The sequence below is a fragment of the Rahnella sp. BIGb0236 genome (genome assembly GCF_004364755.1).
GTDB classification, from domain to species: Bacteria; Pseudomonadota; Gammaproteobacteria; order Enterobacterales; family Enterobacteriaceae; genus Rahnella; species Rahnella victoriana.
This window is the reverse complement of record NZ_SOAO01000019.1, coordinates 1-53,854: the sequence shown is the minus strand read 5'-3', so window position 1 is coordinate 53,854 and position 53,854 is coordinate 1. Positions and strand designations below refer to the sequence as shown.

Sequence of the window (53,854 nt, the reverse complement as noted above, 5' to 3'; positions counted from 1 at the left end):
CAATGCAAGCCCCTGATACAGTAACAATTATACAAGAGGTCTTCGCGCTGAGGGCGAATTTAGGATGAGTCTTTAATCGCTGGCCATTTTGCGATTAACCTGCTGACGTAGATAGAGAAAATGCCGAAACGGTGTGAATGAGTAAAAATTTGGGCAGTCTCAAGGTAAACCCCAATGTCTCAACGTATCAACCTTAAAGGCTTTAAACTGGCACTTTGCGTGAAGGTCTATAAAATGAAGGAAGAAAATTAAGCACTGATCAGGGAAACGGCGGGGAGCCATGAAATTCATTTCACGCGATGTAAAATTATTCGATGACGTATTCGTAAACGCATATGGCGCTGGGTATATTTTAGATTTTTCAGACAAAACAATGAGAGAGTTTTTCGAAGAAGAACTCTCAATAGATATAGACAGTGATATTTATAAAGAAGACGGGAATTCAAAAGCAAAACGCTTACGCTGCTTCATTAAAAAGTCTGACCGAGACACAGTTTTAAACGTATTAGATAAACTCTGGCAATATCGAAAGGGAATGAATACCAATCCGTTAACGTCTGGTGATGAAATGTTGTATTGCCAGCTCATAGATAGATTGGAGAAAGTGGATGCATTATCTTCTTTTGGAATCGCACCTGTACAAATAGAAGCTACATATACCATTGACTATTCATATTTCAAAAAAGAATTAGATGATATGAAATTACTACAGCCACAACAGAGAGGTTATAAATTCGAAGTGTGGCTTAACAAGTTGTTCGAAGCCTTCCGACTTTCGCCGAATAGTGGATTTAGAATTTCAGGAGAGCAAATTGACGGAAGTTTCATTTTACATAATGAAACATATCTTGTTGAGGCCAAATGGCATAGTCAAAAAACAGCAGCCCCAAACCTTCATGTGTTCCAGGCAAAGATCAATGAAAAAGCATCTTGGGCACGCGGCGTATTTATTAGCTGGCAGGGTTTTTCTTCTGAGGCACTAGGGGCGTGGGGGAGAAACAAAAGTGTTATTTGTATCACAGGCTATGACTTGTATCATATGTTAAAAAAAGATATAAGCCTTATCGATATGCTGGATAAAAAAATAAGACTAGCGGCGGAAAAGGGCGAATACAATGTGAGCATTGAAAATATCTACCCTGAAAAATTCTAGATTCATCATTAAGTAAATTTTAAAAGTCATTAAAAATAGAGAATAAAATGGAAAGACTAAAATATTTTGAAAGCCTAATAGACGAACAATACAATAGCATTGAAATGACTTCGAATAATATAAACTTAGAAACATGGAGGATGCTCACAGTATATGAAGATTATATGCAATTTCATCTTCACGCGTTTTTAAAAAGAATCAGACACTCTCAAAGAATCATAGACAATGCTTATCTAGTTAGCGAATTGGAAAACCATAAACTGACATTAAAAATGTATTTATCGTTAATATATAAAAAATGCAAAGAAAAATCCCCATGTAAAAAAGAGAGCTATTTTAATGGGAAGAACTATATACAAATTTCAAAATCAATAAAGCTTATCAATACTTATATGCAACTAAATTGGAATGTAATTTCGGTTTATCAAAACTTGGCTGAATTCAAAGATAGCAAAATAAGATTTATTTTTAGGAATCATGTAGATTACTGTCAAAGTAGAATGCTTCAGCAATATTCTAGATCTGATGATTCGAATTTAAGCAAAGAGATCCAACAGTCTTCTCTTTCATTGTTACTTGGATATATAGTGCTTGGTGTAAATTCAGATATTTATCAAAATTGTTTAGAAGTATCGAGCGTGTTAGGACATACTATATCCTACAAATTCGACCAAGATATAATTGATAGTATATACCAAAAAATATTAAACAGTCAGTCTATGGACTTACCCGAAAACTGGAGATTTCCCTGGTCGTCTGTTTCGGACTTTAGGCGTTTTTTTAATTCATTAAATGCTATTTGTATTTTCCATTTTATTTGCATAAAAGCAAGTGCGGAACATTACAAAATCAAAGGCGGTGGAGTTGACCAAAGAGTAATCAGCTTAAGAGAAGAAGACTTAATTGATCGGATAAATAGAATTAGTGGATTATCATCACCTGTAATTACAAATATCATGAAAGCCCTAACATATGGGTTTAATACCTCCAATCCAGACCCGGCTTTACAACCTCTATTTGTAAATAATGGAGAGGTCTTAATCGCTCCTCTTTTGATTACAACATTAAATTACGATAGAAATGCCTTATCTTTATACTTAAGAGTTGATGATAAAGGCTTCAGCAAAGCAAGTGAATCCTTTGAAGTCAATATGACTCAAAAATTTGTGGGCTCCATTCCTGAAAGATATAAAATAATGTTGAATTTTCACTTGCCGAATAGCTCTGGGGGCGAAATAGATGCGGCATTGATAGATATTGAGACAAAAACCATATTAGTTTATGAACTGAAATGGATGCTAACACCTTCAGATCCCAACGAGGTGTTTTACAAAATAAAAGAATGCCGTAAAAAAGTAGTTCAAGCAGAGAAAAAATTATTTCACGCAAAAATGCACATTGATTTTATTCTTGATAAGCTCGGAATCAAGGAGCAAGACACAACGAGTTGGGCTGTCTGTGCCATTGTGTTAATTGAAGGGTTTAGTGGAATTAATTATCCAGACATGCCACAGATTAAAATGCTTCCATCTTGGGTGCATGAAAAAGTCATTACAGGCTCCCATTCTTTAAGAGAATTTTCAGGATTTATTTTGTCCGACTCATGGTTACCGAAAGAAAGAATGCATTATAAAAAGATAAAACACAACATTACTTTTGCTGGTAAACAAATCTCGGTAGATGGAATGGAATTAACAAACATAGACGATTATTTGCATCATTACATTCCTACAAAATTAATAGAATACAGATCGCAAACTAATCATGATTGATACGAAATACCCTAATCCGGCTAAAATAAATAGTTTCGGTTTAGGGGTATTAGTGTGATTAATGGGGATCAGGTCAATGGAGCTATGCGTTGAAGCTGTGGCAAATGCCCTTGCCGCAGATGCCCTCAATCAACTCAAGATAGAAAGCAATTCAGTCGTCTTCTGGTTCACAGGTAGGGCACCTATCTTCAATGCTATAATCACCACATTCGCAGGGATACATCTCCACGAAGCCGCCTTCTTTGCTGTAATAGCATTTATGCCAAAGGCAAACGCCAGCACCTCGCACTACATCATATACCAGACCTGCGGCACCACACTCAGGGCATTCATGATAATCCCAAGATTCCAAATCTTTTAACCCGTAGCCACAGCAAATACAGCTGGTCATAACAGGGAAGCTTTCTCCTCGGTGAATAATAAAGTGCGACCAGTTTTCGCATTTAGGACACATGGCAAGGTCGTATTCACCGCCAATTGCTAAATCGAGAAAAGACTTTTCAAAGGAAATGATTTTTTCCCGTAGAGCGGAATTCCACGAATCATCCATTTCATCGTATTGGATAACCAGAAAGGCAGGTCGATAAATGAGCTCGTATAATGAGCGTAACTGAAGAGACAGAACCTGAGGATTAATTTCGATGGCGAAGTGCTGAATTCTGTTTCTTTCGATAGCGACCGCCTTAAGAAGTTTTAGACTATCTTCGCTAAATTCGGTCTGATAATGTTTTTTAATCAGGTCACACAGGCCAGGAATATCGACTGATTTACAGGCATGAAGCTCGCTCTCAAGAGGATTAATCGGATCTTTGCAGTGTTTTCTAAGGGACCAATCCACAAAAATCTTGTCAGTACCAAAGCGGGATACTGCGGCCTTAAGCAAAAGCTCTGCTCCCTGAAAAAGATTGAGCAGGCACTGCTTGTAATATCGGTTACTGTTGCCTGACTGCGCATCCGTCAGATTTTCCAGTCCAGTTTCCACTGAGTCCAGAGCATTTTCTAGCAGGGAGAATTTCACCATGTTCAGAGGTGCCCGTACAGACCGCGCAGAGATTCCGCCTGCGTCCCTTCATGACATTTTGACGTAATCTCCCTGACCAATATCTCAAACACCTCCGCAAGTAGGAAAATGTACCGTCCATCGATGCCAAAAATGCCGTCCGCCGTGACCTGGCTGGCAGGAGAGAACACCACGTGCTGTCTACTAGCCAGGGGCTTATGCAGCGGTGATGATGCTGCTGACTTTCGAAATGTTGCTTTATTTGTTTCTTTTGACGCCATTTTCATTCTCTATGGGGGCCGCTTGGAAAACGTAAAATATCTTACGCTAAGATTTATTTGGGGTCAGTTTGGAGATCGGAAATTTTTGTACGTCAAGCACATTATTTAACCAATCCAGATACGTAAGGGATTGATTAGTGTCAGTGGCTATCGCTTTTATGTTATCGCTCTTGCTATATCGCATTTAGGTTATCCGATTAAGGCCAAATCCCCTGAAAACGCTGTGTAGCAGGGGAGTGCACCCTATTGCTAAGGGCTTACCGTGCAATAATTTCCGATCTCCAAACTGACCCCTATATGTGCCTTAAGGATGTTATTTTTGCATCAAAAAGGCCCCTGAAATATGCGTTTCTTTCAGCAGGCTTACGGCCTGGGACTCCGGCATGCTGAAGGTGATCTGCTGACTGGCCGCAATGTCTAACGCAAAAACGCGCGTATACACTTCCGTACTTTCCGCTTTCTCATGTCCCAGCAAGGCCTGCAGCACTTTCAGCGGCGTATGCTGATAGCAGTGGTGCATGGCGTAGCTGTGCCGAAATACGTGCGGGGTGACCGGTACCGAAAACGTGACGCCGTCACGCCTCGCCTCATCGACCGCCCGGGTTAACCAGTTTCTAACCGTTCTGTCGGTCGCCGCCCAGATGGGAAGCGGACGCCGTTCGCCGATCTGCGCATCGGTCTCAATCCTTTCGCGCGTGCTGGCGAACAGCCGGCGCAGCTCGTCCACAAACCCCGGATCGGACAAAGGCACCACGCGGTTTGCTGATTTTCCCTTGGCCGGACGGCCGGTACCGGCGCGGCGCTGCTTGGCGGTGCGGATCACCACGTGCGGGTAATCGCCGTTAAGCCGGAAGTCGCGCCTTTTCAACGCGAGCACTTCATTGATCCGCCCGCCGGTGTTCCACAGCGTGGACACCAGGGCGTGCTGCGACCAGTCGGGTAAATAGTGGAGCAGGGCGCTGACCTCCGGTAATAAGAGGTATCTTGGCAGGTCGGCGTAGGCCATGGCCATTTGCCGAAGTGCCAGCGCGCGCCGGTGATCTTCCGGACGCACCATTAACATGGGGCGACGCTCCGGTCCCGGCAGCGTGGTCAACTCAGTCATCGGTCATCTTCCCCTTCAAACAGAACCGCAAATGTCATCACGTTTGGCCAAAAATGGCCGAGATCGCGCTACGTAAAAAATAGCCTAACTCACCCCTGATCGCTTTTCAGAATTCACACAGCGCTGCCTGCGTAAAATTGTCCGCCGGCGGCGGCTAAGGTGACCATTTTCGCCCAGCGGCGGGGCGGATACCACGGCAAAAACTCGTGGACGCTTCCGGTCATCGTTTCCGACTTATGGGATTATGCCATAAAACGGAATCAAATAATTTGGCGTGTTGCGCAGCCTGGATCCAAAAAGGATCCTTTAGGCGCTGCATTTAGTGGATTGATGTGGATATGAACACCATATAGTGGGGTTTTAGCCAAAACCCCGCCCGGCGGCCGCGGTTGCCGGTAATGGCAGAAAACGGAATGCGATGGGTCCGGGGTGGCAAGTGGTCAGATTTCACAGAAGAGAGAGGCTATTTCGGGAAGTGGGATTTTCTCGTCATTGCAAACTCGGAGTTTAGCTACTGGAATTCTGAAAACTTTCGTGAGGGATTAGGCTCAATTTCTTAATCTCCGCAATGTGCGTCGCGGAGCCGGCTTGGGGCGGCGATTTTCCTGTGATTAAACACAGTGTGCCGAAAATCCGCGTCCCCATCGAGCGGAATAAATACCAAAATGGCGATCGGCCGTTTTGGGAAGTTTTCGGCTATGCGGGAAAAAGCCCAACGTGCGGGGGAGGGGATCGGGCGGTCAGCAACGCCCCGTCGCTGCCGCCTGACCAGACGGTATGCAAGCCCCTGAATCCAAATACATTATACCGCATCGCCTGGAAAAACCCTTCCTTTGACGTCAACCGAAAATTTCTCCACGTTAAACGGGTAAAAACCGCAACATCTGGTTTTTTTTTGAGATGCCAAACACTAAATGTAGCCTTATCCACAAAAACGGGGGATAAGTCTGTGGGCAATTGGGCAGTCTAGGGGTAAACCCTAATCATGTGAGAACGGCAATCGGAGACGGTGAAATATTCAGCGGGTTTCCAGTTTATTGCCAATCAACCAGGCACGCAGGTAATCGTAGATCCCGTTATTCAGCAGGGTATAGGGAATAAAGAATAACACCAGTCCAACTTCTGTAGACAAAGCCTGCATAAAATGCAGGTGCAGAATATACATAGCGAATGGCGTCAGGGTTACGATTAGGATCAACTCAAAACTGACGGTATGTATCCCCCTCACACTGAGCGTACGGGAGAACCCTGCTTTTGCCTGAAACTTGTCAAAGAAAAAATTGAAAATGTAATTCCAAACAGTGGCCACGAAAGCGGATATCAAAGAGAGGACACCGGCAGTGGTCAGTGTGACGTTCATCATTTTACTGACGAACACAGAGAGGATTAAATTGGCAAGAATTTCAAACAACAGCGCATGATAAACCCTCTCCTTTACGCTTTTATTTAGTTCAACATACATTTTTGCATTACTTGTCCATGGCCTGAGAAGTGCGAAGAAAAGTCCAAATTCCCCACAAACGCAAACCTCATCAGGTTCACATCATCAAAGGTCATAGCATCTATTGATTAGCTTACCAACAATTGATCACATCACCCTTGGTATCGCTTCCCAAGTAGAACCGCCAATTTTCAGCTAGCAACAATGATCCTCTTTCGCGGCAACAACCGCAGCTAAATTTCAGCGCGCTACCACCACTATCTGCCTATTTCGCTCGTGGATAGATTTCTCAATGGTCTCAGAATAAGTGCCTAAAATGTTGCTTTATAATGATGGGTATGCCTTACACGATAAGAAGGCTATAAATAATAGCCATCTTTTTGTGTACCGATTGATGATAAAAATTTAGCTACTGTATGAAAACTGTCAATCGGTTACTGATGAAAAGCATAAGATTGCAAAAGCAGAACAACATTAGGCGCAATTATTTGGAGTATTGTCCTATGAAAATTAAAAATTACACCCCGATTTTCTCGCAAAAACTCTACTCGATTCGCTCTGGGTTTTTTTCATCTCATGTAAATCTTAAGAGGCATGGTATCGCTGCAAAGGTATTCTGTTAAAATCTTTTTAAATCATGATGATAGGGTTTGTTTCTTTTCTGAATGTGGTGTGAGGTTTTTATGAGTAGAGTTCTTGGGCTTGGCATGTAAAATGCACCATCAAAATGAAATGCTGTTTACGTTTAACCGAAAACAAAATATGGGTATGCAAACTTGGCAATTTAGAAAAAAGATAAACCACACTACAATTATGAAGGTTCATCTTTTACCGGAGTGCCGAAAATCCTCAGAGACTATAGTGAGTGGTTGCATATAACTGAAGAAGAGCTTCTGAATAGAATGATACTTTCATACCGAAAAGCAGATTGCGATTTATTGACCTGTTTGTTGATGAATTCTGCTGATGAATTTTGAGCATAATCGTTCTGGGAATAGGAAGAAGGGGGGTGTTAATTTTTCTTTTACTGGTTAGCTTTTAAAAAGTATTGAGACTTTCTAGTAAAGATACATATTTGGTAAAAAACACTCCTATGTTAAGAAAGTTTCGGGCCAGCTCCTTTTGACATTATTGCTGCTCACCAAATAATGTCACGTAACCATGATGCGATCGCAATGTGTATCGAGGCGGGAGTAATTGTGTTGAGTGCCGGGATTCTTCAGATTTGGATGAAAAAATGCAGTGGCGCATCTAAGAAGAGAAGGACTATAGGGGTGATATTTCGTATAAGTAGATAAGACTTCTATTGTCTTCTTAATCGTAAGAGGAACTATTTCAAGATGCTAGTTTTTCTTCCGATTGAGAGGGCTGTGTTTATGGTAATAAACTGGTTTACTTTAAATCGATAAACGCCTGAATATTAATTTCAGGTATCATAATAGTATGGCAGGGATTAATTAAGTTATGAAAATTAGTAAGCTTGTTCTGGCAATGGGTGTAGGTACCGCGTTAATTTGCGGAGTTGCGAATGCAGAAGCCTCTAAAGACCAAGGACACGGAACAATTAAGTTCGAAGGTTCAATTATTGAGGCGCCTTGCTCTATTAGTAGTGATTCAGATGGTCAAACAGTTAAGTTGGGTGAGGTTTCATCTGCTGCATTGGCCGATGAAGGTAAATCCACCCCGAAGGTATTTGATATTAACTTGGAAAACTGTACCGGGGCAACCAAGAAAAGTGTGACCGCAACCTTCACTGGAGCTCCTGGGGCCACCAACGCAAAACATCTGGGGATCACTGGTACTGCCTCTGGTGCATCTATTGGCCTTACGGATGGTTCTGGTAAAGACATTAGCCTTAACGAGCCTTCTGCTGCACATGCGCTGCAAGATGGTACTAATACCCTTGAGTTCAGTGCCTATCTGCAGGGCGATGGTGCTTCGGCCGCAGTCGTTCCGGGTGAATTCCAGTCTGTTTCCGACTTTACTCTTTCTTACGAATAAGTTGGTTTTTAAGAGTCCCTAAAGATAGGGCGTGGTATTTCAGTCATCTGTCCGGCACTACGTCGGGCAGATGATTGCACCAAACACAATTAAAACGGGTCGAACTTTGCATTTTTTCCGAGGTGTACTTTTCATGCTGATAATCCTATTGACCATTAGTGCTCAGGCAGAGCGGGCTATTGGGCACGGTATTATCCGCATGGGCGGTAGTATCCTTGAAGCCCCTTGCGATATTGATGTAGCAGATCGGGAACAGACAGTGGGACTTGGCATCGAGACTACAGGCGACCTAAGACATGACACCAAGAAACCTGGCCGACAGATTGCTATCCATCTGGTGAACTGTCGCGCAAAGCTTGAGGATGAAGGCGGAGCAAGAATGTTTCCATTCAGTGTGACTTTCGACGGAACGCCTGACCAGAGTCTATTCGGAGTGGAGGGCGCTTCTGGCATCGGTTTGCAAATTTCTGATACCGAAGGGAATCTGGTTATACCTGGACAACCAATTCCTCACCAGACGGTAGGATTTGAAGGAATGGAATTAGATTACATCGTCCGACTTGTTGGGGAACATTCACGCCTTTTGGCTGGTAATTATCACACGGCGATTCGTTACAAAATCGATTATTTTTAAGGTGCAGTTCTCATGTCTATAACTCGGCTAACTATAGCCTGCTTTGGCTTGAGTCTCTGTATCAGTTTTATAGCCCACGCAGCTGATGATGACGTCCAATTCAATATGGATGTTCTGGACGTAAAAGATCGGGATCATATTGATTTAAATAGATTTTCCAGGGCAGGATATATCATGCCTGGAGAGTATTTGCTGGCTGTCATGGTCAATAAAACGGAATTACCTGAAAGAAATATTGTCTTTATGCCTCCTGATGACAACCCAAAGGACTCAGAAGCTTGCCTGACATCGGACCTTGTAGCGAAATTGGGTTTAAAAGACAGCGCAACGCGTAACCTTTCTTGGTGGCATAACGGTGAGTGTCTGGATATGAAGTCTTTACCGGGAATGGTGGTACGCGGTGATTTAGGGGCTAGCGTTCTCTACCTGAATGTCCCCCAGGCTTTCGTCGAATATACCTCAGATAATTGGGATCCCCCCTCGCGCTGGGATAATGGTGTCCCTGGGGCCATCTTTGATTACGCTCTCAATGCAATTAATTCTCGCCAGACTTCCGGCGGGCAAACACAATCAGTCAGTGGAAATGGTACAACAGGTGCCAACCTTGGCGCTTGGCGTCTGCGCGCGGACTGGCAGGCTCAATATAATCATAGCTCTGGACAAACAGGTGGTGCGCAGCAGACCTGGGACTGGAATCGCTACTATGCCTATCGTGCCATCACTTCACTGAAAGCGAAACTTATGCTGGGAGAGGATTATCTGAGCTCTTCTATGTTTGATAGTTTCCGATTTACAGGTGCCAGTTTGATCACCGATGACAATCAGTTACCTCCGAACTTACGCGGGTACGCGCCGGAGGTGACAGGTGTGGCTAAAACTAATGCGAAAGTCACTATTAGTCAACAAGGCCGGGTGCTTAATGAAACCACGGTGGCTGCTGGCCCGTTTCGTATTCAAGACCTCAGTGATGCGGTTTCTGGCAAGCTGGACGTAAAGGTTCAGGAGCAGGATGGCAGTGTGCAGACCTTTCAGGTCGATACGGCGACTATCCCTTATCTGACGCGTCCCGGCCTAGTCCGCTATAAGTTATTTGCGGGAAAACCCTCTGACTATGATCATAAGAGTCAGGGACCGGAATTCGCAACCGGTGAATTTTCCTGGGGGGTGGATAGTGGTTGGTCACTATACGGTGGTGGACTGTTCGCCGGAGGTTATAACGCACTTGCGTTAGGGGGTGGGCGTGACCTGATGGTATTAGGCGCATTATCTTTTGATATGACGCAGTCTCGGGCTACGTTGCCGGAAAACGAAACAAAACAGGGTGGCTCATATCGACTGAGTTATTCCAAACGCTTTGATGAGTATGACAGCGAGATTACATTTGCTGGTTATCGTTTTTCTCAACGTAATTTTATGACTATGCAGCAATATTTGAATGCCCTTGACCACAACGGTACTAGCAGTGGAAGTGGTAAGGAAATGTACACCGTGACGCTTAACAAACAATTCCGAACTCTGAACATGGGTACATATCTGAGCTATGGACATCAAACTTATTGGGATCGTCAACCTTCCGACAACTGGAATGCCTCCCTGTCGAAAAGTTTTGATTTGGGACGCTTTAAAAATGTCAGTCTTAGCCTGTCCGCTTATCGTTCAAAGCGGAATGGTAGCAACGATGACGGAATGTATTTGAGTTTGACGTTGCCTTGGGGAGAGGGTGGAACAATAAGCTACAGTGGCCAGTCGGGGGGGGGAGGCAGCAGTCATAGTGCGAATTATCACAATCAAATCGACAGCAACAACAACTATAGCGTATCCGCCGGGGCAACCGCCGACGGGCGCGGTACCGGCAGTGGTTACATTAATCATGAAGGTGATATTGCACAGATGAGTGCCAATGCCAGCTTTCAGGGTAGTGATTACACAGCTGTCGGCATGTCATTGCAAGGTGGCATGACGGCTACCGCTGAGGGTGCCGCATTGCACCGAACTGGCAACTTGGGCGGGACACGCATGATGGTCGATAGCGATGGCGTGGCGGATGTACCTATTCAAGGTAACGGTGCGGTGACGAACACCAATAGATTCGGTAAGGCTGTGATCACAGATGTCAGCAGTTACTACCGCAGCACGATTAATGTAGATCTGGATCGCCTACCAGATGACGTGGATGCCACTCGTTCGGTGGTTCAGGACACACTAACTGAGGGCGCCATTGGTTATCGAAAGTTTGGTATTTTGTCAGGTCTGAAAGCAATGGCGATAGTTAAGTTGGCTGATGGCAGCGTACCACCGTTTGGTTCAACAGTGTTGAATGAGACAAAGACTCAAACCGGTATCATTGGGGATGACGGTAAGGTATGGCTTTCAGGGATGAAGCCTGGCGGAGTAATGGACGTAACCTGGGACGGCAAAACGCAATGTCGGGTTTCACTTCCTTCCCCCCAGCAGTCTGATGTGACCCGTATTTTATTGTTGCCATGTCTGACAAATGACATTCCATCGTGAAAAGGATAAAGGCGGTAGCCGCCATGATTGATTCAAAGGGTTATTTCTAACGAATCTGAGGTTGCAGAAAGTACTAATACTGTGACACGAAACAAAGATGAGAGCGCATCAGAAATTAAGTTAGACATAGGCGCTCATCCATAAACCTCATGGGTTTCGATCTTTAAATTAATACCCTGTAGCCTCAATAAAGATGTGCTGCAGATTCTGACATGTAGCCCGGTGAATGCCGGAATGATAGGAAACGTGAAATTGAAAACTTTTTACCGTATGGCTGCCATTGCCATAACCGCCCTCCTGACAGCGCAAACGGCTCAGGCTGCCATTGCTTTGGATCGGACACGCGTGATATTTAACGCTGAACAGAAATCGCAGGCTCTGAGTATTTCCAACCAAAATAAAACGTTACCGTATTTGGCTCAAAGCTGGATTGAGAATGAACAGGGGCAGAAAATTGATAGCCCACTTACAGCCTTACCTCCACTTCAGCGGGTTGAACCCGGAGCGAAGAGCCAGGTGAAAGTACAGCCTACTGGTGCAATAACGTCTCTACCACAGGATCGCGAATCACTGTTTTACTTCAATACGCGAGAAATTCCGCCAAGAAGTGATAAGCCTAATACGTTACAAATTGCACTGCAGACTCGGATTAAACTGTTTTATCGGCCCGGGGCATTGGCTCTCCAATCAGGTGACGCGAATATTCCACAGAAGCAACTGACACTGACGAAAGAAGGCGACCATTATCGCCTGAATAATCCGACTGGTTATTACGTTACCATTGTAGGTGCGTCGTCTTCATATAAGGCTGCTAATGCACCCAGTTTCAAGGCTGCTATGGTATCTCCAAAAAGCAGCTTAATAATTGATGGCAGTGCGTCTGCGTTAGGGAATAACCCCGTTCTCACTTACATAAATGATTATGGCGGCCGTCCCAAATTGATTTTTAGTTGTACCGCGGCTAACTGTATGGTCAGTGGCACTAAAGCTGGTTGATTGCTCGCCTTCAAGAGCCTATTCCCAGGGAACACCAGATGAAAGGGTGTTTCCCAGCCACCGCGGTGAACCAATATTTGTGGCACCCAGTGACGACGACTTTATCTATATTGTATATCCCGGTACACATTCATGAGCCACTTTGCTACAGGGGAATTCAGCGTGGTAACAAATGTGGAAGTGAGTTATGGCTAGAATCACAAACAAAACGGTAAGTTTGTCTACGATCTTTCTCGGACTTATTTGTTTGCTGGTTGGTTTGAGTGTGCGACCGGCAAGAGCAGTGGATAATAATTTGCAGATAAGTGGAACGTTAGTCAGCGAACCCTGCACGCTTGATGTCAACGGCAACACGTTGTCGGTGAAGTTCGGTACCGTCATTGAAAAGGGTTTATACAGTGATACGCGCACACATGGCGTGCCATTTACTGTGACCTTAACGGACTGTGATACTTCTCTTGGCAGTGACGTAAATCTAACGTTTGGTGGAGAGGAAAGTATACCGCTGCCAGGGCTGTTGGTTGCCACCGGTTCCGGAGCATCAGGTATCGCTATTGGTATTGAGACGCCTGACGGGAAGCGTTTACCCCTCAATAAGCCGACGCAGGCATTTCCTCTGAAGGATGGAACCACGGCTATTGTTCTACAGGCCTATGTTGAGGCAGAACCCGATGCCATTTCTGCTCGTAGCCTGGTACCAGGAGAGTTTACCGCTGCAGCCACCATTGATGCATCATACCCGTAGGGTATCAGGAGACGACGCATGAGAACAACAACCGCTGCTGTTATCCTGGCAATGCTGATTTTGCTGGTTGAACAGGGGGTCCAGGCTAAAAGCATTCGCGCTACCGGCGATCAATTTACTATGGATATCAATATTTCAGGCACTGTTGTGGCCAATGGTTCATGCACATTCACCAATGGCCGCGAGTCTGACGTAAATTTTGGTGATGTGCGTTACCACACGACTACAGGCGGAAATGTCTTGGAAAGTACATATAGCACGACCCTCGTCAGCGACATGACCTGCACTGGTGACACTGCAGGCACGGCAACAATGATCTTATCCTCTGCTAATCAGGAAAATGTAGATTATGAAGGTCATAAATTGTTGGGTACATCGGTCAATGGAATCGCCTCTAAGGATCTGGCCATCCAGCTTGTGGTAGATGATGTCGTTCAGGATGTCAATTCGGCTTTTACGGTCGATTTGGGAAAGCCGCCGAAGCTGGTAGCGAAGTTGTTACTTGTAGGTGATGGCGGCAGCCTTACTGATGACACAATCATCAGTTCCAGCGCAACGTTGACCATGGCCTTCGAATGATGGGTGTCTGTTTATGAAGAATTTTTGCAGGATAGCTGTAATATTCCTGATATTTACGCTGGAACCAGCTCTGTCTGCACAGACTGGGGACAGTGTAACCTATACGTTCACAGGCCACCTGATACAAACTGTGACCCCTTGTACAGTGAATGAAAATGAGGTGATTAACGTACCTTTTGGGAATGTAAGTGTTCGCAAAGTAAGCCTCGGAGGCTATGAACAGGATATCAATTATCGGCTGGACTGTGGCAGCAGTGTCGATACCTTCAATAAGGTCAGTATAAAGGTGACGGCTACGACGGGATCGCCTGACTGGGATAACAAAGCGTTGCAGTCGCCTGAAGTCCCGGAATTGGGTGTGGAGATATTGAAAGATGGTGTCGCTATGGAACTGAACAAAACGATCAGCATTGATGACCCTTTACATCCACCAACGCTGAAGGCAAAGCTCGTGACCAAAGAAGGAGCTGAACTTTCGGCCCAGACATTTACAGCTGGGGGGACGTTGGTTGCCGAATACCGATGATATGCACACACTTGGCCCGGCGATCCGAGACCCTCTTTGGCAAATTGCATATGACTGGCTTTGCCGGCAGCGGTTACATTATCCACATAATAGTGATGTTTGGGATCTAAGGTGGCGATGGACACATCCTGTTCACCGCGAGAGAGATGTACTTTACAAGTTAATTCAAACTCAAATGTACCAACTTAGCCCTCTGCAAATATGTAGAAAAACATCAGGTGAACCACATGTCGTCTGGTCTGCACGAGATGCTTTGGTACTTAAATGGGTTTCACTGCGGTTGTACCATGTGCTGCCCGTCCATCCTGTTTGTGCTCATGTAAAAGGTCACGGTGGTGTGACAGGTTCCCGGCAGGAAGTCTATCGACTGCTGAACACTGCGGAATTCAAACGTGGATATATTTTTCGCACTGATATCCGCGGATATTACCGGCATATGGATCGGGTACACATCTGGCAGCATTTTAAACAATATGTGCTGAGTGATGTCATTTGCCAACTGCTGCGACAATATCTGACAGCCAGTGTTGATGACGGTGGAGACTATTTTACACCTGAAGGCATCTGCCGTGGCTGTGCGCTAAGCCCTTTAATTGGAGCGAGTTTGTTGTATGACCTGGATTGTGCGATGTCAGAACTGGGGCAACAGGGCTTTTATTACGCCCGCTATATGGATGATATATTAATTTTATCTTCGTCCCGTTGGGCAATGCGGCGTGCCAGACATCAGCTCCTGGCATTCCTCGATGATGCAGGGTTTGAGATGCATCCTGACAAGACTCAGGTCGGGCGATTACCTCATAGCACCTTCGACTGGTGGGGTGGGGGTTTAAAGATAATTCGGTCACCGTAGCCCCTCGCGCATTAGCAAATTACCGGCAGGAGTTTCGTCGGCGAAGCCAATCCCTGAAGCTGGAGGGTGTAAATAATGCTGATCGGCGGGAATCGTTGAGGCATTACGGTCGCCGATGGCGTTCATGGCTGGCATTACCAAAATTATAAATCTGCTAAACGTATAGGTGTTTTTCGTTTTGTGACTCACTGAACAATAATCTACCAAAAAATGCCTTTAGAACGGCACACCAACGGCGTTAGGCGCAACCCAAGGTTATGAAGATCTCATATTTGTGGTGTTGGTGTGAAAGGTAATAATCGAGAGGGCCACCGCGGTCTGTCGCAGGAACGATAAATTCGTTCGGTCGTGCAAATTCGGGGCGAGATCCTGTTGACCTCCCGCAATCCAATAAGAACGGAGTATACATGACACAACAAAGTATATGGGTTAGAACGTTGTTGGGGTTCGTCCTGATCACCCTGCAACAACATGCGGTCGCTTCACATCCTATCGAACACCCGGTAACGCCTGACTATGACTCGTCACTTGACTACGGTACGTCAGGAATGAGGGCATGTAACAATGGGATTGCGTGTCCTCGTAGTAATGGCACAAACGACGCGTGGTGGCCCGGTGGCTCCACCATAACTCCTGGTCGGCTGGCGCCGTGGAATCCCGTGTATGAGATAGGGTATGTGGAATATGCAGGGGTGTGGTTTATGCGGGCTCACATCTGCGAAAAAAGCGGTGGCGATTGTACAATCAGTAGGTCTTCGTCTTTTGTCGATGCTGCGAACAAGTGGCAGCTCGTTCCAGACCAATCACTAAATATGCAGAGTCTAGATGCGGGTGGTGCGTCTACAAGCGTGACCATCCCTTATGATTTTAACATGTGCTACTCGTTTGTCGATGACGCCGGGCGCGAATGGAAGACAGGGGACGTATGGGACTGCGCTGATGGCAGGGCGTTACCACTACAACCAGTAACGTGCAGCATAAATGCAGGGTCTGCTCTCGAAGTCTCTCTCGGTGACGTGGACCGCAACGTGCTTAAGCCCGGTGTAATAAAAGGGAGCGCAACAAACATTCTGAAAAGCGTTGCCGTAATTTGCAATGGTGACCTTTCAGCGACGCTGACGACGAAATTCGAATTCACGCCAATGGTGAGTGGAGGCCAACAATCAGTAAAAACCGGGACGACCGGGCTGGGTGTTGGCATCATCTATAATGGCGCTGTTGTGAATACGACCGATGAATACACCGCAACCTACGCACCAGGTTCCACTACTGTGAACCTTGAGTTTGGTGCAGTACGCGACAACAATGTGCTTGCGCGTGGAATTGCGACAGGCACATTCACCGCTAGTGCTGTAATGATTATGACACAGCAGTGAATGAAAATCGTTGTTGACCTAGAACATATTGAACTAGGCTGGCCTTTCCACACTGGTAATGTATGTCCATGAACAATAATATCGAATCGATGAGCATGTCTTCCCAATAGAATTATATACTCAAATATAAGTCTCATCTATTGATACGCCCATATCACGAGCTGTTATATGGCGAATGGAATGGCTAAGTGGGGACTTTGATCGTTGGCTGATGCTGATTTTACGGGCACTATTTTACCATTGGGCAAGGTGAATACAACGGTGACTTATCCGACGAGCTCCTGCTGCGCATAGCCGTTCGTATGAATTGATAATATCCGTACTTAAGGCAGGATTTCCGCGGGCTGGTAATAGCGCTAATGTTCAGCTTAATTTTACCCCGTGAGTGATTTGCATAGAAATTGTGAGAGGCCCGGGGATACTGGCCTAAGGATAACCGGTTCCATTGTTCGCCTTAAGACTCTGATATCCCTCGTACGAATTACCGCAACGAAATAACACTGTATTGTATTAATACAAATAGGAGTGTGTGAGAAATGAAATTAAATAGTATTGCTTTAGCTGTGTTGTTGGTGACAGGAACTATGAGTAACGTGCTGGCCATAGCCGGAGAGCCACCATTGATTAAAACACCTGATGTTAATCCGCAGGTGACAGCCCAATCGACTCAAACTCAAAGCTTAAACGGAATATCAGCTCCCGCTAATGGAGCCTCAGAAAGTGAAACTGCGAAGCCATTAGTACCCACTGCAGAGTCAGTTCCTGACTCTGCAGATGCGAACGATAATGTGGCTTCTGATATATCTGCGGGCAATTTACCGGAACCCATAACTCAGACGGCACCGAATACAGCTCCTTTCACGACTGAGCAAAAGAAGTGGATTGGTGAGGCCGCGAAAGACTATCTGATGGCACATCCGGAAACGCTGCTCGAGATAAGCCAAAAGCTGGATGCGCAGTTACAGGAACAGCAAATTAAGGCGATGATAGCTGCTGTTCTGCGCCATCAGGACGCTCTGCTGGACGATAAATCCACTCCATCTTACGGCCCTGACGATGCGAAGGTTGCTCTGATAGAGTTCTTTGATTATCAATGCAAGGTATGTGCCCGTCAGGCGCCCGTACTTGAAGCGGTTATGAAGGAAAATCCAAAGGTACGATACGTGTTTAAAGAATGGCCGATTTTTGCACAACATTGGGAGCCTTCTCTTACAGCAGCGAAAACAGGTCTGCAGGTATGGCAGCAGAAAGGTGCTGATGCATACCTTACTTACCATAATGCTATTTTTGCAACAGGACATAATGAAGGCAAGTTGCGGCAAGAGGATATTAATAGAATTGCCGCAAGCGCGGGCAAGCTCAAGGACAATAATGACGAAGCTTTGGAAGTGTTGTCTCGGACCGACGAACTTGCCATAAACCTGGGGTTCCGGGGAACTCCGAGCATAATTGTGATGCCTGTGAATGGTGCAACGGCTGAGAACGTGACGATTATTCCGGGCGGGGCTGACTCCGATGTACTAAACGCTGCCATAGGAAAGGCATTGGGTGAATAATGTAAGTAAGTTCATGGGAATATAATGAATATCTTATCTACTACTCTGGTTTTTTTATTAACTGATTGTAAATTATAAATAAAGTTAATTTATCGCAGCCAATGATAAATCTATGAGGTATGCATGAGTAGTGGGGCGTCTTTTTAACTACTATAAGTACATATTTGAAATAATAATCATGTATTGGTATGAAGAAAATGTCCTCACACCATAGCCTAACTGAAGGACCGACTCCGGTGCCTGTGAGGGGGCCAGACAAATACGCATAACCGCTCGAACGCCGTGATTTTTCAAATATATTCCCCTCTGTCTGTTATATGGTTAGGCCTGTGTGGTAATGTCAGAAACTACCCCTTAGTTTACTTATTCCGGGATCGGTTTCTGTGTGAATTTGAATTTTTCACTACGTGGAAGCATGAGGAAATTGTATGTTAAAAAAATTATCTGCCGAGTTTGTTGGCACATTTGTTTTAGTATTCGGGGGCTGTGGCAGTGCAATCTTTGCCGCTGGCTTTCCAGGATTTGGTATTGGTTTCGCCGGTGTAGCGTTAGCATTCGGCCTTACCGTGCTGACTATGGCATTTGCGGTTGGTCATATCTCTGGTGGGCACTTTAATCCGGCAGTGACGTTAGGTTTATTTGCCGGCGGTCGTATTCCTGCCCGCGAGGTTGTGCCTTACATTATTTCGCAAGTTCTGGGTGGCATCGTGGCGGCCAGCGTATTGTACCTTATTGCCAGCGGACATGCCGGATTTGATGCTAATGCGAGTGGTTTTGCGTCCAATGGTTATGGTTCGCACTCTCCGGGCGGTTACAGCCTTTCGGCTGCGTTGATCAGCGAAGGCGTTCTTTCTGCTATCTTCCTGATTATCATTCATGGCGCAACGGATAAGCGTGCCCCTGCGGGCTTTGCACCCATTGCCATTGGCCTGGCATTGACCCTGATTCATCTTATCAGCATTCCGATAACGAATACTTCTGTGAACCCGGCGCGTAGTACCGCTGTTGCATTATTTCAGGGAACCTGGGCATTGCAGCAGTTGTGGGTATTTTGGTTGATGCCACTGGTGGGCGGGGTGTTCGGTGGTTTATTTTATCGTTTTGTTCTGGCCTCGAAATGCCAGGCCGGATCTTAAAATTGATGAGGAATAAACTATGAAAATGCCACATTTTATGTGTAGTGCTTTGCTGATTCTTTTTACATTTACTGCGCATGCCAGTCCTATTTCAACACCGGATTTGCGAATTGATTCGTTTAAAGAAAAACAAGGATCACTTGCCCAAAATGGAGAGATTTTTTACGAAGTTGTGTTTGACGTTAATGTTGCAAACCTTCTCAATGAAGACTTCAAAATGCCTAAGAGTTGCTTCATTCTGAGTGATGAACAGCAAAATAAGGTTGTCAGCAGCGGCATCAGTGCCAATTTGTTGATGCCCTATGGCAAACGCGGTAGCAAAGAGGGAGAAGTGATGTTCACCAGTAAAGATAAGAAGATTTATAATATGTCACTGGTGAGTTGGTCATCGACAGAATGTCATCAGGAAACAATGAGATGACCTCCTTAAATGCTATGTGGTTAAGTAAAAACATAATGGAAATACTCTAAATCTGTGGCGAGTTTTTATTGGTCGTTACAAGTTTAGTGAAGAGTTGCTTTAACGTTAGATCGAAAATATATATCCAGACCAATGGCCTCTCAAAAGTTTTGCTTTTTTATCAGATTTCGGGAAAGTTAGTGATTGTTAATTACATAGGGTTATACGAAAGCTGCTGAGGCGATGGCATCAGAAATACTCGTCTTACATTCCTGGTGACTTTCTGTTATTTTTCCCTTTTACTCCGGCGTCGACTGATTAAGTCGACGTACCGGTATTAATAACCCAAGAATCCACAGCGAAAACACAGGAGAGCATTTTACCTACTGGCTTACCTAATTTACAGCGGCGCAGTGATGCATTTTTTTCACTGCTAGTAGCCGTCTTCTGGGATTAGTTTGTGCGTTACCTGCTCACTTTCCCAGCACCCGTCCTCATGAACACCTCAAATTTATCTAAAGTTTCTGATAACTTCGGACTGCAAGCACCCCCTGTGCTTGGGGTGAAATGGCCTATTTTACATGCTGTTAGATTTCGCCTTTTGTTTTTTCTCCCGTGTTCGTGAGAAGTTTATGAGTTGAACGAATTTAAAGATGTGAACAGAATTTAATACCAAGCGCAGGGCTGCGCTAAATATGGTCTCTGATAATAAGGAGTTGATTTTCTGCGTGCTAATGCAGAGTGCTTGCGCCGGTTTGTAACAAACTTCATAGCCTCTGCTTTTAAATAAAGAGCTCTGGCTATTAAATGAATAAAATTGAAGATCTTGTTAAAAAATTACTTTCACGGGGCGATTTACTCTCGCTACGCGCTCAGAACACTAAGAGTCTATGGTCTTTCAAAAATATTGCTTTATGGCTGGTGCCAGCAGTTACCTATTTGTTGTTAATGCATTTCCCGTGGCCAACTTATGGCGGTGGTGGCCTTAATCTTGTCTCAAACCTGGTTGTGTGGGGCAGTATTTGTTTATGGATACTGGCACTGAACGGTGCCAGCAGCATGCCGAAAATACTGCGGGCTAAAAAAATAATTGCCTTCACATTATGTGGAACAATATTTTTAACAATACCGATGTTCTGGTCACCTTTATTAGCCTGGCGTTTAAATTCATTGCCCAGATTCCTTTATATTTGGGGGCTGATGTTTTTATTTTATATTTTTCTACAACAGAATTTATCATTCCACAAGCGTCGATATTTTGTTGCTCTTATTGCACTGTCAGGCTTTATTGAGGCAGTCATGGCTTTGTTTCAGTTGTTATTTCCTCTCTGGTCTCGGCAATGGTTGGGCTACGACATATTCGCCGCTGAAGGGCGACCTTTAGGGGCGTTACTGCAGGTGAATCTGTTGGGGTCATTCTTAGCAACAGCACTCGCGTGTGTTCTTTGGGTCCAGCTTCAGGAGAAATCGCAACGTAATGCACAGTTGTGGAGTTTCGCGGGTTTTGTGATCGTTATTGCTCTGGTACTTTCACACTCACGCACGGGCTGGCTTGGTGCTGTCCTTTCAGTCAGCGGAGTAATGACCTTCATCCGTACGACGCGCAGACGTGTTCTCATGTCTGTATTATTTTTGACCGCCGGTATTATTGTGGGCACCACGGTGTTACCTCACTGGCAACCCCATCCAGTCATGCAGGAAGTCATTGCATCCGCGCATGAAGTTGGGCCACACGCCAGCCCTGCCAATGCACACTTTAATCTGAATCGGATGCGACAAGAATCCAATGCGTGGCGATTGCAAATGCTCCGTGGAGCGCTGATTCAGATTAGACAACATCCCTGGTTCGGGAATGGATTGGGCAGTTTCGAAGTCCTGTATCCCACCGCATTAGCTTCTGCCGGACTAATAAAATTGAGCCCGATGACTGTGAATCATCCCCACAACGAACTCCTCTACACCTGGGCAGAAGGGGGGATGGTCCCGGTGATAGGGCTTCTGATGCTTGCCTCGTTGTGGTTAATCCCTTTGCAAAAAGTGAACCGTCGCAGATACGGCGGGCTATGTATGCTTAGCCTGCCTATCTGGCTGCATCTGATGACTGAGTCTCCTTTTGCACTGTCCGCAATACATGGCGTTACGTTGGTTTTGTTGCTGTGCCTGGCTTTGCCAGAAAGTGCGAAACGCCGCAGTAGCCATCGTCTATCAGCACGGTCCCATCTAGCTCTTCATTCATTCACTGCGCTGCTTGCCGCTGGTGGACTGCTCTTTATCTTGACCGGGGTCCAAACTCAGAGGTTGATTTCGCAAACGGAAAAGATTCGGTTTGCGGACGCGCGACTGCTTTACCCCCTGAACAATCCTCTGGCTCAGTCTGAGCGCATCGCCTTCGATCGCTGTGCCTCTCTTCTGATGTCATTTACTCACACGCATGACCGCAGGTTGCTCGATGTTTTTGTCACTGAAGCGACGAAGTTTTTGCAGGCTCATAACGATGCCAACCTGATTGCCTCGTTAATACAAATTTATCGTGCAACGCGACAACCCGCGCTTGTTAATTTTTGGATGCTGCGGGGTGCCCAGGCATTCCCTACAGATCCTCGCTTTACTACTCCAGGAAACAGATCATGAAACTGTGTTATTTCGTTAATGATGCAAGCTATTTTGCCCTGCACTGGCTTGACCGTGCGCGTGCATCTCAGCATGCCGGTTATGAGGTACACCTTTTAGTGGGAATGTCCGACAGTGGTCCATTACAACGTTTGAGGGAGGCGGGAATCATCTGTCATACGCTAGATCTGTGCAGCACCTCGCGCAGTCCCTTCAATTTGATGCGTGGAGCATGGCAGGCAGCAGCTTTACTGCGCGCCATTCAACCTGATCTGTTGCATTGTATTACCCTAAAACCCTGCCTGATTGGTGCCTGGTTTGCAAGGCGATTTCGCGTTGTTCTCTGTTTTCCTGGTCTGGGGCGGTTGTTCAGTCTCAACAGTCCTCAAGCTCGTCTTGTAAGAAGTTTTGCTTGCCGCTGGTGGCGTGCGGCCTCAGAACAGTCTCATTGTCTGTTGACATTTGAACATGAAGCCGATCGTCAGACACTGATTCACATGGCTTGCCTGGACGAAGTGAAGACATCGGTCATTGGAGTTTCCGGTGTCGATCCCGCGGTGTTTGCCTTTTCACCGCCTTCGTCTGTAACACCGCCAGTGGTGCTTTTTGCAGCCCGGATGATCAGGTCGAAAGGTCTTGATACCTTGATCCGTGTTTGTCAACGCCTGCGTAAAGACGGTATTCCACTGTCGCTGGTAGTAGCCGGTTTGCCGGTTCCAGGAGATCCCGATGCGATTGAGCAGACAGAGCTGCAACGCTGGATTGATGCGGGTGATATTGAACGCTATGTCGTCAGTCACAATATGCCAGCGCTTCTGTCACAGGCGTCGATCGTCGCGCTGCCGACCCGTTATGCGGAAGGCGTTCCTCGCATTTTGCTGGAAGCAGCGAGTTGCGGGCGGCCTTCTGTCGCTTTCGGGCAGGGAGGATGCGGCACCATATTGCAAACCGGTTCATGTGGGATATTAGTACCGCCAGGGGATGAGGAGGCATTCTATCAGGCAATGGGTAAGATGCTCACCGATGCAGCTTTGTGTGCAGAAATGGGTATCGCAGGGCGTGAGCTGGTGGTACGTCACTTTACGTCCGAACATGCTTCCCGTCAGATGCTGAATTGTTATGAGATGCTTTCAAGCAGATCGCGGGCAACAAATATCACCGTCACGGGAGATCTGTCATGATTTCTCCGGGATATTGGCTGGAACTCATTCAGGTACTGACTCGCAAAGAGATAGGCGTGCGCTACAAAAGTAGCATATTGGGTTATCTGTGGTCGGTGGCGAACCCTTTACTGTTCGGCATCATATACTACGTTGTTTTTAAAGAAACCATGCGTGTACCGGTAGACAATTATCCGCTTTTTCTTCTCTGTGGCCTGTTTCCCTGGCAGTGGATGACTGCAGCGATAGGGAATTCAACCACGGTTTTTTTGGCAAATGCCGTGATTATTCGCAAAATATCTTTTCCCCGTGGCGCGTTACCTTTAAGTCAAGTGTTGATGGAAGGCGGTCATTTTCTGTGTTCATTGCCAGTGATAACATCGTTAATGTTGCTCACGGGTGTCACGCCCTCACTCTCGTGGATCTGGGGAGTGCCGTTGCTGTGGAGCCTGCAAGTTATGTTATTGACCGGATTAGCCTGGGCAGTGGCCTCCATCACCCCTTTCTTGCGTGACCTGGAACGCTTCATATCACTCGGAATGATGGCTTTGTTTTACGCCTCACCGATCCTCTACACCCCTCAAATGCTGCCTGAGCGCTGGCAGTGGATGCTGCATGCTAACCCTCTCGCCCCCTTCATACTGACGTGGCGCGATTTACTTATGAACGGACATGTTTCCGGCCACAGTCTGGGCATCATGTGTGCGCTTAGTCTTAGCAGTCTGCTGGTCGGGTGGGTGATTTTGCGTCTCTTGTCCCCACGTCTAGCGGAGATCCTCTGATGCTGCCTGCTGTAGAATTTGACCGGGTAACCAAGCGTTATCCTTTATATAGCCACCTGGGCAGCGGACTCAAATCACTGTTGCTACACCCCAATAGGATCCGCGCACTTTTGCAGGATTCACATCATCTTGCTCTGCAAGATATCAGTTTTCGCATCTATCCCGGCGAGTCTGTAGCCCTGATCGGGCGCAATGGTGCGGGCAAAAGTACATTACTGAGCCTGGTGGCTGGCGTGCTGAGACCCACTTCAGGAAAGGTTACCACGCGCGGACGCGTGGCGACCATGCTAGAACTTGGTGCAGGATTCCATCCAGAGTTAACCGGAAGAGAAAACATACGCCTGAATGCAACGCTATTGGGATTGCGCCAAAAGGATATCAATCGCGCTTTGCCCGCCATCATTGATTTTGCTGAATTAGGACGCTTCATTGATGAGCCAATCCGAATTTACTCCAGCGGGATGCTTGCGCGGCTCGGATTCTCCGTAATGACTCAGGTTTCTCCTGACATCTTGCTGATCGACGAAGTGCTTGCTGTAGGGGATCTCGCTTTTCGGGAAAAATGCCTGACGGTTCTTCAGGATTTCCAGCGCCAAGGCGTCACTATTTTGTTTGTCAGCCACAATCCGAAGGACATTGAAACATTCTGCGACCGGGTGTTGTGGTTCGAAAACTGCCATCTGCAAGCCAGCGGTTCGTCTGCCGAAATATTACCTCGCTATCAAGGTGACATCACGTCAAGACCACGTAATCATAGGAGAATTATATAATGATAGCCAATCGTAAGGTAACAATAGTGGGTGCCGGCCTTGCCGGATGCACATTGGCACGTATTCTTGCTGATAACGGAATTAACGTTACCGTGCTTGAATCCCGGGATCACGTGGCAGGTAATTGCCATGATTCACGCTGCCCAGAAACAGGGGTCATGATCCATCGCTATGGCCCTCATATCTTCCACACAGACAATCCCGATGTTTTTGCGTTCCTGCAACGGTTCACCAAATTTAGTGATTACAGTCACCGGGTTCGGACGATCGCAAAAGGGCAAGTATGGTCTTTACCAGTGAATATGTTGACGTTAAACCAGTTTTGGAAATCAACTCTGACACCTCAGCAGGCACGTGATCGGCTAGAAACGTTGAAGATATCATCTAAGAATGAGGCTGAGCATCTGGAAGCGCAGGCGTTACAGCTGATGGGACAGGAACTTTATGAGTTGTTTTTTAAAGGATATACGCAAAAACAATGGGGGCGCTCAGCAACAACACTTCCAGCATCGATATTGCGTCGGCTGCCTTTTCGTTTTAATTATGATGACCGCTATTTTCAGCAGGTAAGACAGGGTATCCCTATAAAGGGGTATACACAAATGGCATCTGCTATGCTTGATCACCCCCTGATTACGGTGCACCTGAATCACCCGGTTAACGCCCGTCAGGCATGGGATATTGCCAATCATCATCATCTGTTCTGGACCGGTCCGCTAGACAGCTTTTTCAATTATGAAGCCGGTCGATTACCTTATCGAACCCTCGATTTTGTGGAGTTTACTGCCCAGGGTGATTTTCAGGGATGTGCAGTGATGAACTATAGCAATGAAGAAGTGCCGTGGACAAGAATCACCGAACATAAACATTTCATGCCAGAGGAACATCACGAGCAGACCGTCTGCTGGCGGGAATACTCACGTGAAGCACAGCCGGAAGACGTCCCTTATTATCCGATACGGCAAACGAGAGCAGATCCGATTCTCAACCATTATCTCAGGCTTGCTCAAGAAATGGTGAACGTAACGTTCACGGGCAGACTCGCGACTTACCGCTATCAGGACATGGATGCAGTTATCCATGATGCAATGTGCATTGCACAGCAATATATCGCTGGTGAATGTCCTGTCTTTCCAGAAAGCACCGTATGAGAGTGGCAGCACTGATCGTCACTTATAACCGCTTAGTCAGCCTGCAACGCTGTTTAGGGCGGGTATGTGAAATGGACTTTCACTCTGTAGTCGTGGTGAATAATGCTTCCAGTGATGGCACATCAGAATGGCTCAACACACAAATTGATTCACGGTTGAGGGTTCTAAATTTGCCAGAAAATACGGGTGGAGCGGGAGGGTTTAGCGCTGGGCTAGGATTTTTGATAAACCAGGTCGATTGGACGCATGTCTGCTTATTTGATGATGACGCTTGGCCAGCTTCTGACTGGCTTAGGATACTGGCAGGTGAACCCCAGGCTGATGGATATTGTAGTAACGTGCGCGATCTGGACGGTAATGCTTGCCCGATGAATTTGCCATTTGCCCGATTTCCCCGGACTTTTTGGCAAACGCTGAATTATTTACGAAACCCCGGAGCCTGGCTTCCCGAAGAAGGATCTCATACGAAAGTGGCGTCTTTAACTTTTGTGGGAGCATGTCTGACTCGGCGCTGGGTACCGTTCTTACAGCGGGTTCTTGAGCCCAGATTATTTCTCTATTATGACGATCTGAGTGCAGGTGCCATGCTGGCAAATGAGGGCGCAGTGCTGTTGTGGTGCCCTGAACTATATTTTAATCATGCCGTACTGCCGAAAACCAAAATTTCACCTCAGAAACGCTATTTTCTGACGCGTAATATATTATGGTTACCTATGTTCTATCGGGATGGGCTATGGAGCCCGGCAGTCACTGTTTTACGACTGGCATTTCAGTTGTATGGTGCAGCACGCGATGCCCCCCGCCGCGAAAGCATTGCCGCATGGTATCGGGGGATAGTTGACGGGCTACGCGGCCCGGACAATTTTACAAAGTAATGTCGTTGAAAGATGTATACAAGGTGCACTCTATTTATGAGATTGAGCACATTAAAAACCGGGAGTAAGCAATGAATACCCTGATTTTACAAAGCAGCGTATATCCAGACGCAGTTCCTGGAGCTGCTGACGCCCTCTATTTTAGCGCGGGTAAAACCTCATACTGGAATACTACACGCAAAATGTGGTGCATCCCAGCAGGGGATAACATTAGCTTTGATTCATTTTTTAATGCTTTCTCGCTCTATAAATGGAGAAAACATACAGAATTAGAAAATCTTTCCTTTCTGGCTGAAGTGGAAGGCCATGGCATGGTTACGCTCTATTTATCACAGGGCTTAGAAACAAGAATTATTGCGCAAAAGGAGGCAAACAGCGGAGTTTGCACATTCAATATCAATATGAACGATCTGCCTAACGGACGGTTGTATTTTCACTGGCAAGCTATTTCTGATAGCCATATCATTCGCTTTACCTTTAGCACTCAGTGCGGAAATACAGATGAGCGCCGCCTTGCCATCATCATTCCTACGTTCAACCGGCCGGAGGAAATACAGTCAGCAGCACAGCGCATTAACAATGATCTATTGTCTAATCCCTCCTTCCAGTCACGCGTAGTTTTGTATGTTGTTAATAATGGAGATGAAATCACGGTCCCTGACTCAGAAAATATTGTTTGTATCAAAAATAAAAATTTGGGTGGGGCAGGTGGATTCACCAGGGGTTTAATTGAGGTGAAACGACGAGGTACAGAAGAATTCTGCTTGCTTATGGATGATGATGCTTCCTGTGAGGTCGAAAGTATAAGAAGGGCATTTGCTTTCCTGAAGCTAGCGAATACAAATGAAAAAATGATCGCAGGGGCGATGCTTTACGCAGAAAAACCTGGTGTCGTCTACGAGGCCGGGGCGTTATATCCCTACAGGCAATTACAAATGTATCCTCTCAAATCAGATCTGGACGTGACATTGCCGGATGGATTGAGTGAATTTGACGAAGATGCTCAAACTCCAAACTATGCTGCATGGTGGTTTTGTGCATTTTCTGTGTCAGTAGTACGCCACTACGCTTTTCCTTTTTTTGTCCGCGGTGATGATATTCTTTTTAGCATAATAAATAGACCTGATATTGTCACACTAAATGGGGTGTGTTCATGGCAGAAAAACTTTAAGTCAAAATACAGCGCATGGGTGGAGTATTTAAGTACCCGGGCTTTACTGCTTCCGGCCTTTCTCTATCCAACGTTAGTGAAGCGGCTAACGATTCCACTCTTTGTACTGATTAAAGTCATTTTATTGTGTTTTTCCTACCGGTATAGTTGCGCTGAAGCCGTACTCGAAGCGTATAAGCATGTACTGAAGGGGCCAACCAACTGGAGCGAAGACCCGGATGCGACAAAGGCCAAATTGCTGATGTCGAAAATCATTGCTGAAGAAAAAAAATTTATTTGTCATCAAGTTATTAATAGAGGCTTTGCTGTTAAATTGAAAGTTGAAACGCTACTGCACAAAGTTCTAAGATTGCTATTATTAAATGGATACCTTATCCCTAGTGTTTTTTTACCTCAATCAAAAACTATAATAAATAGCACTGAAATACATCCTACACGGTATGCGTTTTTGAAGCGAGACGTCATTTATTTCAATGAAGAAAAAAACTCCTATTGTCTGCATTCCCGCAGTGCGAGAAGAGCAGTCATTTTAGTATTGAAAACGATACTATGCATTTCCTGGGGGATAGTGACGTTCGGATATATAGCGAAAAATTATAAAAAAGAAATAAACCACCTAACGTCTGAGTTGTATTGGAAAAAATATTTCTGAATATTCCCTTATAATTTTCTGAGAAATTGCATATGAGCTATTTTAGCTCATATCATGTTCATGCCCTCTAAACTGCAGTGGTGAACTGATTGCTGCAATCTGGTTTGCTTATCTTGGGCGTTATCATCCGGATTATGAAGTCTGACTGGATAGGCCAGAATGAATTACAGTGAATTTATCTTAATCCGTTTTCATCATCATCTGGTAGGTGTAAATTTCGGGATTCACAGTAGCAGGTCAACGATTGACAATGATAATAGAGATAATGATTGCACAGATTGAACACCAGTTGGGTAAGTGTACTTAATAAGCAACCAAAAGATTGCTTGTCACAGGCGTTTCTGAGTAAGCCCCAGAGAATTGGAGTTAATGAATTCAAACGAAAGAAAGAAATGTATAAAAATAGTAACATTTTATAACTACAATGCTTAACCGTCTGAATAAATTAAAAAAATTTATGAATGAGTGGAGGTTTTAAGATGAAAGAAATCCTTGTAATTGACAGGCGCTTACATTCTATGCCGCCTTTAATGACAGTGATTATTCCTGTATTTAACACAGAGAAATTTGTATTACGCACGTTATCCTCACTTCGTGAAGACAAAATTATGGACATCGAAATAATCATTGTTGATGACGGAAGTGAAGACAATAGCATGAAAGTGGTACTCGATTGGGTTAATCATTATAAAAAAAATGTGCTAATTATTAAGCAGAAAAATGAAGGCCTTTCAGAGGCCAGAAATACTGCATTACGCTATGCTCGTGGAAAATACATAACATTCTGTGATAGTGATGACTGGCTAAATTTTGAAGTTGTATGTCAGGCAGCGAAGTATGCAGAAGTAACAACAGCTGAAATCGTAATGTTTCGCTCAGTCACATATGATGATTACACCCAGAACATTGAACCATTCTACGATAAAAAATTATGGGATAAAGCGCTCAGTGGAGCAACAGAGCTAGTAATTAATTCCACTTCCCATCCTTATGTTTTAAATTTTGAGCCTAATACAAATTGCAGAGTTATTCGAAGAGATTTCTTTGAAAGGCACATTAATAAATTCAAACCAGGCATTCATTATGAAGATGTAGCACCACATGTTTTATCACTGTTGAAAGCAACTAAAATAGGTTTGATAGATGACGTAGGGTATTATTACCGTATTAACAGAAGTGGTAAAATAACTCAGCAACGTGATGATAAAAGATTCGACATGCTGACCGTTGCAAAAGAGACACTATTTGCAATTTCATTGATATCTACCAGTCCACCACAGAAACAGGCTATCGCTGCGATATTAGTTAGGATGATTTACTGGTGTGGTATGAATACGCGGTCATCTGACAGACATGAGTATTACCACCAGTGCATAGAATTATTCTCTAAAAAATATATTGATAACAGGAATTTTCTTATCGGCGCAATGTCTACATCTGAATCATTACGAGAAATTGTATTGATGTTCGCCATGTTGAGCGGGGAAACATCTTTTATTTCCTCTTACAGTGCAGGACAGCGTAATTTTTTGATAAAACTTGCTTTTATCAAATGCATTGGCTGTAATTCTGGTCGTTCAAGCGTGGTGTTTTTCAAAAAAATAATTACTAAATTCTTAAGTAGCAATTTATTTACAAAGAGAAATTGAAATGTTATCTTTTAATAAAACCTCTAAACTTGAAATAAAACTGCCTCATGAGTTACGTAATGAAGATTATCTTCAGGACAAAGTTCACCTTCAATTAATGAGCAGTGGTGTCAATTTTTATTCAGCAGGGAGTGATTATCTTGTTTTCTTGGGTTTCCGGTCAGGACTTGAATTCCTAACGGCGGTTGATACTTTTAAATCGGGAAAATTTATCATAATTGAAGATGATGAAAAAAAATTATCGATTTTAGATTTTATACTTAAAAACGAAGTTTCACTGAAACAGCAGGTATCAGTTTTTTCTGAGCCAAAATCTTCTTCAATCATTGAACTCCTAAGCAAAGCGACAGTTTCCGTACGTGTTGACGCCAGGTTTTTGACTGTGGATACCCTGGAGCATATATGTGAACACTGGACCGTAGAACATATTTGCGGGGAAATTAATACCCTACGTTTGGATACCTTAGATATCCATCGGGTCTGCCGTACCCAGGTTGATACTTTTTTTTGGACGCTTTCAGACAATGACAAACCATTAACTGGTAAGCGTTCACCCTATGCCGTTGATGTTTCAATCGTTGTTCCAGTTTATAACATTAGTGCATACGTTGATAAGTGTATTTTTTCTTTAGTTTCCCAGACATTAGAAAGTATTGAAATTCTGATCATTGACGATGGTTCTACAGATAATTCCGTTGCTGTTTCTGAAAAATGGCAGCAACAGTACCCAAACAAGGTCAGAGTTATTCGTAAACAAAATGGAGGGTGCGCATCCGCACGTAATCTCGGGATAATGAGCGCCACAGGAAATTATATCGGTTTCGTTGACGGTGATGACTGGGTTGAACCTGACATGTTTAATGACCTTCTTCGTTCAGCCATCGCTGACAATGCGCAAATTGCCCAATGTGGTTATCAGGAGGTCTACGAAGCAGGAGAAATAACTACGTTTCCTCTTGATACTCAGCTTTCCAGATTAGATCTGCTTCATCAACGGCCGACGATTTGGCGAAGAATATACGCAAAAGATTTTCTTATGCAGGCTAAAATTTTTTTCCCTGAAAATATAAAAAGATTCGATGATTTGCCATTCCAATTCGATGCTTTTTTTAATGCCTCGGCCATTAGCGCTATACCTAATTGCTACTATAATTACCGTCAGGGACGCATAGGACAGGATATCTCGATCAAGGATGAGCGCCTGTATGTGCACTTTGATATTTTCAGCCAAGTCTTTTCAAAATATGGTGAGTTGTTAAATTATGATGAAGAGAAAAGTTTTTTTGAACTTGAGTTGGATGTGCATCATTGGGCACTTAGTATCATTAACGACTCGTTAAAAAAAGAGTATGCTTCGAAGGCGGTCATGCAAATTCTTAGGTTTAGATCCTTTCTCAGTTTGATTCAGATGTTAAAAATTTCCAAACGTAAGAGAAAGTTTATTTTCTTTACTTCACTTTTACTTAAAAATAAGGTAAGTAGATGATGTTACCTGTAACACGATGGTTTGTAGCCGTACTGTCTGATAACGGCGCAACAAACATCCAAATCTCAATTAAGATTTCATTTTCTTAAGTTATCGGCATTCCCATTAAGAAGTTAGTTTGGAATTTTCTGGGGAACTCATTCAGGGTATATGGTTAAGGTAATGAAAATTAGAGAATTTATTTCAAAAATAAAAAGAAAAGCGTTTGCAACATACGAATATAACGAAAATTTCACCAATCTTAATGAGAACCAAGGAATTCTGTTGGAAAATCTCGCTGAAATAAATTTATCCCTAATATCAAATAGAATGATATTGAATTCTATCTCAAAGAACACTAAAGAATTAACCATAATAAAACCAAAGATTTTATTTTTAGTTAATAATATAAACGCGTGGCATGCCATAGGTGGATTGGTCGATGAATTATCTAGAGTTGATGAAGTAGACGTAATTGTGGCTTCTATTAATAAGAGATTCCCGGGCCAAAGTTCTTACGATGGTGAGCCACTCGTTCACTACTTTTTAGTTGAGCAATGCGTCCATCACATCAGGTTGGGAATGCAAGACTCCTATCAGGCTCTTGATATTTTGGTGTCAATATCACCGGACGTGATTTTTAGGCAGTCTCAATGGGATGCAGATTACCCACCAGCTTTTTCATCAGACAATCTCAATTTTACTAAGCTGGCAATCATTCCTTATGGGATCTCAAATATAATTAAAAATGCTAGCTATACTGGTGATATAAAAGATTCTGCGGTTGATAGTCCATATCATAGAAAGAGTTGGAGAACTTACTGTTCAAGTGAGTATGTTAAGCATAATGCAATAACTAATGGTTCTATGGATGGAAGGCAATTTAAGGTGGTGGGGCATCCTAAAATTGAATATCTTTTAAGTGTGAAACCATCCTGGCCATTCGGTACCGATGGGAATAATAGAATACTTTGGTCTCCTCATCACAGCGTAACTAAAGGATGGAGTGATTTTGGCATGTTCCCATTGGTGTGGCGAGATATGCTTGCTCTCGCTCAATCAGAGAAAGAAATCGACTTTGTCTTTTGCCCTCACCCTGCATTAGTAACGCAACTCACTGGAGATATGTCGCCTATCCCAGATGGTGAGTACGAAACATTTATAACAACCTGGGATGGCTTGGATAATTGCCATTCTTATTATGGAGCAGAGTATGCAGAAATTTGTTCGGCCTGTAATCTAATTATAACCGATGGAATTAGTATGTTAATGGAGTGTCAATTCCTACAAAAAGATATAATATTTATGGAAAGAGAAGGACATGCAGACTTCAACGACATAGGAGAAATTCTTTCTAGTGGTTTTTATTATGTAACAGACGTTGCAGGAGTTGAGGAATTAATAAATAAGTACTTATCAGGAGTAATCCCTTCTCTAAAAAGTAAACAAATTGAGAATATAGAGAAACTATTCCCTGCTAGGAATGCTGTTATTAATATAACTAACGACATTCTTTCAACTTTGAATATCACATAGAAAACTTACGCTTGTTGTGTGCTATACAACCCTGCAAACAGTGATCCCTTCCCAATATCGGTGCCAGGATATGATCCCTTCCCAATATCGGTGCCAGGATAAATCAGAGATCCGGGCCTGTTTGCAGGCTTCGGATAAATTCTGCCGGAGTCTGGTTATTTAACGAGGAATGTGGCCGGTACTGGTTATATTCCTGCCGCCAGTGCTCGATCTTCTCCTGAGCATCTTCCAGTGACAGGAAGCAGTGCACGTTCAGACATTCATCACGCAGGCTGCCGTTAAATGACTCAACCAGGGCGTTATCTGTGGGCTTCCCGGGGCGTGAGAAGTCCATCGTTACACGATTTTCATACGCCCAGCGATCCAGCGTTTTCGAGATAAATTCGCTGCCGTTGTCCGTCTGTAGCCGCTGTGGTACACGCTGCTGTGTCTGCCTGATCCGTTCCATCACGGCGACCACATCGTCACCGCGAAGCCCCTGGCCTACCTCGATCGCCACGCATTCACGACTAAAATTATCGACTACAGTCAGGGCACGGATCCGGCGTCCGTTGAACAGATTATCAGCAACGAAATCCATGCTCCAGCACTGATCCACAGCGGTCACGGCCGGGCGGATACGCCTGTGCCTGGCCGTCACGTGCCGCCGCGGGCGTTTTGACCGCAGGTTCAGCCCTTCCAGACAGTAAATCCGATGGGTTTTCTTGTGGTTAACCAGCCAGCCCTCGCGCCGCAGCAGGATATGGATCCGCTGCACACCATAACGAATGCGGGTTTCTGCAATCTCCCGTATCCGCTGCGTGAGGGCCCGGTCATCGCGGCAGCTGCGGTAGTGGTATACCGTTCGGCTCTGCATCATCAGCCGGCATCCCCTGCGAACCCCGATGCGGTACGCCGCCAGCAGGTATTCGACCGCCTCGCGTTTCTGCACCGGCCTCAGAACTTTTTTCGGATGACGTCCTGCAGCATTTCCTTGTCCAGACTGAGATCGGCGACCAGCCGTTTCAGGCGGTTATTCTCTTCCTCCAGCTGACGCAGCCGACGCAGTTCCGTGACGCCCATGCCGCCAAACTTCTTCTTCCAATTGTAAAAAGTAGCCTCAGAAATCCCCATCTTTCTGCACACTTCCTCCACCCGAGTGCCGGTTTCGGCCTGTTTAAGGGCAAAGGCTATCTGTTCTTCGGTATAACGGGTCTTTTTCATGGTTGATATGCCTCTCAGTGAGATGAAAGAAAGACCGGATACTTCAGTTTAGACTGGCACTGTTTTCAGGGAGGAGATCACCGGGCTAATCCTCGTTTGACTGCGCGCATCATAATGCCGTCCACGGCATTCCAACTGAGTTTAAGTTGCTTTCTGACAGCATCCACGGTGCTGACTTTCAGCCATGAGAGAACAAAGGCCTCGAACAGCAAAGTGTAGCGGCTGCCTGGCCCTGCCCAGGGAATCGGCAGTGTCTGGCAACCGTGCTCCGGCAAGTCAACACGGGGGACATCAGCCTCAACCAGCGTGGTGAACTGACAGGTGTCAAGGTGACGCCATTTGCGCCGCCGGTGATCATGTATGGAGCAGGATTTACCGCAGGTTGGGCAGGTTAGTTGTGCGTGCCCAGCAATGCCGACAATGACCTTCACAGAACCGGATTTTTCATCAAGAGAAGAAAGGGACTGAACCTGCCACGGTGCGGACAGATTAAGGATATGAGCATAGAGGGATTTTTCGTCCATGAAAGTGCTCCGGGTTGATTAGATACTTAAAAGATTTACACATTCTTCTGGCACCCAACCAGACTCTCCAGAGTGTTTAAGCGCCCAGTACCAGCCATTAAGAGACTTGATGACAGTAATTTTCTCGCTGGACCTGACTGATAATTCAAGGGCCGTGTAGTCTTCAAGACAGGTAACTTCATTAGAACTGAGGGGAGAAAATATTTGTTGGGGAGCCCATCCGGCTTTGCCTGAGGGGAGTGTTATCCATACCCACCCCGGATATTCAAGGTCACAATGGCTGATAACGACAGTATCATTCTTCGTTATCGAAATGGGGTCAGGAAAAGCAGAAGTGTAATTTTTGATGACAACAGCAGCATTATTCAAGTGACATCTCCCATTGTACGGTGAACAGCCAAAATCCTACAATAGCCACCACAACAGGGGAAGACCCGATTAAACACAGTGTGCCGAAAAACCGCGTCCCCATCGAGCGGAATAAATACCAAAATGGTGATCAGTCGTTTAGGGGAGTTTTCCGCTATACCGGAAAAAGCTCAACGTGCGGGGGAGGGGATAGGGCGGTCGGGAACGCGCCCGTTTCCGCCGCCTTACCGCATCAGACGGTATGCAAGCCACTGATACAACACGGATTATACCAGAGGTGGTCAAGCCCTGGGCGGGTTTAGGATCAATCTTTACCATCTCGTTCGGTAGTGGGGTAAGCTACGGATTATAAAGGGAAAATCGGCGGTGCGGGGGGGGAGGGGAAAATTGGGCAGTCTACGGATAAACCCTAATCTTGAGAAAATGACAATAGGCAGTCTGGGGCGAAACCCCAATCAGGAGCCCTGGTATCTGCAGACGGGCAGAGGCAAGAAAATGATCGTCAGAAAAATCCTAGGAGGGTAACTCAGTCAACGCGATTGACGCACAGCACCTGTCACCCGGGGGCGTAGATAATCATAGAGCCCGTTATACAACAGGGTATAGGGTATAAAGAACAACACCAACCCCACTTCTGTCGATAAGGCCTGCATAAAATGCAAGTGCAGGATAAACATGGCAAACGGGATCAGGGTGGCGATCAGGATCACTTCAAAGCTGACGGTATGCATCAACCGCACGCACAGTGTTCTGTCGAACTCCATTTTTGCCTGCAGCCTGTCAAAGAACAGATTAAAAATATAATTCCAGATCGTGGCTACGAAGGCGGATATCAAAGAGAGAAAACCTGCGGCCGTCAGCGTAACATCCAGCATCTGGCTGACGACAACAGAAAGAATGAAATTAGCGATAATTTCAAACAAGAGCGCATGGAAAATCCTCTCCCCTACGCTTTTATTCAGCTCAACGTACAAATTCATATTCCTTTAGCAAGACTGCCCAGATATCCCTCTATTATCCGCATTAAACATCACCGCAGGGTAAACGCTCTTTTAGACATCAGACTGTCAATATCGGGTCATTTTTTTCCTTGGCGAAATTAAACAAGGCATATTTAATATTCCGAACAGACCAGATAAGGTGTTGGGGTAGTGGTGAAGATCCAGACCCCCGGCTTGATGGTTTTTATCCTGACATGATGCGTTCCGGCCGTATTGGTGATGTAAAAATCGGGGAGATATTTTTTAAGTACAGTCATGTCACTGTTGTTTAACTCCAGAACACCCTGAGGTTTTTGTGCAAATGCAAACTCACCATCTAGTTGAGTGTACAGAAATTCCTTTTCAATATTAATATCTGACGCCTTAATACCATTACGATACAATGCCCCATTCATAGTGGTAAATCCCGTGCCGTGATTTAAATTAAAATTAATCGACAACCTGAGTATTTCATTGCCATTGTGGATGGTAAAATTAGATGTGCAGAAAAATGTGTCTTTATCATACAAGGTTTTTTTACTTAGTAAATATCCCATGCCGGCGCACAGTATAAGAACCATAAAAACACAGATAGAACGAAGGTGAATTATCTTCATTTATTGATCACTTTCACTGTAGAAGTCCGAAACACACAGCGACGTTGTTGGCGATGATTTTACATTAAGTTCTTTTGAACAACGTAATAATGAGACCTGCAGGGAAGGGGGATAGTTTGTCAGGTACCACCACTTCTCTTTCCCGCAGGTTAAATTCTTGTCGGTCATGAATTTTGTAAAGAATTCGTCTCCTTCAAGTGAAACATTTCTGAAAATCTGACAATCACTCATACTTTTGATTTTTACAAAATCGGGCGCAATGTATTGAGGGATAGTGTCTTCACCCAGGTAGTTTGAGACAAGGTAACTACTATAAACGACCAGGCCACATATCAAGGTTAAAACAAGGTTTTGTACCCACCGAGATACACTTTCAGTGTGCTCAGGAGGGGGGGCAGAGATCACTTCGGGTGGTTTGCTCTTATCAAACGCCTCTTGCTGTGATTTTTCAGGAAGCGTATTTTCGGTTTCATAAATAAATTCAACAGGAAAGTCTGAAGGGATAACAAAGCCGCGTTTGGGGACCGTTTTGATTATATTGCTGGAAATACCTAGTGAGATAAGGGATTTTCTCAAAATAGACATATTCTGATAAAGGGTATTAGGTGCCACTATCATTCCCCGCGATTCCCAGGCGGAGGATAGCAGTTCATCATGCGAGACAATTTCACCTTTTTTTTGCAGTAAATCGAAAAAGCACAGGCTGGCGGGAATGGCCAGTGTAACCTGATTTTTTTCATCTCCCACGTTATAAACTGAATGGGTATCTGGCTCGTAAGCGACCTTACCCTCTAGAAGAATGGCTTTAATCTTCATCATTTTCATTACACCGGGTCGCTGTTAGTCCCATTGAATAACTTAAAAATATCATAAAACTCTCATCACGTTGAATCTGACAAGTGCAATCCGATCGCATGGGCAAGCGGTAACACTTAAATATTCAATAATATCAATACAATGTGTTTTATTTATGATGCAGCATCTCGCATGAAAAATCCATCAGATATTCATGATTTGTCATATTTCAGAATCCCCTTATCATGCAGCTCATCGATTTGAAGGTGACGACGGTGCTTATTTTTAAAGGAGTGGGGGTGTGGAGATCGAGGTAACCAAAACAAGCGGAGTGAAGATTATTACAGATGATAACTATGCTGCTTTAGGCGTGACAGACTTTCTAAATCAACACAGCATTGGGGTCTCCTGTACACATACCATCATTTTCATCATAACTCAACGCTCCAGAGCTGAAGCCTTTAGTTTTCTATGCAGAGAATCACATTTTTTTTCTTTATGTGATTTAGCGATAATTATCGCACCGGAATCTGTCAGGCGCATCATTAGAGGACTATGGGGTGTAACCTGTGTTTTTATCAATGTGCACAATAGCCAGGCGCGTATTGCGTATGAAATAGAAGATGCATGCAGTTCAGATAAAGTTTGCGTTGATAATTCACCGGAAGAACTTACGCTTTGCGAATACAGAGTCATCAATCTGTTACTGGCAGGAATGAAACCCTGCTCAATAGCAAAGATATTAAACCTTAATGATAAAACGGTCAGTTCGCAAAAGAGAAGGGTGATGAGAAAGTATGATGTGTCATCAACTGCAGAGCTGGTTATGAAACACCAGCTAATTGAACTTTGCTCCCGTAAGATATTCAGTCAAAGGACGGTTATGCCGAACCACATCACCGGAGAGTGCCTGGTTTTAGCTGAAAAATAATATAAGGCCGACAGGGGGTATGGTATCGCGCGCATTCTAAGAGTGTGGTTTATTATTTTAGGTTGGGCTCGAAATCACAATATGAAAATATCTACTATGCTCATTTCATGTTTATTAATAATGATTGGGATCCTGATGGGATTAACGTTACCCCTGAAACACACAACGCAAAGAATTCAGGGCGACATATTTTCTTTACAGAACAAAACACATCCTGCACCTTTCGACATCATTGAGGATTATCAGGAAATGACGCGACATCATGACACATTGGCTATGTGCATAGAGTCAGGAATTATTGCTCAGAAGTATCATGCCGCCAAAAGTCTGGATGAAGAAATGCAGTGGCGTTTCTTACAAAGAATAAATTGTAGAAGTTAGCTTACCGAACATTAGCATGAAAAATATTACTTAATATTTTTTGTAAATTCAGCACCTGTTCATATTTATACTTGGGGCATTAATTTCGTCTGTTAGATCGTAGCCGAGACCTGCTCGTTAGACGAGCATAAATCTTAATATTGGAAGTGGAAACTTAAAATGTCATTTTTCAGAAATTTGATTTTTTCTAAATCCAGAACGAAGTGGGTTTTGGGAGGAATATGTTCTTTAACCTGTTTTTGCGCATTTTCTGACGGTGGCGTTGCCATTCAGGCTACTAGAATTGTATATCCTGAACAATCGGGGCAGCAAACCGTGTCGGTATTGAACTCATCCACGACGGATTCTTTTCTGATTCAGTCGTGGGTTGAAGATGCTGCTGGGCGTAAAAGTGCAGACCTTATCGTGACTCCCCCGTTGTATTTAAGTGAGCCAGGAAATGAAAATACGCTTCATATTTTCCATGTGAATAAAAACCAGCGGCAGGATCGAGAAACGCTTTATTACTTTATCGCCAAAGCCATTCCTTCTACTGATGAGAAGAAAAGCGATGCCAGTGAGTTCAAAGTGGCGACGGCAAGCAGAATTAAATTATTTATACGACCCGATGGCCTGAAACCGACTTCTGATGAAGCACCGCAATCTTTGAGTTTTAGCCGAGATGCCGGGGGGGTAAGAATATCTAACCCTACCCCATACTACATTACGCTGACGGGTATTAAATATGGCGGCACGGCATTAAAAGACGTCATGGTAGGGCCGAAAGAAAGTGTATTAAGTTCTGTGAAATCAGCTAACGCAAACACAATTTTTTTTCAAACGATTAATGATAGTGGCGCAATAACTAAGTTACTGTCACGTCCGATTAACTAAGAGCGTTAAAAATGAAGGTGGTGCTATGGGTAAGCAAAATTCGATAATTATTTTTCGGTATTTGTGGACCGTAATATCAGCACTTCCTTTTTTTTCGCACGCGGCCCTGCATTTTGACCCTGAAATGCTATCAGGATACAACGACAATATTGCTGACCTTTCACGATTTGAAAAAGCAACACAACCTGCAGGTGAATATTCGGTAGACATTTATCTCAACGGAAAATTTCTGGCGGCAAAGTCACTGAATTTTACCGCAGTGCAAGAGGCATCGTCTCCAGATGAAGAGGCTAAGGGTGAACTTAGAAACACCTCTTCAGAGAATGCTTCCCCCTCTCACATTCATGACCATACAGGATTGATGGCATGTCTGACGAAAGAAAACTTGATATGGATGGGGGTCAATGTCTCGCACTTTGATGGACTTGCGAATACACCTGCTGGGAAATGTATTTCACCCGGGGAATACGTCCCTCAGGCCTTTACAGCATTTGATTTTCAGAAAATGCGCCTGGATATCAGTATTCCCCAGGCGGCTTTAAAACGGCTTAGCAACGTTTCGATACCCACCGAAAAATGGGACGAAGGGATCACTGCGGCTTTATTCAGTTATCAGCTCAGTGGTGCTGAAAACCGAGGAAGTTTTGGCACAACTCGCAGCAACTATTTGAACTTAACCAGTGGTTTTAATTTTGGCCCCTGGCGTCTAAGGGATAACAGCAACTGGAATATGTACCAGGGTAATTCAGAGAGCAGAAGTCAGTGGGTACATCAGAATACTTATGTGCAACGCACCATTATTCCGTTGAAAAGTGAACTGACGATGGGTGACAGCACGACAGACAGTGACGTCTTTGACGCATTTTCATTTCGTGGCCTGCAAATTTCCCGGGATGACAGTATGTATCCGGACACGCTGCGCGGATTCGCACCTGAAATACACGGCACAGCCTATTCCAATGCAAAGGTGACCATTCGTGAACATGGGAACGTGGTTTACAACACTTACGTGGCTGCCGGTGCCTTTGTTATTGATGATCTTTTCCCTGTTTCTTCAGGCGGAGATCTTGAAGTCACGGTGACGGAAGCTAACGGTTCGGTCAGGGTTTTCACTGTGCCCTTCTCATCATTACCCGTACTCCAGCGGCAAGGACATACGCGCTTTGGCGTAACGGCCGGGCGCTATAACAGAAGCGGCTATGAAAGCCCGGCATTTGTACAAGGGCATCTGCTCTGGGGGTTACCCCATGCTATCACGGCCTATGGCGGTACGCAGATTGCGTCTGACTATCAGTCTATCGCCGTAGGCGCCGGTATCAATATGGGTAACTGGGGTGCACTATCCGCTGACATTACTCAGGCTGACAGCACATTGAGCGATGGCTCACGCCATGATGGGCAGTCCGTGCGGTTCCTTTACGCCCGCTCCCTGCTCATGACAGGAACAACGTTTCAACTGGCTGGCTATCGGTATTCAACGAAAGGATTTCATACTTTTGATGAATCCGCACTCAAAAGAATGTCTGGCTGGCTTTACGATACAGACAGCTTAGATGCCTCAGGCAAGCCCGTTAAGGAAAAATGGTCCGGCTATTACAATCTTTATGGCAATAAACGGGAACGCATTCAGGCCAACATTTCCCAGCGCATTGGAAAATTTGGACAACTCTATCTGAGCGGCAGCAGGCAGAACTATTGGAATGATTCAGCTACGGCAACGTCATTACAGACGGGTTTCAGTTCCGCCGTGGGTCATGTTAGTTACACCCTGTCCTACAGCTACAGCAGGATGAGTGGCCAGCCAAAAGCTGACCGTGCTCTGTACTTCTCACTGACCGTCCCGTTGGATGTATTTTCGCCTCATGGCAGCAGTAAGGATGATGCCCATCAGGCCTGGGTAACCTATAACGCAAACCGGGACAGTGAAGGCAAGCTGACGCATCAAATGGACATCAGCGGCACGGCCCTTGAAGCCAATAATCTGGACTGGAGTGTTTCTCAGGGATACGGCAAGCAAGACGGAAACAGCGGTGATGTGGCTCTGGGCTACCGTGGAACTTACGGCGATGCCTCCGTGGGATATGGTTACAGCGCAGATTATAAACAAATCCGATACGGCGCATCCGGCGGCGTCGTACTCCACAGTGGGGGGATAACGTTAAGTGAGCCATTAGGCGCAACGAATATACTGGTTGCGGCGCCGGGGGCATCAGGTGTGCCGGTAGATAATCAGAACGGTATATCTACAGATTGGCGAGGCTACAGCGTTATTCCTTATGCCAACACGTACCATGAAAACCGGGTCTCTCTGGATATCAGCCGACTCGATAACTCGACGGATATTGATGATGCGGTTGATTATGTCGTTCCGACAAAGGGTGCTTTAGTCAGGGCAAATTTTGCCACTCATTCGGGTAGTCGTGTGTTGATGACATTAACACATGCAGGAAAGCCCCTCCCTCTCGGTACTACGGTAAGTACCAGTGATAATAGCGTCGGCATGGTCGGGGAAGAAGGACAGGTCTATTTAACCGGGTTACACCCACAAGGAAATATAAAAGCCAAATGGGGATTGGGAGCAGATCAACAATGTGCCGCAAAATATAATATTGAAGTTAAGTCTCCTCAGCCACCATTAATTCTAATAGCAGAAACCTGCTATTAATCAATGTCCCCACTCAATTTTATTACGAATGAGAACGGACAAAATGTTGTTAACATAAAAAGGAAATATAGCGTGTCTAAAAAAGATATTTTAAAAATGGGTTTATTGGCGGGTCTGGTTGCTCTGTCCATTGGCAATGCATCTGCCGCAACGGCAAGCTCAGCTGAAGCAAAGGTAGAAATTACAGGTGAAATTACGGCAGCGACATGCCAAGCCGGCTGGGATGGGACTAAAAATATTCAAGTAGACTTGGGTAAAGTTTCTGCCGATAAAATGACCACACCTGGCGATATCGGTGCCATCAAACCGTTCGTGTTGACACTGACGGGTTGCAGCGGAGTGAACACGATCAGTGTGACTGCTCAGGGGACTCCAGACGCCACAGAATCTTCAGATTTTGCTAATACTCTGAAAGATGGAGCTGCCGGTGTGGCCGTTCAAGTGTTAGGTGGCCCCGCTCAGAATACAGTGATGACCCCAGATGCTCTGACATCTGTCGACTATCCTGTTTCGGGTGACAACGCCAATTTAACTTTCCTTGCCGAAATGGTTCGAACTGCGAAGGCTGATGCTTCTAACGGCGATACACCCACAAGTGGTGTAACTGTGGGTAAATTAACCAGCCTGGCTACCTTATATCTGACGTACGAATAAAACTAAAGTCACCGGGAATATCCCGGTGACTTCAAATTATCTTAACGGCATTGGAGTGAGTATGCATTTCCTATATAAAGCATTAGTTTTTATAATACCATTGACGTGTACACTATGCTTTGGTGCCGTCCCGAGAACGACCGTAAATATAAATCAGGATAATTTTAGTTTATGGGTCGGCAACGGTTATACAGAATTACCAGAGCCAGTCACAACCGAGTTTTCCAAAGAAATATGGGATATTGGTGCTAATCAGTTCAATGTCCACTGGTCACCGGTAGGTGGGGATCATGGTGACTGTCGTGCAATCTATGGTTCCAGCGGATTTTCTGTCAAAATTTTAGGTGTTGCTGATAATAAAATTGAGCAGGGAAATATTAATGTAACCGCAGGGAACCCTGTTCCAATAACAACAAAAGCATGGATATCCATTGAACAAACGGGCGGCACGCAAACCCAATCAAAGACACAGATATTTCAGTGCGATCTAGAGGCAAAAACTTGGTGGCCACAAGATACAGACTATATGTTAGTGGCAAAAGTATTTGTAAATATTAATATTCCGCCACCAAGTTGTTCACTTTCAGTGCAGTCGCAGTTAGTCATGCCGACACTAAGCACATCATCTAATGGGAACAAAGAGGCGAAAAAAACGCTTCCAATCACTGTTAATTGTAATAATGTTAGCGGGATTCATTATATACCAAAAGTAGACTTAACCTTATCAACCAGCTCGGCGAATGAGGGTAATCATGTTTATGATGATGATAGTATTACCTTAAAAATGCTTTATGGCGATGACTCATCAAAGTCAGGAGAAGAATGGACGGCAGACGGATCATCTAATTACAGCATAGGTGAAATATTGGATGGCGCGACAAAAACCGTGACACCTGAAGTTGATGCCATAGTAAAATCAGGAGCCCAGGCAGAGAAGTATGATGTAAATGTGACTGTGATGATGAACTTTAAATAAAAAAATCCAGAAGAAGATTACTCATCTTAAAGACTGATTATTCATTTTCACCCGTAATCAGTTAGCATAAAAACCTATTTTCATTGTTGCGTTTTCTTGAAAAACCTGAATGAAGTACAATCGTTACACATCCGCATAAAAATGCGTTTTTATAATCAATTAATATATGAATTAAACAGTTATTTTCACACTAATAAAGGAAACTATCTGATGGCTAACTCTACTTTTCAACAGGGCGATGGGAAGAACATGAAAATCAAGATATCTTCCCCATGCCGAAAAATACTGCAAAATTATTCTGGCCTGCTAAATATCTCTGAAACTGAGTTGATTAACCGGATGATTTTTTCCTTTGCTAAGGCGGATATAGACTTATTGTCCTGCCTGTTGATGCAGCCAGGTGACCTCATTGAGTAACAATATACGTCATACAAACCAAGTGCTCATGATAGCAACGGCGGACTCATGAAGAGCGAGGGCGATGGCACGCTGAGTTATTCCATCGTGGATTCATCCTCACCACCAACTGGAATGCAGCGGATGCCCAATGGAGGGGAGACCTGATTAAAGACTATACCGTTGAACTGGACGACGTGCCGTCGTCAGCCAGACCGGGAAACTATACAGGCACGATAGAAGCCAAACTGTCCTGTGAATAATTCTTTAATCAAATTTCGATTGTTGTGGAGCCAGAATGAAAATTTTTAGGATGTTCTTAGGTTTTATTATATGTTGCATTGTGCTTATTTATCTTTCAGATAAAGGCATCTTACCAGATAAAGAAACTTTACCGGTTGCTGGCCGTACAAAAGAAGATAGCAAACGTCTGGATAAATCACTCATTGAATATTGCTGGCTTCGTAAAACAACTTCAAGTGATGGTGCTAACAGCACATTTTTGCGCACGAAATATTGTGAATCTTTGCAGGACAAATTTGAAAAAAAATATCACGAGAAACCTGTCAGTTGGCGCTAAAAATATCCGCATCTGCACCACAATATTATCGCTTTGAAATAACAATTTCGGTGTGCTTGATGCAGTAGTTATCCCCAACGGTCGTTACCGCTAGAGCAAATGGCGAACAACGTTCTGTGACTGATTCAGAATACGGATAACGGTGATGGAAGTATCGGAGGGAATGAAGAAAAACACATGTCTCTCTATCGGCAGGGAAAAAATGTGCCCGCCTAATTCTGGTCTTTGAGTGCCGATTTCGTGAGTCGCTAACACCTGAGATAGGTCGTTAAAACGGCTGCTATACTCGTCCACTTTAACGACATCAAATTTTTCCTAGCTAAACGACCAGATATCTTCCAAATCTCAAACAGGCAACTTGATATTCAGGGGTTTAGGTCGCAATTACAGGCTGCACCCCCATTACTGTTAGCACACCAGTAAACACAAACGCAGTCCCAGTCTATCGTCGAACCCTGTATGCACTTGCCGGGGATGCCGGCAAACGCCGAAGTGGTTGCGACCAGACAAAGCAATGATGCAGCCGTCAAACGTTTAATGCTTTTGACAAAATAAAAACTCATCCTGTAACTCCTTGAAGTGTAGTTCATGCGGTCAGTAGAACAAATACGCTTTAGCGTGAAAGCGCATCGCTGCCGGGTTTTGATATTTTTAAAGGTATAAACCCGAAACGGACAACTCATAAAATTCTTATGCACATCATTTTTTGAATTGAGAAAATGTAATATCTGTTCATATCTGAAATGGAAATTTTCTTGAGATTAATCCTTCGTAACGTTAAGGGTTAATATACGAATCACAAAAAAATGAGAAATGGAAGGCGTAGCTGAAACAATGAAAACTCGCCCTCCAGGAATAAAGTTAATCATTCAGATGAGGATTAACTTTGGGATATGAACTGAATTACTCTGGGATGCGTAAAACCTGGCCGGTGACGATGTGATCAGGATTAGTCAGTTGATCTTTGTTTTCTTCAAAGATGCTCATGTATTGAGAGGGTTGGTGATAAAATTCCTTCGCAATACTGCTTAATGTATCTCCTTCTTTCACGGTGTAGGTACGTACATTTTCTGATTTAGTTACCGGGGTTGTGGTGTCATTTTTTTGTACGTCATTTAACAATTCACTACCGATGTTTTTAACTTTTTCAAAAATATTCATATGAAGCCTCTCATGAAAATCTAATGTTTAGGTTACATTTATAAATTAGGTTTGCAATCCAAATGAAAGCACAAGTAATATATATCCAAACGTTAAATATACAATATTTATTTAAATGAGGTGGGCGTTGTGGGTATTTTATCGTGGGTTTTATTTGGTCTGGTTACAGGTGTTTTAGCACGATGTGTTATGCCTGGGAAACAACATATTGGATTGTTCATGACTATTTTACTCGGGGTTGCTGGTGCATTGACAGGCGGTTGGGTCAGCACATCATTAGGATTGGGTAATGTAAATGGTTTTAATTTTCCCAGCGTTGCAATTGCTACCTTAGGTGCAGTGATTCTTCTGTTTTTTATGCATATGCTGCGTTCAAAAAAACAGCATTAATATTCGACCGATTTAATTTATTCCAGGAGTAATTATATGAGCTTAATACAAAATATTTTGGGAAGTCTGGGTCTAAGTGATCAGATTAGTGACGAGTTTAAAGGGGTGGTTGAGTGGGTAGAACAGCAGGGAGGGATCCACTCTATCGTGAATCGTCTTCAAAATGGGGAGTTCAGTGATATTGTAAAATCATGGCTTAGTGATGACAAGAATAGGGCTATAAGTAGTGAGCTCGTTCAAAAAATGCTTAATACCAGCGAGATTAATCAATTGGCTGATCATTTAGGCATCAACTTCAATGACGCTTCTAAGCTTCTGGCAGAATGCCTTCCGCAATTAGTGAACATGGCATCATCGAATGGAAATATGAATGAGAATACAGATTTGATTGATGATCTCAGTAAAATTTATTACTAATATTTAACCTGAAGAACCCAATTTTGGGGTTGTTCGAAATACTTTACTCTCTGTCTATTGCTTGGTCAGACTAAAACACTGAAATGATAATCTCAGAAACAACCCCTTGAAATAATCTCTTAGGGGTGCGGTATCTGTATCACTTGAAATTTTCACAGAATGGCTGACGCCAGGAAATTGTATGTTTAAAAAATTATCTGCCGAATTTATTGGCACATTTGTATTAGTTTTTGGCGGTTGGGGCAGTGCAATTTTTGCCGCTGGCTTTCCGGGAGTTGGGATCGGGTTTGCCGGTGTCGCGCTGGCATTTGGCCTTACCGTATTGACTATGGCATTTGCGGTGGGACATATATCAGGCGGACACTTTAACCCGGCAGTGACGTTAGGTTTATTCGCCGGCGGTCGTATTCCTGCCCGTGAGGTTGTGCCTTACATTATTTCGCAAGTTCTGGGCGGCGTTGTGGCGGCCAGCGTGTTGTACCTTATTGCCAGCGGACATGCAGGATTTGATGCCACTGCGAGTGGGTTTGCGTCTAATGGTTATGGTTCGCACTCTCCGGGCGGTTACAGCCTTTCGGCTGCGTTGATCAGTGAAGGCGTTCTTACCGCTATCTTCCTGATTATCATTCATGGCGCAACGGATAAGCGTGCCCCTGCTGGCTTTGCACCTATTGCCATTGGTCTGGCATTGACCCTGATTCATCTTATCAGCATTCCGATAACGAATACTTCTGTGAACCCGGCGCGTAGTACCGCTGTCGCATTATTTCAGGGAACCTGGGCATTGCAGCAGTTGTGGGTATTTTGGTTGATGCCATTGGTGGGCGGGGTGATCGGCGGTTTATTTTATCGTTTTGCTCTGGCATCAAAAAATTAAATTTAAGCGAAATATTTTATTTGTTAATGAATTCCTGATGATATGAGCGAGTTGCTAATGAATCAACGATTGTATCACTGGTGAAAACTATTAAATTAATCGGGTTTATAATGCAACAAAAAAGTATCAGAAGTCAGGGGTTAATTTGGGTGCTGGCATTATATGGTACGACGGTAGGAGCGGGAACATTATTTCTTCCAGTTGAAATTGGTATAAGAGGGCCGGTTATTTTCTTCGCTATGCTTATCCTTGCAATGCCGCTCTCTCTATTGCCCATAAGCTTCTTTGCCGTGTATACATGATAAAGAATTCGGCATCATCTTCTGACAGATTGTTTGGCCATTTCCTTGGGAAAAAAAGTAATGTTTTCTTGACGATTTTATATTTCCTTGCTTTCTATCCGGTGGTGCTGGTTTATGGTATTTCACTCATCAATACTATTGAAAATTATCTGACTTCACATATGCATCAACCGACCATCAACAGAGCGATGCTGTCGTTTGTTTGCATCACAGCATTATTCAGTGTTGTCACTAAAGGAAGAGATAGAGTAGTGCGCACTATGGGGGTGCTGGCATTGCCTTTTGCTCTTTCCATTATGACTATTGCTGTGGCGATGATACCGCAGTGGGATCATAGTCTCTTAACCCAGCAGCTTCAGCAGCTGGATAAAAATACTTACCGTATCTCCATAAAGGAGATCTGGCTATCTCTCCCGTTGATCACTTTTTCGTTTGGTTGTGCTCCCATCATTTTGCCACTGGCATTGTATTATCAACAGAAGAAAGAGGAAGGTAAATCATGCCCTTACGGGCATATCCCGTATACCCATATTAGTGCAATGGACAGTGGGGCAGAAGTGTAATCATCACACATGATTTTTTACTTGATAATTAGGAGTTTTATATGAAGAATGAAATTGAAAGAAATGTGAATTTTAATAATAGTAATCTGACCGATGTACCTACGTGGGGGCCATCCTTAACTTCATATTTTGAGAAAAATGAAGCTGAGTTGATTTATGTTGAACAGATGGTTCCATCCGATGGAGACAAAGTTAATATTTATTGGAGTGGCTGTAATTTTTATTTCGGAGAAAGAGGAGCATACGCAGGTATTCAACACCAAAACGATGTAATTCGTGATGGGCAGGTTTTTACAAGAAATAATATTTGTTCAATCTGGGATTTAGATGACCTTGATCCCTCTCTTCCCACTGAAGTTACTCTGACATATGGATTACCAGGTTTGTATTCCAGCCACTTTGGTGGCGAAGGTACAGGTCTTCACACTTCACACCCTATGCCTTGGGTTCAAAATCAATGGTACGCATTGGTAATCAGACGCTGGGATAATCCAGTTGGCTCGAAAACGACTGGAATGGGAATGTTTATGTATTCGTATCTGGAGTCGAAATGGACTCATTATATGTCAGCTGATATTCCAGGAGAAAGTATCTCCCTTACAGGAAATAGCTGCAATGGATTTATTGAAAGATTTGCAGGGGATGAAGAATCCTATTATGGCATTTATGGCCAGCGTTTTAGAATGGATAAAGATGGTGTTTGGGAAAAACCGACAACGTATCTTGCTTCTGCAGGTGGGAAGCCCAGTTTGTGGAATGCTGAACTATATCAAGATGCAAATATAAAATTGAGTGTAGGCACTTCAACAAATACCGAAGAACTTATCACATTGATGCCCAATCAGTGGGAAGATAAACCAAAATTGGTGGTTTCTCCGGTAATTTTAAAATTAACAGCCGCGTATGTAAAAGAAAGTAACATCACCAATGTTTCATGGGAATTAGACGAATCAACGCCGCCACAATTAACATTCACAGTAGAAATAAGAAAGAGTGGGACAGATGGCGATTTAGTAATTAGTCATACGGAAACATCTCCGCATAAAAGAGATATTCAACTGGATACTGGTGATTTGCAATCAGGTACATATTACATAACTTTCGAATTTTATGATATCTTTAATCAAAAATCTAACTTTGGATATAATTCATTTGAAGTTTAATTTATATATAAAACCTATACTAAAAACATTCTTTATCTTTTATAAAGAATGGATTCTTTGTCCGCAAAGCGTAAACTAATCTTAACAAATTTTTTTAAATGGGATTCTACACCGGAATCCCAGATTTCCCTTTTTCAGCGTTTCAGTTATCCGGCATCGTTTGTGTTTTTTTCACCGACGCGGTAAACACGGCGACAATGCCATATTGCCGGATATCAACCTTATCAAAGTAGCGTTCTAGAACGGTTCTCAAATCCTCACAAGAATCTGCTGCGTTATTAAATATGCCTTTCCTGTTATAGACCGTCATTAAATATCGGCCAAAGCCATTATGCTCCACCCCCTTCCTTAATATCGTGGCCCCGTGCAGGGTTCCGCGATCTGTTAAGGCCTGTAAGGCATGTTCAATCGCCATTACCTTTTCATGCATCGTTCCCCGTAAACAATGCAGAAGATAATACAGAGAGACAGAATCATACTGATCTTACCCACGTAATGTGGACACGGCTCTAAGCGAGGTTCTGGTTTTCAAATTGTTCCGGGCTGAGACCGCCGCAGGCACTGTGGCGACGCCAGCGATTGTAATCACACTCAATATAGTTAAACACCGTCATCCGCATCATTTCACGGCTGCTAAAGCGCTCTCCGTGGATACATTCCACTTTCAGCGAGTGAAAGAAGCTTTCCACGCAGGCATTGTCATAAAAACAACCTTTTGCGCTCATGCTTCCACGTAGATTATGGCGTTTCAGCAAGGTCTGATAGTCCGATGAACAGTACTGCCCACCACGATCCGTGTGAACGATGACATTTTTCGGGCGTTTACGCCGCCAGAGCGCCATTTGCAGCGCATCGCAGGCCAGTTGGGCTGTCATGCGTGACGACATCGACCAGCCAATGACGGAACGTGACCACAGATCGATGACCACCGCCAGGTACAGCCAGCCTTCATCCGTGCGCAGATATGTGATGTCACCCGCCCACTTCTGGTTCGGGCCGTCAGCGCTGAAGTCCTGCTCTAACAGATTATTCGATACCGGCAGACTATGTTCACGGTAGCTGACCGGGCTAAACTTCCGGGCGGCTTTCGCCCTTAGCCCCTGACGACGCAGGCTGGCAGCAATGGTTTTGATGTTGTACTCCGGCAGTTCGTCTGCGAGACGAGGTGCACCATAGCGCTGTTTTGCCTCCATGAATGCCTCACGGACAGCCGTATCACAGATGAGGCGGAACTGTTGACGCGGGCCTTGCTGATGGTGGCGCAAACGCCAGGCATACCAGCCGCTGCGGGCAACCCGAAGCACACGACACATCGCTTTGATACTGAACTCAGCCTGATGATTTTTGATGAAGACATACTTCATTTCAGGCGCTTCGCGAAGTATGTCGCGGCCTTTTGGATAATGGCCAGTTCCTCTGCCTGCTCCGCCAGTTGACGCTTAAGGCGGGCAATTTCAACAGCCATTTCCTGCTCACGTTCGGAAGAGGAATGTGCATTCTTCAGCTTGCTGTGCCAAGCATAAAGCTGCGATTCATACAGGCTAAGTTCACGGGCAGCGGCAGCCACACCGATACGCTCAGCAAGCTTCAGGGCTTCGTTGCGAAATTCAGGCACATGTTGCTTACGGGGCTTTTTGCTGGTTGATGCTGGTTTTGTCATGAGTCACCTCTGGTTGAGAGTTTACTCACTTAGTCGCGTGTCCACTATTGCTGGGTAAGATCAGTTGTCTGGCGTTTACTCGGCGAGCCATAGGCTATCCCAACGACGTATTTCTTAAACGTTGGATTGAAGAAATATATCCAAACCGGCGCCCTCTGATTATCCGCTCAAATACAAATAAATGCTTCAGTCATGAAGAAAGAGCTCAAGCCGTCCATGAGATCTGCAACCGAAGCGGAATCGCCCTTAATCTTCAGGAATGCGGTTATTGCCGGGAGGGCCGCGTCGGGCTGACACAATCGACGCTGCTCCATGTTCACGGTAGCGCCGCAAAACACGCTGTACCTGACGTACGGTGAGTTCGAGGAGGCGTGCAGCTTCACGCTGCAGTAGAGTGTGGTCGTGAACACGCTGGATGATGCCGAGCCGGTATATATCTTTATCTGTCATAGTCACCAACATAAAGTCTGCATCCTGAGCTAAGCCTGAGGAATTCTAAGACTAGTTCAGAGACGACATCTGTGAGTTGTTGCGTACGACATTAGCGTTTTGGAGTAACAAGATAACTTCGCATAACGTTAATTATGTTAAATTATGCGAGATAAAATGTGAATACTATTTTTTCAGGTTGACTGTTTTAGGACTTCAGCGATATTCCACACATCCAGGTTCCCCTGTGCGGCTGAGACAGTCAACTCTTCATGACTTGGAGAAAACCGGACAAGAATGTCATTACGGCGCAAGAATAAAGCAGATGAGGCAAATGCGGTTCTCTTATTTGCATCATTGAAACAATGCCCCGCGCTATAGCAAGAAGATATGCAGCAGCTAGAACGTATATATCATCCTCGCCTTCATACATGTGGCGGTTCAGAATTCGTGTTGCCATACTTTCTATCCGACCTGGGTCAGCATAGCCGGAAAGGCCTCAGTAAGCAGAAATCATTCGGTCATGAATGCCAATGATGTCTTTGCTTGAAGGAAAATAAATCATCGGTTTTTAAGAGCCTCAAGCGTCTTGCCATGTTCACTAAACAACCAATCGAAATCTGATTCAGCCTGAATTTTCAGCATTTTTTCATATTGCTCAGCATCAATAACAACAACGGGCTTTGCCGATCGACGTGTGATAATTATAGGCTCACCGCTAGAAACGCTATCAAGAACTGAAGCCAGTTCATTCCGGGCAGTCGTAAAATTTATAGCTTGCATAGTCATATGCCTCATTGAAGTGTACAACCCACATGTACAGCATAATGTACACTCCATCAGTTTTTTTTCAACACTTCCACTGGGGCTATTGGATAACACGCAAGATCTAATATTGGTTGGCATAATGACCAATTCCCAACTACCCTGAATAATTCGCACCTGGATTATATAAATCCAGAACAAATAATTGGCAACTAAAGGATCCCTATGAGCGAAGTGAAAATTGTTGCAACACTGACCCCTTTACCTGAATTTATCGAAACTATAAGAGATGCCGCA

Annotated in this window: 49 protein-coding genes and 2 pseudogenes; 37 read left to right on the top strand and 14 right to left on the bottom strand. The window is 44.5% G+C overall.

Annotated elements, in window-relative coordinates:
* Positions 1–280 precede the first annotated feature (280 nt).
* Both EDF78_RS24210 and EDF78_RS24205 read left to right on the top strand, forming a co-directional pair.
* The gene (locus EDF78_RS24210; protein WP_133824093.1) at positions 281–1,153 is read left to right on the top strand and encodes a restriction endonuclease; all 873 of its coding nucleotides are present in this window, start codon (positions 281–283) and stop codon (positions 1,151–1,153) included.
* Between the two features lie 47 nt (positions 1,154–1,200).
* On the top strand, positions 1,201–2,925 hold the full coding sequence (locus tag EDF78_RS24205; protein ID WP_133824092.1) for a hypothetical protein: 1,725 nt from the start codon (positions 1,201–1,203) through the stop codon (positions 2,923–2,925).
* Positions 2,926–3,076: 151 nt separating this feature from the next.
* Here EDF78_RS24205 and EDF78_RS24200 read toward each other — a convergent pair whose 3' ends face one another.
* The 3 genes from EDF78_RS24200 to EDF78_RS24190 all read right to left on the bottom strand — a co-directional run bounded on the left by EDF78_RS24200 (position 3,077) and on the right by EDF78_RS24190 (position 6,773).
* Positions 3,077–3,946, bottom strand: coding sequence for a hypothetical protein (locus EDF78_RS24200; RefSeq protein ID WP_133824091.1), 870 nt, complete (start codon positions 3,944–3,946; stop codon positions 3,077–3,079).
* Positions 3,947–4,519: 573 nt separating this feature from the next.
* Positions 4,520–5,311 carry a tyrosine-type recombinase/integrase gene (locus EDF78_RS24195; RefSeq protein ID WP_133824090.1) on the bottom strand — a complete coding sequence of 264 codons (792 nt, stop codon included), beginning with the start codon at positions 5,309–5,311 and terminating at the stop codon, positions 4,520–4,522.
* 1,018 nt (positions 5,312–6,329) lie between these two features.
* On the bottom strand, positions 6,330–6,773 hold the full coding sequence (locus EDF78_RS24190) for a PACE efflux transporter (RefSeq protein ID WP_133824089.1): 444 nt from the start codon (positions 6,771–6,773) through the stop codon (positions 6,330–6,332).
* Positions 6,774–8,216: 1,443 nt separating this feature from the next.
* Between EDF78_RS24190 and EDF78_RS24185 the strand changes: the two genes are divergently transcribed.
* The 22 genes from EDF78_RS24185 to EDF78_RS24080 all read left to right on the top strand — a co-directional run bounded on the left by EDF78_RS24185 (position 8,217) and on the right by EDF78_RS24080 (position 33,886).
* Positions 8,217–8,753 carry a fimbrial protein gene (locus EDF78_RS24185; protein ID WP_133824088.1) on the top strand — a complete coding sequence of 179 codons (537 nt, stop codon included), beginning with the start codon at positions 8,217–8,219 and terminating at the stop codon, positions 8,751–8,753.
* Between the two features lie 133 nt (positions 8,754–8,886).
* On the top strand, positions 8,887–9,387 hold the full coding sequence (locus tag EDF78_RS24180; protein ID WP_133824087.1) for a type 1 fimbrial protein: 501 nt from the start codon (positions 8,887–8,889) through the stop codon (positions 9,385–9,387).
* Positions 9,388–9,399: 12 nt separating this feature from the next.
* A complete protein-coding gene (locus tag EDF78_RS24175; RefSeq protein ID WP_133824086.1) occupies positions 9,400–11,898 on the top strand; it encodes an outer membrane usher protein in 2,499 nt (832 codons plus the stop codon).
* A 270-nt stretch (positions 11,899–12,168) separates the two neighbouring features.
* Complete coding sequence (locus EDF78_RS24170; protein ID WP_208294499.1) at positions 12,169–12,894, top strand: fimbria/pilus periplasmic chaperone; 726 nt, start codon at positions 12,169–12,171, stop codon at positions 12,892–12,894.
* Positions 12,895–13,081: 187 nt separating this feature from the next.
* A complete protein-coding gene (locus EDF78_RS24165) occupies positions 13,082–13,639 on the top strand; it encodes a fimbrial protein (protein WP_243839486.1) in 558 nt (185 codons plus the stop codon).
* Between the two features lie 18 nt (positions 13,640–13,657).
* Positions 13,658–14,218 (top strand): fimbrial protein, encoded by a 561-nt coding sequence (locus tag EDF78_RS24160; RefSeq protein WP_133824084.1) that lies wholly within the window; start codon positions 13,658–13,660, stop codon positions 14,216–14,218.
* Positions 14,219–14,378: 160 nt separating this feature from the next.
* The gene (locus tag EDF78_RS24155; RefSeq protein WP_243839485.1) at positions 14,379–14,744 is read left to right on the top strand and encodes a hypothetical protein; all 366 of its coding nucleotides are present in this window, start codon (positions 14,379–14,381) and stop codon (positions 14,742–14,744) included.
* A complete protein-coding gene (locus EDF78_RS24150) occupies positions 14,728–15,597 on the top strand; it encodes a reverse transcriptase domain-containing protein (RefSeq protein ID WP_133824082.1) in 870 nt (289 codons plus the stop codon). Before EDF78_RS24155 ends, EDF78_RS24150 begins: the two co-directional genes overlap by 17 nt.
* 407 nt (positions 15,598–16,004) lie before the next feature.
* Positions 16,005–16,973 (top strand): type 1 fimbrial protein, encoded by a 969-nt coding sequence (locus EDF78_RS24145; RefSeq protein WP_133824081.1) that lies wholly within the window; start codon positions 16,005–16,007, stop codon positions 16,971–16,973.
* A 536-nt stretch (positions 16,974–17,509) separates the two neighbouring features.
* A complete protein-coding gene (locus tag EDF78_RS24140) occupies positions 17,510–18,529 on the top strand; it encodes a DsbA family protein (RefSeq protein WP_243839484.1) in 1,020 nt (339 codons plus the stop codon).
* A gap of 428 nt (positions 18,530–18,957) precedes the next feature.
* Entirely contained in the window at positions 18,958–19,665 is a 708-nt protein-coding gene (aqpZ, locus tag EDF78_RS24135) for an aquaporin Z (RefSeq protein ID WP_133824080.1), read from the top strand.
* 19 nt (positions 19,666–19,684) lie between these two features.
* Positions 19,685–20,086, top strand: coding sequence for a DUF4354 family protein (locus tag EDF78_RS24130; protein WP_133824079.1), 402 nt, complete (start codon positions 19,685–19,687; stop codon positions 20,084–20,086).
* 786 nt (positions 20,087–20,872) lie between these two features.
* Positions 20,873–22,696 (top strand): Wzy polymerase domain-containing protein, encoded by a 1,824-nt coding sequence (locus EDF78_RS24125; RefSeq protein ID WP_133824078.1) that lies wholly within the window; start codon positions 20,873–20,875, stop codon positions 22,694–22,696.
* The gene (locus tag EDF78_RS24120) at positions 22,693–23,856 is read left to right on the top strand and encodes a glycosyltransferase family 4 protein (RefSeq protein ID WP_133824077.1); all 1,164 of its coding nucleotides are present in this window, start codon (positions 22,693–22,695) and stop codon (positions 23,854–23,856) included. Before EDF78_RS24125 ends, EDF78_RS24120 begins: the two co-directional genes overlap by 4 nt.
* Positions 23,853–24,617 carry an ABC transporter permease gene (locus tag EDF78_RS24115; RefSeq protein ID WP_133824076.1) on the top strand — a complete coding sequence of 255 codons (765 nt, stop codon included), beginning with the start codon at positions 23,853–23,855 and terminating at the stop codon, positions 24,615–24,617. The genes EDF78_RS24120 and EDF78_RS24115 overlap by 4 nt, the downstream gene beginning before the upstream one ends.
* The gene (locus EDF78_RS24110) at positions 24,617–25,387 is read left to right on the top strand and encodes an ABC transporter ATP-binding protein (RefSeq protein ID WP_133824075.1); all 771 of its coding nucleotides are present in this window, start codon (positions 24,617–24,619) and stop codon (positions 25,385–25,387) included. The genes EDF78_RS24115 and EDF78_RS24110 overlap by 1 nt, the downstream gene beginning before the upstream one ends.
* Positions 25,387–26,538: a UDP-galactopyranose mutase gene (glf, locus tag EDF78_RS24105; protein WP_133824074.1), complete on the top strand. Its 1,152-nt coding sequence runs from the start codon at positions 25,387–25,389 to the stop codon at positions 26,536–26,538. Before EDF78_RS24110 ends, glf begins: the two co-directional genes overlap by 1 nt.
* Entirely contained in the window at positions 26,535–27,413 is an 879-nt protein-coding gene (locus EDF78_RS24100; RefSeq protein ID WP_166654495.1) for a glycosyltransferase, read from the top strand. Before glf ends, EDF78_RS24100 begins: the two co-directional genes overlap by 4 nt.
* A 71-nt stretch (positions 27,414–27,484) precedes the next feature.
* On the top strand, positions 27,485–29,236 hold the full coding sequence (locus EDF78_RS24095) for a glycosyltransferase (RefSeq protein WP_133824072.1): 1,752 nt from the start codon (positions 27,485–27,487) through the stop codon (positions 29,234–29,236).
* Positions 29,237–29,715: 479 nt separating this feature from the next.
* The gene (locus EDF78_RS24090; RefSeq protein WP_166654494.1) at positions 29,716–30,885 is read left to right on the top strand and encodes a glycosyltransferase family 2 protein; all 1,170 of its coding nucleotides are present in this window, start codon (positions 29,716–29,718) and stop codon (positions 30,883–30,885) included.
* Between the two features lies 1 nt (position 30,886).
* Entirely contained in the window at positions 30,887–32,371 is a 1,485-nt protein-coding gene (locus EDF78_RS24085; protein WP_133824070.1) for a glycosyltransferase, read from the top strand.
* Between the two features lie 162 nt (positions 32,372–32,533).
* Positions 32,534–33,886, top strand: coding sequence for a hypothetical protein (locus EDF78_RS24080; protein WP_133824069.1), 1,353 nt, complete (start codon positions 32,534–32,536; stop codon positions 33,884–33,886).
* Positions 33,887–33,989: 103 nt separating this feature from the next.
* On the opposite strand, the gene EDF78_RS24075 is transcribed toward EDF78_RS24080, so the two are convergent.
* The 6 genes and pseudogenes from EDF78_RS24075 to EDF78_RS24050 form a co-directional block, all read right to left on the bottom strand.
* Positions 33,990–35,089 (bottom strand): IS3 family transposase gene (locus EDF78_RS24075; RefSeq protein WP_133824068.1). Its coding sequence is split into 2 segments (ribosomal slippage): positions 33,990–34,828 and positions 34,828–35,089, totalling 1,101 coding nucleotides; the frame shifts between segments, so codons are not numbered across the junction.
* A gap of 80 nt (positions 35,090–35,169) precedes the next feature.
* Positions 35,170–35,613: pseudogene (locus EDF78_RS24070) on the bottom strand (helix-turn-helix domain-containing protein); the annotation flags it as partial.
* A gap of 18 nt (positions 35,614–35,631) precedes the next feature.
* Positions 35,632–35,982, bottom strand: a complete 351-nt coding sequence (locus EDF78_RS24065) for an SH3 domain-containing protein (RefSeq protein ID WP_071889847.1) — start codon at positions 35,980–35,982, stop codon at positions 35,632–35,634.
* 530 nt (positions 35,983–36,512) lie between these two features.
* On the bottom strand, positions 36,513–36,956 hold the full coding sequence (locus EDF78_RS24060; protein WP_133824067.1) for a PACE efflux transporter: 444 nt from the start codon (positions 36,954–36,956) through the stop codon (positions 36,513–36,515).
* 140 nt (positions 36,957–37,096) lie between these two features.
* Positions 37,097–37,378: a hypothetical protein gene (locus EDF78_RS25870; RefSeq protein ID WP_243839483.1), complete on the bottom strand. Its 282-nt coding sequence runs from the start codon at positions 37,376–37,378 to the stop codon at positions 37,097–37,099.
* Positions 37,379–37,579: 201 nt separating this feature from the next.
* Positions 37,580–38,398, bottom strand: a complete 819-nt coding sequence (locus EDF78_RS24050) for a winged helix-turn-helix domain-containing protein (protein ID WP_243839482.1) — start codon at positions 38,396–38,398, stop codon at positions 37,580–37,582.
* A gap of 277 nt (positions 38,399–38,675) precedes the next feature.
* Here EDF78_RS24050 and EDF78_RS24045 point away from each other — a divergent pair, with 277 nt between their 5' ends.
* From EDF78_RS24045 to EDF78_RS24015, 7 genes are all read left to right on the top strand, one after another.
* Complete coding sequence (locus EDF78_RS24045; protein WP_133824065.1) at positions 38,676–39,305, top strand: helix-turn-helix transcriptional regulator; 630 nt, start codon at positions 38,676–38,678, stop codon at positions 39,303–39,305.
* A 540-nt stretch (positions 39,306–39,845) separates the two neighbouring features.
* A complete protein-coding gene (locus EDF78_RS24040) occupies positions 39,846–40,559 on the top strand; it encodes a fimbria/pilus periplasmic chaperone (RefSeq protein WP_133824064.1) in 714 nt (237 codons plus the stop codon).
* Positions 40,560–40,584: 25 nt separating this feature from the next.
* Complete coding sequence (locus EDF78_RS24035) at positions 40,585–43,224, top strand: fimbria/pilus outer membrane usher protein (protein WP_243839481.1); 2,640 nt, start codon at positions 40,585–40,587, stop codon at positions 43,222–43,224.
* A 72-nt stretch (positions 43,225–43,296) separates the two neighbouring features.
* Positions 43,297–43,878, top strand: coding sequence for a fimbrial protein (locus EDF78_RS24030; RefSeq protein ID WP_166654493.1), 582 nt, complete (start codon positions 43,297–43,299; stop codon positions 43,876–43,878).
* A gap of 25 nt (positions 43,879–43,903) precedes the next feature.
* Positions 43,904–44,854 carry a hypothetical protein gene (locus EDF78_RS24025; protein ID WP_133824062.1) on the top strand — a complete coding sequence of 317 codons (951 nt, stop codon included), beginning with the start codon at positions 43,904–43,906 and terminating at the stop codon, positions 44,852–44,854.
* Between the two features lie 210 nt (positions 44,855–45,064).
* Positions 45,065–45,271 (top strand): hypothetical protein, encoded by a 207-nt coding sequence (locus EDF78_RS24020; protein WP_133824061.1) that lies wholly within the window; start codon positions 45,065–45,067, stop codon positions 45,269–45,271.
* A gap of 277 nt (positions 45,272–45,548) precedes the next feature.
* Complete coding sequence (locus EDF78_RS24015; RefSeq protein ID WP_133824060.1) at positions 45,549–45,830, top strand: hypothetical protein; 282 nt, start codon at positions 45,549–45,551, stop codon at positions 45,828–45,830.
* Positions 45,831–46,733: 903 nt separating this feature from the next.
* Here the strand turns inward: EDF78_RS24015 and EDF78_RS24005 are convergent.
* Positions 46,734–46,991, bottom strand: coding sequence for a LysM peptidoglycan-binding domain-containing protein (locus tag EDF78_RS24005; RefSeq protein ID WP_133824059.1), 258 nt, complete (start codon positions 46,989–46,991; stop codon positions 46,734–46,736).
* A gap of 129 nt (positions 46,992–47,120) precedes the next feature.
* Here EDF78_RS24005 and EDF78_RS24000 point away from each other — a divergent pair, with 129 nt between their 5' ends.
* The 5 genes from EDF78_RS24000 to EDF78_RS23980 all read left to right on the top strand — a co-directional run bounded on the left by EDF78_RS24000 (position 47,121) and on the right by EDF78_RS23980 (position 50,703).
* Positions 47,121–47,381: a GlsB/YeaQ/YmgE family stress response membrane protein gene (locus EDF78_RS24000; RefSeq protein WP_133824058.1), complete on the top strand. Its 261-nt coding sequence runs from the start codon at positions 47,121–47,123 to the stop codon at positions 47,379–47,381.
* 36 nt (positions 47,382–47,417) lie between these two features.
* Positions 47,418–47,798: a YidB family protein gene (locus tag EDF78_RS23995; RefSeq protein WP_133824057.1), complete on the top strand. Its 381-nt coding sequence runs from the start codon at positions 47,418–47,420 to the stop codon at positions 47,796–47,798.
* 181 nt (positions 47,799–47,979) lie between these two features.
* The gene (gene aqpZ / locus EDF78_RS23990; protein WP_133824056.1) at positions 47,980–48,675 is read left to right on the top strand and encodes an aquaporin Z; all 696 of its coding nucleotides are present in this window, start codon (positions 47,980–47,982) and stop codon (positions 48,673–48,675) included.
* Between the two features lie 268 nt (positions 48,676–48,943).
* Positions 48,944–49,540: an aromatic amino acid transport family protein gene (locus EDF78_RS23985; RefSeq protein ID WP_279586846.1), complete on the top strand. Its 597-nt coding sequence runs from the start codon at positions 48,944–48,946 to the stop codon at positions 49,538–49,540.
* A gap of 41 nt (positions 49,541–49,581) precedes the next feature.
* Positions 49,582–50,703: a DUF3472 domain-containing protein gene (locus EDF78_RS23980; protein ID WP_133824054.1), complete on the top strand. Its 1,122-nt coding sequence runs from the start codon at positions 49,582–49,584 to the stop codon at positions 50,701–50,703.
* Between the two features lie 142 nt (positions 50,704–50,845).
* On the opposite strand, the gene EDF78_RS23975 is transcribed toward EDF78_RS23980, so the two are convergent.
* Positions 50,846–51,118 (bottom strand): hypothetical protein, encoded by a 273-nt coding sequence (locus EDF78_RS23975; protein ID WP_133824053.1) that lies wholly within the window; start codon positions 51,116–51,118, stop codon positions 50,846–50,848.
* Positions 51,119–51,212: 94 nt separating this feature from the next.
* Positions 51,213–52,363, bottom strand: a protein-coding gene (locus EDF78_RS23970; protein WP_133824052.1) for an IS3 family transposase whose coding sequence is annotated in 2 segments (ribosomal slippage) — positions 51,213–52,105 and positions 52,105–52,363 — 1,152 coding nt in all. Because the reading frame shifts where the segments join, the coding sequence is not laid out codon by codon here.
* A gap of 65 nt (positions 52,364–52,428) precedes the next feature.
* On the opposite strand from EDF78_RS23970, the pseudogene EDF78_RS23965 reads away from it, so the two are divergent.
* A pseudogene (locus tag EDF78_RS23965) lies at positions 52,429–52,608 on the top strand (IS3 family transposase); the annotation flags it as partial.
* A gap of 1 nt (position 52,609) precedes the next feature.
* Here EDF78_RS23965 and EDF78_RS23960 read toward each other — a convergent pair.
* A complete protein-coding gene (locus tag EDF78_RS23960; protein ID WP_243839487.1) occupies positions 52,610–52,813 on the bottom strand; it encodes a helix-turn-helix domain-containing protein in 204 nt (67 codons plus the stop codon).
* A gap of 540 nt (positions 52,814–53,353) precedes the next feature.
* Positions 53,354–53,575, bottom strand: a complete 222-nt coding sequence (locus EDF78_RS23950; protein WP_037035656.1) for a type II toxin-antitoxin system Phd/YefM family antitoxin — start codon at positions 53,573–53,575, stop codon at positions 53,354–53,356.
* Between the last annotated feature and the right edge of the window lie 279 nt (positions 53,576–53,854).

Coding starts and splice junctions, on each gene's coding strand:
- EDF78_RS24210 (WP_133824093.1), top strand. CDS start 281: ATGAAATTCATTTCACGCGATGTAAAATTATTCGATGACGTATTCGTA.
- EDF78_RS24205 (WP_133824092.1), top strand. CDS start 1,201: ATGGAAAGACTAAAATATTTTGAAAGCCTAATAGACGAACAATACAAT.
- EDF78_RS24200 (WP_133824091.1), bottom strand. CDS start 3,946: ATGGTGAAATTCTCCCTGCTAGAAAATGCTCTGGACTCAGTGGAAACT.
- EDF78_RS24195 (WP_133824090.1), bottom strand. CDS start 5,311: ATGACTGAGTTGACCACGCTGCCGGGACCGGAGCGTCGCCCCATGTTA.
- EDF78_RS24190 (WP_133824089.1), bottom strand. CDS start 6,773: ATGTATGTTGAACTAAATAAAAGCGTAAAGGAGAGGGTTTATCATGCG.
- EDF78_RS24185 (WP_133824088.1), top strand. CDS start 8,217: ATGAAAATTAGTAAGCTTGTTCTGGCAATGGGTGTAGGTACCGCGTTA.
- EDF78_RS24180 (WP_133824087.1), top strand. CDS start 8,887: ATGCTGATAATCCTATTGACCATTAGTGCTCAGGCAGAGCGGGCTATT.
- EDF78_RS24175 (WP_133824086.1), top strand. CDS start 9,400: ATGTCTATAACTCGGCTAACTATAGCCTGCTTTGGCTTGAGTCTCTGT.
- EDF78_RS24170 (WP_208294499.1), top strand. CDS start 12,169: ATGGCTGCCATTGCCATAACCGCCCTCCTGACAGCGCAAACGGCTCAG.
- EDF78_RS24165 (WP_243839486.1), top strand. CDS start 13,082: ATGGCTAGAATCACAAACAAAACGGTAAGTTTGTCTACGATCTTTCTC.
- EDF78_RS24160 (WP_133824084.1), top strand. CDS start 13,658: ATGAGAACAACAACCGCTGCTGTTATCCTGGCAATGCTGATTTTGCTG.
- EDF78_RS24145 (WP_133824081.1), top strand. CDS start 16,005: ATGACACAACAAAGTATATGGGTTAGAACGTTGTTGGGGTTCGTCCTG.
- EDF78_RS24140 (WP_243839484.1), top strand. CDS start 17,510: ATGAAATTAAATAGTATTGCTTTAGCTGTGTTGTTGGTGACAGGAACT.
- aqpZ (WP_133824080.1), top strand. CDS start 18,958: ATGTTAAAAAAATTATCTGCCGAGTTTGTTGGCACATTTGTTTTAGTA.
- EDF78_RS24130 (WP_133824079.1), top strand. CDS start 19,685: ATGAAAATGCCACATTTTATGTGTAGTGCTTTGCTGATTCTTTTTACA.
- EDF78_RS24125 (WP_133824078.1), top strand. CDS start 20,873: ATGAATAAAATTGAAGATCTTGTTAAAAAATTACTTTCACGGGGCGAT.
- EDF78_RS24120 (WP_133824077.1), top strand. CDS start 22,693: ATGAAACTGTGTTATTTCGTTAATGATGCAAGCTATTTTGCCCTGCAC.
- EDF78_RS24115 (WP_133824076.1), top strand. CDS start 23,853: ATGATTTCTCCGGGATATTGGCTGGAACTCATTCAGGTACTGACTCGC.
- EDF78_RS24110 (WP_133824075.1), top strand. CDS start 24,617: ATGCTGCCTGCTGTAGAATTTGACCGGGTAACCAAGCGTTATCCTTTA.
- glf (WP_133824074.1), top strand. CDS start 25,387: ATGATAGCCAATCGTAAGGTAACAATAGTGGGTGCCGGCCTTGCCGGA.
- EDF78_RS24100 (WP_166654495.1), top strand. CDS start 26,535: ATGAGAGTGGCAGCACTGATCGTCACTTATAACCGCTTAGTCAGCCTG.
- EDF78_RS24095 (WP_133824072.1), top strand. CDS start 27,485: ATGAATACCCTGATTTTACAAAGCAGCGTATATCCAGACGCAGTTCCT.
- EDF78_RS24090 (WP_166654494.1), top strand. CDS start 29,716: ATGAAAGAAATCCTTGTAATTGACAGGCGCTTACATTCTATGCCGCCT.
- EDF78_RS24085 (WP_133824070.1), top strand. CDS start 30,887: ATGTTATCTTTTAATAAAACCTCTAAACTTGAAATAAAACTGCCTCAT.
- EDF78_RS24080 (WP_133824069.1), top strand. CDS start 32,534: ATGAAAATTAGAGAATTTATTTCAAAAATAAAAAGAAAAGCGTTTGCA.
- EDF78_RS25870 (WP_243839483.1), bottom strand. CDS start 37,378: ATGAATGGGGCATTGTATCGTAATGGTATTAAGGCGTCAGATATTAAT.
- EDF78_RS24050 (WP_243839482.1), bottom strand. CDS start 38,398: ATGATGAAGATTAAAGCCATTCTTCTAGAGGGTAAGGTCGCTTACGAG.
- EDF78_RS24040 (WP_133824064.1), top strand. CDS start 39,846: ATGTCATTTTTCAGAAATTTGATTTTTTCTAAATCCAGAACGAAGTGG.
- EDF78_RS24035 (WP_243839481.1), top strand. CDS start 40,585: ATGGGTAAGCAAAATTCGATAATTATTTTTCGGTATTTGTGGACCGTA.
- EDF78_RS24020 (WP_133824061.1), top strand. CDS start 45,065: ATGGCTAACTCTACTTTTCAACAGGGCGATGGGAAGAACATGAAAATC.
- EDF78_RS24015 (WP_133824060.1), top strand. CDS start 45,549: ATGAAAATTTTTAGGATGTTCTTAGGTTTTATTATATGTTGCATTGTG.
- EDF78_RS24005 (WP_133824059.1), bottom strand. CDS start 46,991: ATGAATATTTTTGAAAAAGTTAAAAACATCGGTAGTGAATTGTTAAAT.
- EDF78_RS23995 (WP_133824057.1), top strand. CDS start 47,418: ATGAGCTTAATACAAAATATTTTGGGAAGTCTGGGTCTAAGTGATCAG.
- aqpZ (WP_133824056.1), top strand. CDS start 47,980: ATGTTTAAAAAATTATCTGCCGAATTTATTGGCACATTTGTATTAGTT.
- EDF78_RS23980 (WP_133824054.1), top strand. CDS start 49,582: ATGAAGAATGAAATTGAAAGAAATGTGAATTTTAATAATAGTAATCTG.
- EDF78_RS23975 (WP_133824053.1), bottom strand. CDS start 51,118: ATGGCGATTGAACATGCCTTACAGGCCTTAACAGATCGCGGAACCCTG.
- EDF78_RS23960 (WP_243839487.1), bottom strand. CDS start 52,813: ATGACAGATAAAGATATATACCGGCTCGGCATCATCCAGCGTGTTCAC.
- EDF78_RS23950 (WP_037035656.1), bottom strand. CDS start 53,575: ATGCAAGCTATAAATTTTACGACTGCCCGGAATGAACTGGCTTCAGTT.